The 57,671-nt window shown below is 37.1% G+C and carries 56 protein-coding genes and 1 pseudogene (2 of these 57 cut by a window edge); 34 read left to right on the top strand and 23 right to left on the bottom strand.

What is annotated here, in order from left to right; all coding sequences use genetic code 11:
- The 4 genes from LO754_RS13975 to LO754_RS13960 form a co-directional block, all read left to right on the top strand.
- Positions 1 to 963 carry the 3' portion of a LacI family DNA-binding transcriptional regulator gene (locus LO754_RS13975; protein ID WP_231786331.1) on the top strand. 42 nt of this gene lie to the left of the window's left edge, so 963 of the gene's 1,005 nt are visible here — the last part of the coding sequence; its start codon lies off the left edge, out of view; it ends in the stop codon at positions 961 to 963.
- Between the two features lie 94 nt (positions 964 to 1,057).
- Positions 1,058 to 2,479 (top strand): aldehyde dehydrogenase family protein, encoded by a 1,422-nt coding sequence (locus tag LO754_RS13970; protein WP_231784630.1) that lies wholly within the window; start codon positions 1,058 to 1,060, stop codon positions 2,477 to 2,479.
- Between the two features lie 24 nt (positions 2,480 to 2,503).
- Positions 2,504 to 3,349, top strand: a complete 846-nt coding sequence (ahlS, locus tag LO754_RS13965; RefSeq protein ID WP_231784629.1) for an AhlS family quorum-quenching N-acyl homoserine lactonase — start codon at positions 2,504 to 2,506, stop codon at positions 3,347 to 3,349.
- A 17-nt stretch (positions 3,350 to 3,366) separates the two neighbouring features.
- The gene (locus LO754_RS13960; RefSeq protein ID WP_024361053.1) at positions 3,367 to 4,554 is read left to right on the top strand and encodes an iron-containing alcohol dehydrogenase; all 1,188 of its coding nucleotides are present in this window, start codon (positions 3,367 to 3,369) and stop codon (positions 4,552 to 4,554) included.
- Positions 4,555 to 4,603: 49 nt separating this feature from the next.
- Here the strand turns inward: LO754_RS13960 and LO754_RS13955 are convergent, their stop codons facing one another.
- Positions 4,604 to 5,113, bottom strand: a complete 510-nt coding sequence (locus tag LO754_RS13955; RefSeq protein ID WP_025219855.1) for a ferritin — start codon at positions 5,111 to 5,113, stop codon at positions 4,604 to 4,606.
- Between the two features lie 279 nt (positions 5,114 to 5,392).
- Entirely contained in the window at positions 5,393 to 6,151 is a 759-nt protein-coding gene (locus LO754_RS13950) for a TerC family protein (protein WP_024361051.1), read from the bottom strand.
- Between the two features lie 449 nt (positions 6,152 to 6,600).
- Between LO754_RS13950 and LO754_RS23480 the strand changes: the two are divergent.
- Positions 6,601 to 8,351 (top strand): annotated as a pseudogene (locus tag LO754_RS23480) (ABC transporter ATP-binding protein).
- A 72-nt stretch (positions 8,352 to 8,423) separates the two neighbouring features.
- On the opposite strand, the gene LO754_RS13935 reads toward LO754_RS23480, so the two are convergent.
- From LO754_RS13935 to LO754_RS13910, 6 genes are all read right to left on the bottom strand, one after another.
- Positions 8,424 to 9,584 (bottom strand): Ger(x)C family spore germination protein, encoded by a 1,161-nt coding sequence (locus tag LO754_RS13935; protein WP_029747078.1) that lies wholly within the window; start codon positions 9,582 to 9,584, stop codon positions 8,424 to 8,426.
- Positions 9,577 to 11,034, bottom strand: a complete 1,458-nt coding sequence (locus tag LO754_RS13930) for a spore germination protein (RefSeq protein ID WP_231784628.1) — start codon at positions 11,032 to 11,034, stop codon at positions 9,577 to 9,579. Before LO754_RS13930 ends, LO754_RS13935 begins: the two co-directional genes overlap by 8 nt.
- Complete coding sequence (locus LO754_RS13925) at positions 11,034 to 12,158, bottom strand: endospore germination permease (RefSeq protein WP_024361047.1); 1,125 nt, start codon at positions 12,156 to 12,158, stop codon at positions 11,034 to 11,036. The genes LO754_RS13930 and LO754_RS13925 overlap by 1 nt, the downstream gene beginning before the upstream one ends.
- Positions 12,159 to 12,267: 109 nt before the next feature.
- Positions 12,268 to 13,158 (bottom strand): anti-sigma-V factor RsiV, encoded by an 891-nt coding sequence (gene rsiV / locus LO754_RS13920; protein ID WP_231784627.1) that lies wholly within the window; start codon positions 13,156 to 13,158, stop codon positions 12,268 to 12,270.
- Entirely contained in the window at positions 13,151 to 13,669 is a 519-nt protein-coding gene (sigV, locus tag LO754_RS13915; protein WP_231784626.1) for an RNA polymerase sigma factor SigV, read from the bottom strand. The genes rsiV and sigV overlap by 8 nt, the downstream gene beginning before the upstream one ends.
- Before the next feature lie 119 nt (positions 13,670 to 13,788).
- A complete protein-coding gene (locus LO754_RS13910; RefSeq protein ID WP_024361044.1) occupies positions 13,789 to 14,556 on the bottom strand; it encodes a TSUP family transporter in 768 nt (255 codons plus the stop codon).
- A gap of 261 nt (positions 14,557 to 14,817) precedes the next feature.
- Between LO754_RS13910 and LO754_RS13905 the strand changes: the two genes are divergently transcribed.
- Both LO754_RS13905 and LO754_RS13900 read left to right on the top strand, forming a co-directional pair.
- Positions 14,818 to 15,198: a hypothetical protein gene (locus tag LO754_RS13905; RefSeq protein ID WP_174412986.1), complete on the top strand. Its 381-nt coding sequence runs from the start codon at positions 14,818 to 14,820 to the stop codon at positions 15,196 to 15,198.
- A 75-nt stretch (positions 15,199 to 15,273) separates the two neighbouring features.
- Positions 15,274 to 16,272, top strand: a complete 999-nt coding sequence (locus LO754_RS13900; RefSeq protein WP_231784625.1) for an LLM class flavin-dependent oxidoreductase — start codon at positions 15,274 to 15,276, stop codon at positions 16,270 to 16,272.
- A gap of 165 nt (positions 16,273 to 16,437) precedes the next feature.
- On the opposite strand, the gene yfkAB is transcribed toward LO754_RS13900, so the two are convergent.
- Complete coding sequence (gene yfkAB / locus LO754_RS13895) at positions 16,438 to 17,550, bottom strand: radical SAM/CxCxxxxC motif protein YfkAB (RefSeq protein WP_029747077.1); 1,113 nt, start codon at positions 17,548 to 17,550, stop codon at positions 16,438 to 16,440.
- Between the two features lie 394 nt (positions 17,551 to 17,944).
- Here yfkAB and LO754_RS13890 point away from each other — a divergent pair, with 394 nt between their 5' ends.
- From LO754_RS13890 to LO754_RS13850, 9 genes are all read left to right on the top strand, one after another.
- The gene (locus tag LO754_RS13890) at positions 17,945 to 18,637 is read left to right on the top strand and encodes a YjjG family noncanonical pyrimidine nucleotidase (RefSeq protein WP_024361040.1); all 693 of its coding nucleotides are present in this window, start codon (positions 17,945 to 17,947) and stop codon (positions 18,635 to 18,637) included.
- A 156-nt stretch (positions 18,638 to 18,793) separates the two neighbouring features.
- Positions 18,794 to 19,708 carry an S-layer homology domain-containing protein gene (locus LO754_RS13885; protein WP_024361039.1) on the top strand — a complete coding sequence of 305 codons (915 nt, stop codon included), beginning with the start codon at positions 18,794 to 18,796 and terminating at the stop codon, positions 19,706 to 19,708.
- A gap of 170 nt (positions 19,709 to 19,878) precedes the next feature.
- Positions 19,879 to 21,474, top strand: a complete 1,596-nt coding sequence (gene nikA / locus LO754_RS13880) for a nickel ABC transporter substrate-binding protein (protein ID WP_231784624.1) — start codon at positions 19,879 to 19,881, stop codon at positions 21,472 to 21,474.
- 4 nt (positions 21,475 to 21,478) lie between these two features.
- A complete protein-coding gene (locus LO754_RS13875; protein WP_231784623.1) occupies positions 21,479 to 22,420 on the top strand; it encodes an ABC transporter permease in 942 nt (313 codons plus the stop codon).
- Positions 22,420 to 23,226, top strand: a complete 807-nt coding sequence (locus LO754_RS13870; RefSeq protein ID WP_108030084.1) for an ABC transporter permease — start codon at positions 22,420 to 22,422, stop codon at positions 23,224 to 23,226. The genes LO754_RS13875 and LO754_RS13870 overlap by 1 nt, the downstream gene beginning before the upstream one ends.
- A gap of 15 nt (positions 23,227 to 23,241) precedes the next feature.
- Entirely contained in the window at positions 23,242 to 24,114 is an 873-nt protein-coding gene (locus LO754_RS13865; RefSeq protein ID WP_024361035.1) for an ABC transporter ATP-binding protein, read from the top strand.
- Complete coding sequence (locus LO754_RS13860; RefSeq protein ID WP_229386964.1) at positions 24,108 to 24,932, top strand: ABC transporter ATP-binding protein; 825 nt, start codon at positions 24,108 to 24,110, stop codon at positions 24,930 to 24,932. Before LO754_RS13865 ends, LO754_RS13860 begins: the two co-directional genes overlap by 7 nt.
- On the top strand, positions 24,929 to 26,128 hold the full coding sequence (gene cntE / locus LO754_RS13855) for a staphylopine family metallophore export MFS transporter CntE (protein WP_024361033.1): 1,200 nt from the start codon (positions 24,929 to 24,931) through the stop codon (positions 26,126 to 26,128). The genes LO754_RS13860 and cntE overlap by 4 nt, the downstream gene beginning before the upstream one ends.
- Positions 26,129 to 26,281: 153 nt before the next feature.
- The gene (locus LO754_RS13850) at positions 26,282 to 26,914 is read left to right on the top strand and encodes a 50S ribosomal protein L25/general stress protein Ctc (RefSeq protein WP_024361032.1); all 633 of its coding nucleotides are present in this window, start codon (positions 26,282 to 26,284) and stop codon (positions 26,912 to 26,914) included.
- 64 nt (positions 26,915 to 26,978) lie between these two features.
- Here the strand turns inward: LO754_RS13850 and LO754_RS13845 are convergent, their stop codons facing one another.
- The gene (locus tag LO754_RS13845; RefSeq protein ID WP_024361031.1) at positions 26,979 to 27,605 is read right to left on the bottom strand and encodes a YczE/YyaS/YitT family protein; all 627 of its coding nucleotides are present in this window, start codon (positions 27,603 to 27,605) and stop codon (positions 26,979 to 26,981) included.
- Between the two features lie 159 nt (positions 27,606 to 27,764).
- Here LO754_RS13845 and LO754_RS13840 point away from each other — a divergent pair, with 159 nt between their 5' ends.
- Both LO754_RS13840 and ade read left to right on the top strand, forming a co-directional pair.
- A complete protein-coding gene (locus LO754_RS13840) occupies positions 27,765 to 28,187 on the top strand; it encodes a pyridoxamine 5'-phosphate oxidase family protein (protein WP_231786329.1) in 423 nt (140 codons plus the stop codon).
- A 248-nt stretch (positions 28,188 to 28,435) separates the two neighbouring features.
- Complete coding sequence (gene ade, locus LO754_RS13835) at positions 28,436 to 30,181, top strand: adenine deaminase (RefSeq protein WP_231784622.1); 1,746 nt, start codon at positions 28,436 to 28,438, stop codon at positions 30,179 to 30,181.
- 44 nt (positions 30,182 to 30,225) lie between these two features.
- On the opposite strand, the gene LO754_RS13830 is transcribed toward ade, so the two are convergent.
- Both LO754_RS13830 and LO754_RS13825 read right to left on the bottom strand, forming a co-directional pair.
- Positions 30,226 to 30,783 carry a flavodoxin family protein gene (locus tag LO754_RS13830; RefSeq protein ID WP_231784621.1) on the bottom strand — a complete coding sequence of 186 codons (558 nt, stop codon included), beginning with the start codon at positions 30,781 to 30,783 and terminating at the stop codon, positions 30,226 to 30,228.
- 86 nt (positions 30,784 to 30,869) lie between these two features.
- Positions 30,870 to 31,895, bottom strand: a complete 1,026-nt coding sequence (locus LO754_RS13825; protein ID WP_231784620.1) for an S-layer homology domain-containing protein — start codon at positions 31,893 to 31,895, stop codon at positions 30,870 to 30,872.
- Between the two features lie 379 nt (positions 31,896 to 32,274).
- On the opposite strand from LO754_RS13825, the gene LO754_RS13820 reads away from it, so the two are divergent.
- The 11 genes from LO754_RS13820 (at position 32,275) to LO754_RS13770 (ending at position 41,104) form a co-directional block, all read left to right on the top strand.
- Positions 32,275 to 32,439, top strand: a complete 165-nt coding sequence (locus LO754_RS13820; protein WP_162832707.1) for a hypothetical protein — start codon at positions 32,275 to 32,277, stop codon at positions 32,437 to 32,439.
- Between the two features lie 674 nt (positions 32,440 to 33,113).
- Positions 33,114 to 34,028: a metal ABC transporter solute-binding protein, Zn/Mn family gene (locus LO754_RS13815; RefSeq protein WP_231784619.1), complete on the top strand. Its 915-nt coding sequence runs from the start codon at positions 33,114 to 33,116 to the stop codon at positions 34,026 to 34,028.
- 8 nt (positions 34,029 to 34,036) lie between these two features.
- Entirely contained in the window at positions 34,037 to 34,786 is a 750-nt protein-coding gene (locus tag LO754_RS13810; protein ID WP_024361025.1) for a metal ABC transporter ATP-binding protein, read from the top strand.
- Entirely contained in the window at positions 34,780 to 35,652 is an 873-nt protein-coding gene (locus tag LO754_RS13805; RefSeq protein WP_231784618.1) for a metal ABC transporter permease, read from the top strand. Before LO754_RS13810 ends, LO754_RS13805 begins: the two co-directional genes overlap by 7 nt.
- Positions 35,649 to 36,518: a metal ABC transporter permease gene (locus LO754_RS13800; RefSeq protein WP_231784617.1), complete on the top strand. Its 870-nt coding sequence runs from the start codon at positions 35,649 to 35,651 to the stop codon at positions 36,516 to 36,518. The genes LO754_RS13805 and LO754_RS13800 overlap by 4 nt, the downstream gene beginning before the upstream one ends.
- A 259-nt stretch (positions 36,519 to 36,777) precedes the next feature.
- Complete coding sequence (locus tag LO754_RS13795; protein ID WP_024361022.1) at positions 36,778 to 37,236, top strand: VOC family protein; 459 nt, start codon at positions 36,778 to 36,780, stop codon at positions 37,234 to 37,236.
- Between the two features lie 144 nt (positions 37,237 to 37,380).
- Complete coding sequence (locus LO754_RS13790) at positions 37,381 to 38,568, top strand: MFS transporter (protein WP_229386959.1); 1,188 nt, start codon at positions 37,381 to 37,383, stop codon at positions 38,566 to 38,568.
- A 135-nt stretch (positions 38,569 to 38,703) separates the two neighbouring features.
- Positions 38,704 to 39,369, top strand: coding sequence for a copper amine oxidase N-terminal domain-containing protein (locus LO754_RS13785; protein ID WP_231784616.1), 666 nt, complete (start codon positions 38,704 to 38,706; stop codon positions 39,367 to 39,369).
- Positions 39,370 to 39,387: 18 nt separating this feature from the next.
- Positions 39,388 to 39,624, top strand: coding sequence for a hypothetical protein (locus tag LO754_RS13780; RefSeq protein ID WP_231784615.1), 237 nt, complete (start codon positions 39,388 to 39,390; stop codon positions 39,622 to 39,624).
- A gap of 14 nt (positions 39,625 to 39,638) precedes the next feature.
- The gene (locus LO754_RS13775) at positions 39,639 to 40,544 is read left to right on the top strand and encodes an FAD:protein FMN transferase (RefSeq protein ID WP_025219833.1); all 906 of its coding nucleotides are present in this window, start codon (positions 39,639 to 39,641) and stop codon (positions 40,542 to 40,544) included.
- Positions 40,538 to 41,104, top strand: coding sequence for a ferric reductase-like transmembrane domain-containing protein (locus LO754_RS13770; RefSeq protein WP_231784614.1), 567 nt, complete (start codon positions 40,538 to 40,540; stop codon positions 41,102 to 41,104). Before LO754_RS13775 ends, LO754_RS13770 begins: the two co-directional genes overlap by 7 nt.
- 68 nt (positions 41,105 to 41,172) lie before the next feature.
- Here the strand turns inward: LO754_RS13770 and LO754_RS13765 are convergent, their stop codons facing one another.
- Positions 41,173 to 42,411 carry a sensor histidine kinase gene (locus LO754_RS13765; protein WP_025219832.1) on the bottom strand — a complete coding sequence of 413 codons (1,239 nt, stop codon included), beginning with the start codon at positions 42,409 to 42,411 and terminating at the stop codon, positions 41,173 to 41,175.
- Positions 42,401 to 43,081: a response regulator transcription factor gene (locus tag LO754_RS13760; protein WP_024361015.1), complete on the bottom strand. Its 681-nt coding sequence runs from the start codon at positions 43,079 to 43,081 to the stop codon at positions 42,401 to 42,403. Before LO754_RS13760 ends, LO754_RS13765 begins: the two co-directional genes overlap by 11 nt.
- 316 nt (positions 43,082 to 43,397) lie before the next feature.
- On the opposite strand from LO754_RS13760, the gene LO754_RS13755 reads away from it, so the two are divergent.
- Positions 43,398 to 43,700, top strand: coding sequence for an antibiotic biosynthesis monooxygenase family protein (locus LO754_RS13755; RefSeq protein WP_231784613.1), 303 nt, complete (start codon positions 43,398 to 43,400; stop codon positions 43,698 to 43,700).
- 111 nt (positions 43,701 to 43,811) lie between these two features.
- On the opposite strand, the gene thiD is transcribed toward LO754_RS13755, so the two are convergent.
- From thiD to crcB (LO754_RS13730), 5 genes are all read right to left on the bottom strand, one after another.
- Positions 43,812 to 44,633, bottom strand: coding sequence for a bifunctional hydroxymethylpyrimidine kinase/phosphomethylpyrimidine kinase (gene thiD, locus LO754_RS13750; RefSeq protein WP_024361013.1), 822 nt, complete (start codon positions 44,631 to 44,633; stop codon positions 43,812 to 43,814).
- Between the two features lie 221 nt (positions 44,634 to 44,854).
- Positions 44,855 to 46,060 (bottom strand): DUF418 domain-containing protein, encoded by a 1,206-nt coding sequence (locus LO754_RS13745; protein ID WP_231784612.1) that lies wholly within the window; start codon positions 46,058 to 46,060, stop codon positions 44,855 to 44,857.
- Positions 46,061 to 46,418: 358 nt separating this feature from the next.
- Positions 46,419 to 46,766, bottom strand: coding sequence for a hypothetical protein (locus LO754_RS13740; RefSeq protein ID WP_024361011.1), 348 nt, complete (start codon positions 46,764 to 46,766; stop codon positions 46,419 to 46,421).
- On the bottom strand, positions 46,763 to 47,125 hold the full coding sequence (gene crcB / locus LO754_RS13735; protein WP_025219831.1) for a fluoride efflux transporter CrcB: 363 nt from the start codon (positions 47,123 to 47,125) through the stop codon (positions 46,763 to 46,765). The genes LO754_RS13740 and crcB (LO754_RS13735) overlap by 4 nt, the downstream gene beginning before the upstream one ends.
- Positions 47,122 to 47,484, bottom strand: a complete 363-nt coding sequence (crcB, locus tag LO754_RS13730) for a fluoride efflux transporter CrcB (RefSeq protein ID WP_069513222.1) — start codon at positions 47,482 to 47,484, stop codon at positions 47,122 to 47,124. The genes crcB (LO754_RS13735) and crcB (LO754_RS13730) overlap by 4 nt, the downstream gene beginning before the upstream one ends.
- A 556-nt stretch (positions 47,485 to 48,040) precedes the next feature.
- Here crcB (LO754_RS13730) and LO754_RS13725 point away from each other — a divergent pair.
- Both LO754_RS13725 and LO754_RS13720 read left to right on the top strand, forming a co-directional pair.
- Complete coding sequence (locus tag LO754_RS13725; protein ID WP_231784611.1) at positions 48,041 to 49,783, top strand: ABC transporter ATP-binding protein; 1,743 nt, start codon at positions 48,041 to 48,043, stop codon at positions 49,781 to 49,783.
- Positions 49,780 to 51,513: an ABC transporter ATP-binding protein gene (locus tag LO754_RS13720; RefSeq protein WP_108030098.1), complete on the top strand. Its 1,734-nt coding sequence runs from the start codon at positions 49,780 to 49,782 to the stop codon at positions 51,511 to 51,513. Before LO754_RS13725 ends, LO754_RS13720 begins: the two co-directional genes overlap by 4 nt.
- Before the next feature lie 358 nt (positions 51,514 to 51,871).
- Here LO754_RS13720 and LO754_RS13710 read toward each other — a convergent pair whose 3' ends face one another.
- On the bottom strand, positions 51,872 to 52,462 hold the full coding sequence (locus LO754_RS13710; protein ID WP_231784610.1) for a sigma-70 family RNA polymerase sigma factor: 591 nt from the start codon (positions 52,460 to 52,462) through the stop codon (positions 51,872 to 51,874).
- 574 nt (positions 52,463 to 53,036) lie between these two features.
- Between LO754_RS13710 and LO754_RS13705 the strand changes: the two genes are divergently transcribed.
- Positions 53,037 to 53,924, top strand: coding sequence for a S8 family serine peptidase (locus LO754_RS13705; RefSeq protein ID WP_435892071.1), 888 nt, complete (start codon positions 53,037 to 53,039; stop codon positions 53,922 to 53,924).
- A 230-nt stretch (positions 53,925 to 54,154) separates the two neighbouring features.
- Here the strand turns inward: LO754_RS13705 and LO754_RS13700 are convergent, their stop codons facing one another.
- From LO754_RS13700 to LO754_RS13690, 3 genes are all read right to left on the bottom strand, one after another.
- Positions 54,155 to 54,421 (bottom strand): hypothetical protein, encoded by a 267-nt coding sequence (locus tag LO754_RS13700; RefSeq protein ID WP_024361002.1) that lies wholly within the window; start codon positions 54,419 to 54,421, stop codon positions 54,155 to 54,157.
- A 289-nt stretch (positions 54,422 to 54,710) separates the two neighbouring features.
- Positions 54,711 to 55,487 (bottom strand): phospholipase A2 family protein, encoded by a 777-nt coding sequence (locus LO754_RS13695; RefSeq protein WP_025219827.1) that lies wholly within the window; start codon positions 55,485 to 55,487, stop codon positions 54,711 to 54,713.
- 285 nt (positions 55,488 to 55,772) lie between these two features.
- Positions 55,773 to 56,150: a hypothetical protein gene (locus LO754_RS13690; protein ID WP_231784608.1), complete on the bottom strand. Its 378-nt coding sequence runs from the start codon at positions 56,148 to 56,150 to the stop codon at positions 55,773 to 55,775.
- Between the two features lie 176 nt (positions 56,151 to 56,326).
- On the opposite strand from LO754_RS13690, the gene dacB reads away from it, so the two are divergent.
- Positions 56,327 to 57,671: the 5' portion of a D-alanyl-D-alanine carboxypeptidase/D-alanyl-D-alanine endopeptidase gene (dacB, locus tag LO754_RS13685; protein WP_229386954.1), read on the top strand. It continues 89 nt past the right edge of the window; 1,345 of the gene's 1,434 nt are visible here — the first part of the coding sequence; the start codon lies at positions 56,327 to 56,329; its stop codon lies beyond the right edge, outside the window.

Genomic DNA, 57,671 nt, shown 5'->3' with positions numbered 1-57,671 from the left:
GGTGTTTCACAGACAACGGTTTCACGAGTGTTAAATACTCCAGAACTCGTGAAACCGAAAACATTAAAAAAGGTGATGGAGGCCATTGAACAATTGAATTATGTCCCAAACGATATTGCAAGATCACTTGTACAACAAAAGACAGGAATAATTACTTTAATTTCTGGACCGTTGCATAATCCATTTTTTGTCGATACAACAACCGAAATTGTAAATTATGCAAATGCTAGAGGCTATAAGGTAAACGTGTATTTTGGAACGGAAGATAATCTAGAGACTATTTATAATTCCGTGTTAGAAACAAAAGTGGATGCAATTATTTTATCATCTATAAGGTATACGGATCCATTATTTTATAAGCTTGAAAAACTGGAGATACCTTTTATTATGTTTAATCGTAAGCATCAAGAAAATAGACATTTTGTAGAAATAGATAATATAGAAGCAGGTTATTTAGCGACTAATCATCTAGTGACTTTAGGACATACGGACCTTTGTTGGATAGGGGGGCCACATGAAATGAGTACTTTTTTTGGAAGATATGAGGGTTTTAAAAAGGCGTTGGTTGAGGCGAGCATAGATATAAATACAGTACCGACATTTTTTACAAATACGAGCAAAGGTGATATAAAACGAGTGTTTGAAGAACTATTGTTGCTATCTCCAAGACCGACAGCAATTTGCGCTGCAACAGATGCTATTGCCATTGAAATACTCAACCAATGTTTAGAACAAGGATTCAATATCCCTAACGATTTTAATGTAATTGGAATTGATAATGTAGAACTGAGTAAACATCGTTCTATTTCCTTGACGACAGTTGGCATCAAATCGGAAAAAAATTTAGGGTTTTTAGCGATTGAGAAATTATTTGATGTAATGGAGAAAAAAAGTGCTTGCATCCAGCAAACTGAATCTGTTAAACTTTTCCCAAGAAACACAACAGGTAAAAAAATGAACTGATGAGTGTCAGTTTATTTTTTTATACTAGAATGGTTACGTATTCATTTCTTTATTTTCAGAAATGAATACGTAACCATTAAAAGGGAGTGAGGACTTGAAGAAACATTTAATGTTGAATGGCGAGTGGCGTATGACGGATGAATATTTAGATGTTTATGCCCCGTATTCAAAAGAATTAATTGGTCAGTTTGCGATAGCAACTGAGATCGATGTGCAACAAGCAATTGAGTGCGCACATGCAGCTACCTCAAAGATGGCAATGTTAACAGCAATTCAGAGAGCTCAAATTTTGGAACAATTATCGAATTTATTTGCTAAGCATCGAGAAGAAGCAGCTACTATTATTTCGTTAGAATCCGCTAAGCCACTAAAGTATGCAGTTGCAGAAATAGACCGAACAATTGAAACATATAAGTTTGCCGCTGAAGAAGCGAAGCGCCTTGCAGGTGAATTGATTCCGATGGATGCTTCAAAAGGTGGAGAAGGACGCTTTGCTTATACGTTGAGGGAACCGATTGGCGTTATAGCGGCAATTACGCCATTTAATTTCCCTCAAAATCTTGTCGCACATAAAGTCGGCACAGCATTAGCGGCAGGAAACACAATTGTCTTAAAACCGGCAACACAAACGGCACTATCTGCACATTTTTTAGCAAAATTACTTGCGCAAACAGACTTACCTGCAGGTGCTTTTAATTTAGTTACGGGCTCTGGAAAACTCATCGGGGATACATTTTTAGCACATCCTCAAGTGAAAATGATTACATTTACAGGCAGTCCAGCAGTCGGTATTTCTCTTCGTAATCGAGCCGGATTGAAAAAGGTAACGTTAGAACTTGGCTCTAATGCGGGAGTAATTGTCGATGAAGGTGTTCCATTAGAAAACATAATGGATCGTATAGTAATGGGAGCGTTTTCAAATCAAGGTCAAGTTTGTATTTCCTTGCAACGTATTTATGTTCTGGACAATGTTCTTGATTCATTTTTAAAACAGTTTACAGAGAAAATTACCCAACTAAAGATAGGGGATCCGCTTGATCCAACAACAGATTTAACAACAATGATTTCAGAAACTGAACAACAACGTGCATATGCTTGGATTCAAGAGGCAGTCAATGAAGGTGCACAAATTATTACTGGAGGTCGGATTGAAAACAATATTTTATTACCTACTGTCCTTTATAATGTACCATCTCACAGCCGCGTTTCCTGTGAAGAGATTTTCGCGCCTGTCGTTATCATTAACACTGTGTCCACAATAGATGAAGCAATCGAAGCAATAAATGATTCGAATTATGGTCTACAAGCTGGCATCTTTACTTCATCTATAGAAACAGCATTTAAGGCATCGAAAAAATTACATGTAGGTGGTGTCATTATAAATGATGTGCCTACATACCGAGTTGATCATATGCCATATGGAGGAGTAAAAGACAGTGGAACAGGTAAGGAAGGTATTAAATATGCAATCGAAGAAATGACTGAAATGAAACTAGTTATTTGGAATAACAACTAATCATGAAATGGGGATGTTTGTAAAATGAAGATGATAAACAAGCACGCTAAACTATTTGTTATGGATAATGGAACGATGCGCATGGATAAAAACTATATGATTGCAATGCATAATCCTGCAACGATTGACCACCCGAATCAACCAAATGAATTTGTTGAATTTCCGGTTTATACAGTTTTAATTGATCATCCAGAAGGAAAAATTTTATTTGATACAGCATGTAATCCAAACTCAATGGGACCCGAAGGAAGGTGGGGTGAATTTACACAAAAAGCATTCCCTATTAATATGCCAGAAGAATGCTATTTACATCATCGATTAGAAGAATTAAATGTTCGCCCTGAGGATATTAAATATGTAGTTGCTTCACATCTTCATTTAGATCATGCAGGTTGTTTAGAACTTTTTACAAATGCAACAATCATTGTGCAGGAAGATGAATTTAATGGAACGTTACAAACATACGCGAGAAATGTTAAGGATGGTGCGTATGTTTGGGGTGATATAGATATGTGGATTAAAAACAACTTACAGTGGCGCCTAATCAAACGTGGTGAAGATAATGTGAAACTGGCAGAAGGTATCAATATATTGAATTTTGGTAGTGGGCATGCTTGGGGTATGCTAGGTTTGCATATTAATATGCCAGAAACAGGGGGAATCATTTTAGCGTCAGATGCTATTTACACAGCTGAAAGCTTTGGACCACCGGTTAAGCCTCCTGGTATTATCTATGATTCAGTAGGTTATAACTCAACAGTTGAACGAATTCGAAGATTAGCAAATGAAACAAATTCGCAAGTATGGTTCTGCCATGACCCCGTGCAGTTTAAATCATTTAGAAAATCAACAGAAGGCTATTATGAATAGATGGGAGTAGAACGAACATGAGTAAACTTACCTTTACTCCTACAAACTATATAGGTTGGGGGAGTCTACAGCATTTACTTGTAGAAGTGCAAAAATTTGAAGCAAAGAATATATTAATCGTAACGGACCCGTTGTTAAAAGAGTTAGGTATAGTGGACCATATTAATAAACCTTTACAAGAAAATGGTTATCGTACGACCCTTTATACTGATATTGCTCCAGAGCCACCTCTTGCAATTGGGGAACAACTGGTAGACTATACAAGAAAGCATCAATTTGATTTAGTTATTGGATTAGGTGGTGGAAGTGCGTTAGATTTAGCAAAGCTAGCTGCCGTATTAGCTACTCATGACGGCAAAGTCGCTGACTATTTAAATTTAACAGGTACAAAAATACTTGAAAATAAAGGGCTTCCCAAAATTCTAATTCCGACAACTTCAGGTACAGGGTCGGAAGTCACAAATATTTCGGTTTTATCGTTAAAAACGACAAAGGATGTCGTGACACATGATTATTTACTAGCTGATGTAGCCATTGTAGATCCGGAATTAACAATTTCTTTGCCAGCAAAGGTAACGGCTGCTACGGGTGTTGACGCGTTAACCCACGCAATTGAAGCATATGTTTCAATTAATGCAAATGAAGTGACAGATGGTCTTGCACTTCAAGCGATTAAATTAATTAGTAGTTCAATTCGTACAGCCGTACATGACGGCAAGAATAAGCAAGCGCGCTCAGATATGAGTTATGGAAGTTATTTAGCAGGCTTAGCATTTTTTAATGCAGGTGTAGCAGGGGTGCATGCTTTGGCTTATCCTCTTGGTGGTCAGTATCATATTGCACATGGAGATTCAAACGCTGTATTATTACCATACGTTATGGGCTATATTCGTCAAAGTTGCGAAAAACGCATGAAGGATATTTTAGATGCAATGGGGCTGTCATCTAGTTATTTATCGCAAGAAGATGCTTCCTTTAAATGTGTAGTTGCATTACAGCAACTAGTAAAGGATGTAAATATTCCTTCAACTTTGAAAGGGTTTGCCATACCGGAATTAGCACTTGAACAATTAACGGATGATGCTACGAAACAGACTAGAATTTTAGCAAGAAGCCCGATGCCCTTAAATCGAGAAGATATTTTGGCTATTTATCGTGCAGCATTTGATGGGGAAATTCGCGAACCGAAACGACAAACATTGTAGATAATAAATGAAAAGGGCCTTATCAATTGATACAGCCCTTCATTATTTATTAAGCTTCAGCACCAGGTGTAAATGTCCGTGTAGCTAACTCCGCATCAAGCATAAAGATAGCATTTGAATCATTTTCAATGCGTTCAATTTTACGAATTAATGTATCGAACGTTGATTCTTCTTCTACTTGCTCATCGATAAACCATTTTAAAAATGCCATTGTGGCGTGTTCACGTTCATCTAATGCAATATCAGATAAGTTGTAGATACGACGTGTCACTTCTTTTTCATGTGACAAAGCTGTTTTAAAGGCATGCAAAATAGAGTTGAAATGATTTTCTGGACTGTCAAAACCATGGATTGTTGCACGATAGCCCATATCACTTAAAAAGTTATAAAATTTCATTGCATGGAAACGTTCTTCTTCCGCTTGCACTAAAAAGAAATTGGCAAACCCATCGTAATCTTGATCTGTGCAAAATGCGGCCATTGCCATATAGGCATGCGCGGAGTAAAATTCAAAATTCATTTGTTCGTTAAGTGCTGTGTGTAGTTTTTCTGATAACATAGTAGTTCCTCCCTTTGCAGTAAATACCTTCTACTTCTCATAGTATATAGCGAAAGAGGGTCATCATACAGAAAAAGATTTTTTCGTCATAAATACTGCAAAATTAAATTGATATTCGTTCTCAATTAGAAGATTTAGCTTTTTAAAAATTGAAGAATCGCCACGAAATGAACGCAAATTACCACGAAACCAGAACGAATCGCCACGAAGCTAGTATAAGATGCCGACCGTATTTGGAAAAAAAATTCGCCCAGACGTTGAGTCTAGGCGAATGATCTATTATGCTTCTTTCTTTTGGTTTTTGATACCTACTAAGTAGCCAATTAGCGCAATCGCAAGTAACACAATCCAGAATGTCGCTTTCCACATTGTTGAATGTGGGAATTCGTGAGGAATAAAGCCTAATTTTTCATGTGCTAACGTTAAAACTGCTAACTTTACGCCAACCCAACCAACGATTAAGAATGCGGCTGTTTCAAGTGACGGGAATTTTTCTAGTACACGTACGAACCAGCGTGCCGCAAATCGCATCATAACAACCCCGATAAGACCACCAAGGAACATAACACCGAATTGTCCTGCATTAATACCACCGACATCGAAATTACCTAAATGCGGCAATGTAACAGCGATTGCCACTGCAGCTAAAATGGAATCTACCGCAAAGGCGATGTCTGCAAGCTCTACTTTAATAACCGTCATCCAGAAACCAGATTGTTTTTTAGGTTCTTTAATTTCATCTGATTCTCCGGCGGCTTTCCGCGAATCGTAAATATGTTTAATTGACATAAATAACAAGTAGGCAGCACCTAATGCCTGAATTTGCCAGAAGTTTACGAGTGTTGTAATTAAGAATAGTGCGGCAAAACGGAAAACGAATGCACCAACTAATCCGTATAATAGTGCCTTTTGTTGTTGTGCTTTTGGTAAATGTTTTACCATAACGGCCATCACGACCGCGTTATCTGCCGCTAATAGTCCTTCTAGTACAATTAATACGACAAGTACCCAAGCGTATTCTAATAAAATCGCTTCCAAATTTGTTTCCTCCTTTGTTGTGGACAGAAATGAATAATTTGCTCTTTCCTATTGTTTATTTTAGGCAAAAGAAAAAGACCCATGCCTAAAAAATAGGCAAAGGTCTTGCTAAGCAATTATTTGGAAGCTCCAAATAATAATTTGTACCAATAATTTCTAGTACAGAACTCATCTATGTATGACATTAGATGAGTTTGCTATCACACCCGATGGCTGCTACCATGTAATGACGAATGTGAAATCAGATGTATCGCTCACATCTGCTAGCTACTCCCCTTTGACAAAAATGTCAAAAGCTATTCAATTCTTCTTACTAAGGATTATAGCACGTTGTTCGCAAAAAGCAAATAAAAATGTAGTGGTATACTAAATTTTTTCCTAATTTTTCTCATGAGTGGTACTATATGATGATAAGTGAAATTTTTTAACACCTTAGAGGGGAGACCTATATGTATAAAAAGTTTTTTTCATACTACAAACCACATAAACGATTATTTGCTATCGATTTTTCCAGTGCCATTGTCGTAGCAATACTAGAGCTAGCTTTTCCTTTAGCTGTACAATGGTTTATTGACAAGCTTCTTCCTACAGGAGATTGGGGCATGATTGTTAAAGTGAGTATTATGCTATTACTAGTATATGCTCTTAGTACAGTATTAAACTTTATCGTCAATTATCTAGGGCATAAACTTGGCATTAATATCGAAACCGATATGCGACAGGAGCTGTTTAATCATGTGCAGCGTCAATCATTCCGTTTTTTGATAATACAAAAACCTAGGATATTATGAGTCGAATTACGAATGATTTATTTGATATAGGAGAGTTTGCTCACCATGGACCAGAGGATTTATTCATTGCCATCATGACATTTTTGGGCGCTTTCGTCATTATGTTTAATATCAATCCAACACTTGCGCTAATAGCAGCCATTATGGTGCCATTTTTAATGTGGCTTGTTACGGTTAGTAACATCAAGATGAATAATGCATGGAAAACGTTGTACGGAAAAATTGCAGATGTCAACGGTCGCGTAGAGGATAGTGTGTCTGGTGTACGTGTTGTGAAATCATTTACAAATGAAGCATTTGAAATGGAGCGTTTTAAGGAACAAAATAGCTATTTCCGTTCTGCAAAATTATACGCGTATAAAATTATGGCAGGGGCGCATTCAAGCATCTATATGATGACTCGTTTGTTAACGTTAGTAGTCCTTGTTGTGGGCGCATGGTTAAGCTTTAATGGGAAATTATCGTATGGGGGACTTGTCAGCTTCGTTTTGTATACGAATGTTCTGATTAAACCTATTGATAAAATTAGTGCTTTGCTAGAGCTTTATCCAAAAGGTATGGCGGGTTTTAAACGTTTTCGTGAGTTGCTAGAGCAGGAGCCTGAGGTTCAGGATCGAGACGGTGCACAACCAGTAACACATTTATATGGGGACATTTCATTTAAAAATGTTGATTTTAATTATGATGCGTCTAAAGCTGTTTTAAAAGATATTTCATTTAATGTACGGGCAGGACAAACCATTGCCTTCGTTGGACCATCGGGTGCCGGGAAAACGACCATATGTTCTTTAATTCCGAGATTTTATGATGTCCATCAGGGAGCTATAACGATTGATGGTTTGGATGTGCGAGATATGACTCAAGCCTCTCTTCGTGCACAAATCGGGATTGTCCAACAGGATGTCTTTTTATTTACAGGAACAATTCGAGAAAACATTGCATATGGACGTTTAGGAGCAAGTGATGAAGAGGTTCAGGAAGCTGCTAAAAGAGCCCATCTCGAGTCCTTTATTGCTGAATTGCCAGATGGTTATGACACACAAATTGGTGAGCGTGGCTTAAAGTTATCAGGCGGGCAAAAGCAACGTATTGCTATTGCTCGTATGTTCTTAAAAAATCCACCGATTTTAATTTTAGATGAAGCAACCTCTGCATTAGATACCGAAACGGAAATGATTATCCAACAGTCGTTAGCAGAGCTTGCTGAAAATCGAACAACGCTTATTATTGCGCACCGCCTTGCGACCATCCGCAACGCAGACCGTGTGCTTGTTGTTACACAAAACGGGATTGAAGAGGACGGCACGTATGAGGAATTAGTTGCACAAGATGGTACTTTTGCGAAACTTCATCATATTCAATTTCGCAAAGGCGATAGTGAAAGAGCCATTCAACCAATTGAATGTTAAGTAGAATATAAGATTCTAAAGTAAAAGGGCATCGAATGCGAAATGATTCGATGCCTTTGTTTGATTTGACAACTATTTTCTAATTGTTTCAGTATAAGATCCTCTGCCAGGATTTATTTTGTAAACATTTACTTTAATATTGCGTATAGAATCTTCAGTTAACTCTATTTTTCCGTTTTTTTCTAATTTTTTCCACGTTTTAACGTTTTTTCGATAAAGTTGTTCAGATAAACGGTAAATATCTGTGTCCAACGCTATAGCTTCCTTAAACGTTTCTCTTACCTCTTTTTCCACTTGTTTTTCGATCTCTTTCTGAATTTCTTTAGTAGTGATTTTTTTGGTAATACCAAGAACGCTGGTTGCCTCCAATTTGATTTCAATATCAAATTGTACATTTTCGTTTTTTACGATAGGTGTAATATGAACTTTTATATGTTCTAAAGCAACGGTTACATAGGAATTTTCACCTTCACCAATTTGCCCTGTGATTTCACTGCGCATTGTTTCATTGGTCATCCATTTGACACCGTTAGCTTTATTTTGTGTGAGAGTTCCTTTATAGCCTTCATTCGATAATAGGGCAACACCTTTTATTTCAATTGATTCAGTCTGTCCTTTCGACGTTTCCCATTCTTTATCAATTGAGACGAGAGGTAAGTACACTTCATGACTAGGCTCATTTAGACCGATAGCCAATTTTCGAACATTAATCGGTGTAACAAAAGATTCTTGTCTAAATGAATTTAATGGATCACCGAGTTTCGATAATGTAAGTGCTTTATTATTAATTGGTGTCACGACTAGTAATTTATCGAGTGGCTCTTTTGTGCCATATACCCAAATTTGGTATCTCATTTCGCGATAACGAGTTAAAAAGTCAAGTACTTGGTTGACTTTGTTGCTTTTCATGACTTCTTCTGACAGTATAATGTAGGTAATATGACCCCAAAATGCTTTTTGATCAATGGAATGATATAAATCAAAAAAAGAATCTTCTATTGTTTTACCTTTGGCTTGTCCAATTTCAGCTTGTTGGGCTTGCGGATTATTAGGCTGTTCTGATTTGGCTATATTGGCAAAGTCAATAATTTGCATATAGGTTTCATAATGACCATCTTTAAAATCGATACCAAGTGCATGAATATAGTACATCCTTTGTGGTTCAGTGACATCCCAACAACCTGACAGCAGTGTCGTCAGTACTACCAATATACAGAGTATTTTTTTATTCATTTTTATCCTCACTCGTACGTGTTTGATCTTGTGGAGCAATATAGTTTGGGCGTTTGGCGTAACCTTTAGGGGATAAACGGAAAAGTGTTTTCTTAATGGTTTGCCAGTCTAAATCACCGCCAACTTGCATGTAAGAATAACCGAATATTCTTATATTACATAAGTAAAGAAGGGTTAAGTATAGGGATATAAAGAAGCCAAATAACCCAAAGAAGCCGCTTAACAAAATAAAACCAACACGGAAAATACTAATGGTCGTAACGAGAGATTGATTTACAAGTGTAAAGGAAGCGATGGTAGAGACAGCAATAATAACGATCATTTCTGGGCTTGTCACACCGGCACGTATGGCTGCATCACCAATAATTAAACCTCCAACAACACTTATCGTTCCGCCAATAACAGATGGTAAACGTAGACCTGCTTCTCGAAAGAGCTCGAATATCAGTAGCATTAATAGCATTTCCAATGAAGAGGGAAGAGGTAAACCTGTTCGACCTTGCACAACCGTTGCTAAAAACAGTAAAGGTAATTGATTTTGATGATAAGTCGTTAAGGCAAGCCAAAAAGCAGGTAAGAGCAAACCGATAAAAATACCTGATATACGTAGTAAACGTTCCAGAGAACTAAAAACAATCGGATATTCATTATCCTCGCCTGATTTTAATAGTAAAAATAAATTAACCGGTGTGATAACCGCATACGCTACACCATCTACAAAAATAAGAAAACGTCCGCGAATCAATGCTTGAATCGCGAAATCTGGACGTCCTGTATAATCCGTTTTCGGGAAAAATCGCGTATTTTTGTTGACACGTTCCATAAGCAAATCACCGCTAAAGACAATATCTGTATCAACGGATTGTAGCTGTACTTTTATACTATTTAAAATGTCCATGTTGGCGATGTCACCAAAATAAAGTATGGCAACCGTTGTTTTTGAACGTTTTCCCAATTCCATTTTTTCAACACATAAGGAATTCGTCGGCAGTCGTTTTCTTAATAACGCAATATTGACGGAAATATCTTCAATAAAGTTATCTCGATACTCTTTAACAAGTACTTCCATCCGTGTTTCTTCCGGATTACGATTTGGCTTTTTGGCAATATTACTTGCGTAAAGTAGTTCATCGGATTCAAAATAAAGAAGTAAGTGACCAGTATATACGAGTGATATGGCATCTGATTCTTCTGTTACTTGTTTTAAGTTAGGGATGTGTAACTTTGTATCGACGTTATCTTGCAGTGATGTGTCTGTTAAATGATCAAAAAGAGATTGAACGCGCCTTACAATCACGTCATGGAGTAGTTGCTGATCAATCATTGCCTCACAAATGACGAATTGTACTCGATGCTGCTTAAATACATACTCTTGAAAATAAACGTCAGCAGATTTTTCAAATAACTGCTTTAAGCGGTTTAAATCTAAGGACTTTTCTGTTGAAGGCATCAGGTGTCACCACTTTCCGTGTCTTGGTAATCGGCTTTAGACTTGTTTGCTTTTTTTCCTGACATGAAAGCTACAATCATTAAAAAAATGGATAGTAAGAAAAAGAATATAAACGTAGCTGTTAATATATAATTTCCTTTGAGTTCTAGAAATATGTGCTCATTTAATAATATTAGTGGCAGGCATATGAAAAAGAACGGAAGTGCTACCATTTTCCATATGCGTTGGTGGTCTCCCACCATGCCTAGTAAGTCCGTTACAACGTATAAAATAAATCCAACACGAATAAATGTTCCTGTAAGCCATTGATAAATAGAAAGAAAGTCTAAATGTTCTACATAACGTCCTATAGTTACTAATCCCCACTCTTCGTAAGCAGGATAACGTTGTTTAGCAGCTTCAGCGGGCCCAAATTCTGTAATGGCACCAATAAGAGGTCCCAATGTTAACCCTGCTAGAATCACTAGCATGATGGCAAAGTGATGCCAACGAAGACGATCTTTAATTTGATGTTGGATGAGTAAAAATATTATTAATTCTGAAAAGCCGGAAGCGGGGTAGATGAGCCCCGATAAAATTGGTTGGAAACCATGCTCTAAAAAAGGACGTAGTAACTCATGGTCCTTCACTTGTAAATTGGTAAACGCGACAAAAAAGCCAAATACGACGACCGCTAATAAAACGAACACATTGACAATAACAATTGTTTGTAAACTAGTTGTGACAAGCAAAATACAAAGCGTGACATAAATCGCAAGTAAAATTAACTTTGGTGTTTTAGGTAAAAAGGTTGTATTGATCCACTGTAACGTTTCAATCATTGTAAAAGCTGCAATCACAATAAGAAAAATCACAATTGTATAGATGACGATATTCGAGCCGACTTTTCCAATTTTTTGTTTTAACCAATCTTTTAAAGGTTCTTGTTTTGATTTTCTATGAATATACACTAAAAGAAAGAGCCAAGGAAACATGATTAGTAAAGTGAAAATAACGGATAACCAGCTATCTCTTTTTGCAACCTCTAATAATGGAGGCATAATTGTTACGTGATTTTTTAAGCCAATAACGGTCATTGCTAGGAAGACAACATGTAAAATACTAATCGATCCGACACTTTTCATATAAAAACCCTCTAACCTGTTTTGATACATATTAGCATTGACAAAAAGTTGAAGGATTATAAGTTATAAAAAGGCACTATCTCATGAAACTTGAGATAGTGCCAGCTATTTAGTGAATATATTGATTGCTTACCAGACTGTTTTGCAGTACGTCTGTTGGAATTTCAAATTCTACTACGCCCATATAACCAGGTGCTACTTCATATTTATCGAATGAAATGACAAGCTTTCCTTTATCCGAAATATAGAATTGTTGTTCAGCGTCAATAGCGTTAAAATCATCCATTAAATCCTCATCAGGCAAGCCTGCACCTTTGACCCAATAGACTTTTTCTTCGTTCGATGCAGCAATTTGTGCACGCATTTGTTCTTTAATATTGTCACTAATGATACGAATATAGCTGTCATCTTTAAATAACATTGGTAGCGTGATTAAAATTTCATTTTGTTTATCAATCGTATCATAATGCATAACTGTTGAAGAGGAACCAACTGTATTGACGATATAACGTCCTATCGATAAAATTTGACCGTTATCTGTTTTAATGTCATAGCCGCTATCTACGCCATAGTGACCACCGCCATTCGCCTTTATATCTCCAACATCTGCAATAAATTCATCGTAAAGCGCTTTTCCTTCTGCACGATACTTTTCATTTAATGTATTGGCAAGCTTTTGATTTTCTAAATTTTCAATAGAAGGAACTTTAATATTCGCTTCATATGTGTCATCTGCCACTTCGTATTCAGTCCAAGTAAGTACTTTTACAACACTTCCGACAACAGGTATTTCCGAAAGCGTACGTGCCATTGCAGGGCTAACGTTTAAGCTAGCGGTAAACAGCATAGCTGCTGCTGCTGTTCCTAGTAACCAGTGTGGCGTTCGATTTTTTTTCTTCTTTTTACTTTGCTTTAATGCATTTTCCACAACAAAGTCAAGCTCTTTTGGAATTGGTACTTCTTCATATTGTTTTTTTAAATCTTTTAATTTTTTATCCATGTGCGGTTTCTCCCTTCCCATCTTGGAGTTGTATTTTTAACAGTTTTAATGCTTTATATAGGCGTGATTTTACTGTGCTCAGCTTGATGTCTAATATACTGGCAACATCAGCTAGCTTTAAATCCTCAAAGTAATGCAAAATCACTACTTCACGGTACATCTGGGGTAATTCTTCTAACGCGTGCTCTAGGTCGATGTCTTCGTAAATATCTTCTTGAGCAGGTGTTAAATATTGTAGTGTGTCGTCGTCTGTTACTTGTAAGCGATTGTGTTTGCGCAAAAAATCTATTGCTGTTCTTACAACGATTTTGTAAAACCAGCTTTTCATATAATCCACATGCTCTAATCGATCGAGAGAAAGCATCGCTTTTTGAATGCTGTCTTGTACTATATCGAGTGCATCCTGCTCATTTTTCGTATAGCTATAGGCTAGCAAATAAAATCGTTCTTTCTGTTCGCGAATTAACTGGACAAACACCTCTTCATGTTGAAATGCATTTCTTGTTTTCATGTCCAAAGAAGCTCCTTTTTAACATTTTCAAATTGTATACAACTACTAGACGTGTGAAAGTGGAGAAAAAGTTGATAGAAAGAAAAAAAACTTACCTCCTGTGAGAGGTAAGAAGGATTTTATGAAAAATAGTCGTATGTATTTTTCAGTAGTAATAAAATTGTGACGACAATAAATAGCTTACGTACATAACTGCTCCCACGTTTAATAGCAAATTTTGAACCAACGATCGCACCTGCAATTTGCGCAAGCCCCATAGCGAAGCCGTAAGTATAATGGATCTGCCCTAAGTAGATAAACATTAAAAGTGCTGCAATGTTACTGCCAAAATTCAAAAATTTAGCATTGCCCGCTGATTTTAAAAAGTCAAAGCCTACTATTAGAAAAGCAAATAGTAAGAATGAGCCTGTACCTGGTCCTAAAAAACCATCATAGAAACCAATTAAAGTAATAATAAGGATGAAAGCAGCATATCGTTTAGGTGTTAGCTTATTATATGTAGAAATGCCCCCCCAGTCTTTTTTTAATATTGTATAAACGGCTACAACGGCTAGCATAATTAACATTAACGGTTTTAAAACACTTGGATCGATTAAATGGACAATCCATGCCCCGACCATGGAGCCAATAAAAACAAATGGAAATAGCTTGTAGACAGATCGGATGTCTAATTTTCCAGAGCGGTAAAACGTAATGGTACTTGTTAGAGAGCCCATTGTACCAGCAAGTTTATTGGTTGCGACAGCGGCAGAGGGTGGTAATCCTACGAATAAGAGGGCAGGCAATGAAATAAGCCCGCCTCCACCAACTACTGAGTCAATGAATGCGGCCAAAAAGCCAAAAATAATAAGAATCAATAAAATATTCAAATCTAAATCAAAAGGCACCAACGTCATCTCTTTTCTATAATAATAATCTGATATTAGCGGAACAAAGAGTGACTGTAAATAGTTTGAAATAAATTTGAGTACCGCATTTAGTATGGTTCAATTGTGAGAGAAATATAAAAAAACTACAAAATACAAAAATTTTCTACTTTATGCAACTATTTTAATGTATTATGAAGAAAATGATGTTTTTGCGTAAAGGGGACGTGATGACATTTGTCTTTAGGAAATCATTTTCGGGTTTTTGTTTGTGTTGTATTTATGGGAGTGCTTGTAGGTTATGTGTTCAATGCGAAAAAGGATGTTACCGATAATGTGTACATCGATTCAGTAAAAGAGGGCTATTTAGTTGACTTTACCGATGTGAAAGTCCGTGATGCTTTTAATTATGCTTTTACAGAACCCTATTGGCGCTATTATGAGGCGAAAACGGGTCAACATGTTGTTGAACTTTCAGGGGACATTGTGTTTTTAGAGGAAAAGGGACATGCTATTTTGCAATTTGTTGTGAATGAGGAAGCGAACGAATTTAAGCTTTTCGCAATGAAATTTAACGATAAAGTCCTTGATTCCCAACAAAAAGGAACGCTTATTGGCATGGTGTATGAAACATGGGAAATGAAACAACTCGCTTATCAGTAAGTGCTTTTACTTTGTAAAATAGAATTACTATATTACAGTAGTAAAGAGAGCATACAGACAGAGAGGGTGTTTTCATTGAAGTTAAGTATTTTAGATCAAATTCCTGTACCAAAAGGTCATACTGCTGAACAGGCATTTTTGCGGACAGAACAATTAGCGCTTTTAGGTGAAGAACTAGGCTTCAATCGTATGTGGTTGGCAGAACATCATAATAGCGCATCACTGGCAAGCTCAGCGCCTGAAATAACAGCGGCATATTTAGCTGCGAAAACAAAACGTTTACGTATTGGCACTGGTGGCGTTATGATGATGCATTATTCGCCGTACAAGTTGGCAGAAGTTTTTAAAACATTAAGTGCACTTGCACCAAATCGCATTGACTTTGGTGTTGGCCGTGCACCTGGTGGAGACCATGCATCGATTTATGCACTTGCCGAGGGACGCAGACAGCATTTTGATGAACAATATGATAAACTCGATACTATTTTAAAACTGATGAATAACCAAAAGACTGGCGAATCAGTCTATGATCAAGTCGTTGCATCACCTACTATCAGTCAATTACCAGAAGCGTGGTTGCTTGGCTCAAGCGGTCAAAGTGCCATGCAAGCAGGGCAACGTGGTGTAGGTTATTCGTATGCCCAGTTCTTTACTGGCAATATGTCTAAAGATATTTTTGATACGTATAAATCGTACTTTACACCTTCTTATTATATGGAAAAACCACAAATTATCGTTACTTATGCGACAACGGTTGCCGATACTTTAGAGGAGGCAGAATACTTAGCGAAACCGATTGATATTACGCGGCTTCAATTGATGAAGGGACAAATTATCCAAGCGATGTCGCCTGAAGAGGCGCAGGACTATCCATTGACCGAGATGGATAAAATGATGATTGAAAATAATCGTAAAGCCAACATTGTTGGCACACCGAAGGATGTTGCGGCATTTTTAGTAGCTGAGCAGGAGCAATATGGCTTTGATGAAGTAATGCTAAACTGCAATCAATATGCACAGGAAAGTCGCTTAAATTGTTATAAACTGCTGGCAAAAGAATTGATTTCACAATAATGTTTTTAATACAATGTAACGGTAATTGCAGAAAATAGGTTGTAACAAGGAGCTCTTTGCAAAAAAGCGTAACACGCCAGTACAGAACAAGAAATCAACGCAATATAAAGAATATTTATAGTAAAATGTCCAATGCATTCAAGCGCATTGGACATTTTTGTGTGTTTAAAGTTTTGCTGAGCCACTCGTAAAGGTAGTGTGCTGATAGTACATATTTTTTACTAAGACGTTCGGACCTAAGCATTTTACAGCGGGACAGTGGCAGTTTAATGATTTGGCTAAATCTGTCGCCATCCATTTATCGAAAATTGCAGGTAGTTTATCGTGAGCAATATTGCCAAGCGCTGATGCATCGCCAAAGTCTGTAACGATTACATCGCCTGTAAAAATATTAACGTTTAGTCGAGAACGACCATCTGGATCATTACGCACTGTCACGTTTTTCGTCTCGCGTAAACGTTTTAATAGTTTTTGATCTTCCTCATCGGTACTACATGGATAAAACGGTAGCGTACCAAATAACATCCAAGTATTTTCATCACGCACATCAAGTAAATGATGAATAGCAGCGCGAGTTTCCGCTAGAGACAGTGAACTTAGTGAGCTGGCAAAGTCTGATGGATACATCGGATGTACTTCGTGACGAGCACAGTGCATTTCGTTGATAATTTGATTGTGAATATGCTCTAGGTAAGGCAATGTTTTTTTGTTGAGCATTGTTTCAGCAGAGACCATAACGCCGTGTTCGGCAAGCATTTTGGAGTTATCAATCATGCGTTGGAACAAAGCCGCACGCTGTTCATAAGTTGGTTTTCGCTCCATCATAGCAAAACCTGTTTCAACGAATTCATCCACCGTACCCCAGTTATGTGAAATATGTAAAACATCTAAATAAGGGGCAATGAGTAAATAACGTTCTGGCTCAATGGTTAAGTTCGAGTTAATTTGTGTACGAACCCCACGTGCGTGTGCGTATTTTAATAGGGGGAGTACATAATTTTGCACGGATTTCTTCGACATCATCGGTTCGCCACCAGTAATGCTAAGCGTTTTTAAGTGTGGAATTTCATCCAGGCGCTTTGTAATCAACTCCATTGGCAAGGCTTGCGGATCTTTATTTTGCAATGTATAGCCGACTGCACAGTGTGCACAACGCATATTGCAAAGAGTTGTTGTTGTAAATTCAATATTTGATAGGGTCATGTGCCCATGTTGTTCGACATCTAAATACGCTTCCCATGGATCAAAGTGGGGTGTAATTGTTTGTAAGGTCGTCATAATTCGTACATCTTCCTTTCTAGCATTCTATTGTCTCATATTCACTACTATTTTCAAATATGAAATTAATGAAAGAGCTTTTTTTCGTGTAAATAATGTATTTTAATCTTTCTGTAGGAAATAATGTTCATATAAGAAAACGCTAAAAAATTCTATGAGGTTATATGTAATACGTTGAACTTATTGGCTAAATATTAACGCGCGGTAAGGAAATGGATTGACAGTATACAAACCATGTTTTAAGTGAAGTACAGGAAGCGGTAAAAAGGCTGTTTGCTTTAAATACACCGATGCAAAGAAATGACTGAGTGTATAGTTTACTATTTTTCCAAAAAAACGTTATGATAAAGAAAGCAAGGCGGTAAGACCGTAACAAAGAAAGTAGGAAATCGTTTTGAATAAGTATGAGATACTATTATTTGATGTAGATGATACATTATTAGATTTTGATTTGGCTGAAAATGCAGCACTAGACCGTTTGTTTGAACAAGAAAATATTGCTACTACACCAGAGATGATTGCCCGCTATAAAGAAATTAATGAGTCCTTGTGGCGTGCCTTTGAACGAGGCGAAGTAACAAAAAATACATTACATAATACTCGCTTCTCCATTGCGTTAAAGGAATTTGGTATAGAGGTAGACGGAGAATATTTTGAAGCAGGTTTCCAAAAGTACTTGCAGGAAGCGCATCATTATGTTGATGGCGCCTATGAGCTTATTGCACAGCTTGCGGGTAGTTATGATTTATATGTCGTTTCGAATGGTAAGACGAAAACGCAAAATAAACGATTAGCTGATGCAGATTTAGCAAAGTACTTTAAAGGGATTTTTATTTCAGAGCAAACAGGCTATCAGAAACCGATGCCAGCTTTTTTCAATTATGTTTTTGAGCGTATCGAGGGATTAGATAAAGACAAGACCATGATTGTTGGCGATTCGCTAACATCGGATGTTAAAGGTGGTTTGCTAGCAGGAATTGATACGTGTTGGTTTAACATTCGTAATATTAACAATGCAACGGATATTCAACCTCATTATGAAATTAAAAAATTGCACGAGTTGCATTTGTTATTAAATCAAGAATAAAATGAAGGAACTTCGCTCAACTATTAGCAGTTATAATAGTGAGCGAAGTTTTTATTACTTAAAAATGACGATTGGTAGGAGTATGTGCTAAAAATACTATATTTTTACACATTTAAATCTATTATGATAGTAATAGAAAAACGAGGGAGGACCAGTATGAAAGGAATTTTTCAAAAAACAATGTTAATAACACTGTTGGGGGCGTCTATAGCTTGCCCGATGCAAGCATCTGCCTATGACGAACCGACGAATTACGTACATATGAAAACGGAAAATATGACAGTATATTCCGCTTATGGTGCGACCATTTCTGCAACTGAAAAAAATGGAGTTTATAGCATCAAGGCGAATATTGTCAATAATCGTCAACCGCTTGAGGTTGTCATTTTTAAAAATGGTCAAACTGGCGTGCTACAGCAAGTGTTTAAAAAGGGAATTACAGAGCCTGTTGCCTATCGAGATGAAGGGGACCGTGTTGTTGCAACCATTCATAATAATGCAGAGCTGAAATTTGTGCACCCTGAACAAATCTATTTTCGAGATCTAACAAGAGCAACAGGTAGTAGCTATATCCAAACTTTGGCGGAGCGCGGTATTATTCGAGGGCGCACACCTGATTATTTTGGTGTAAACGATGCTTTAACACGTGCACAGTTTAGTGCCTTGCTCGTTCGTGCATTTAGCTTCCAGCAGATGCCAACAAAACAGTTTACAGATATAGACCAAAAAAAATCGTGGTACGTTGGTCATGTAGGTGCCTTGCATTCGTTAGGTATTATAAATGGCAAATCGCCAACTATTTTTGATCCGAATGGCAAAATTACACGCCAACAGGCAATTTTAATGCTCGGACGTACATTGGATGCTGTTGATTTTGTGCATGAAGATGAACCGACATTACCTTATGAAGATAGTCGTGCATTCCAAGGAGAGCTACTGCGTCACACGCAAACACTCTATGCGATTGGCGCGCTAGACGATAGTGCAACACTGCGTCCAAACGACTATATAACTCGAAGTCAATTTGCGAAAATGCTAGCAGTAACTTTACAAGTTGCAGGTAGATTATAATTGTCAGAATTGTTTGCGTGCCTGTCACGGCCTTCACACCTTTTCCTCCTTTATTGGAAGAAAAGGTGTTTTTTATTGTATAAGTACTTTACAAAAAGTTAAGAATCAATTAGAATTGCAAATTGTAGTGATAATAGTAATCATTACTATTTGAGAAAGGGGAACAAATTATGAGAAAATTGTCTAGTTTCCTACTTATCTTCGCATTGAGTATATTAGCTGCATGCGGAAATTCAGAGGATAAAAAACAAAGCACAAGTAGCAACCCAAAAAGTGTACTGACCATGTCTTGGGTCAAAGATATAGGTCAAGTTAATCCACATATGTATGCTCCAAATGAACTGTTTGCACAAGCCATGCTATATGATCCATTAGTGAGCTATGGAGAAGATGGAAAAATACAACCGGCGCTCGCAACGTCGTGGGAAATGGCTACAGATGGTAAAAGTTATACTTTTACATTACGTGATGATGTAATGTATTCAGATGGTTCGAAGCTAACTGCAGAAAATGTAAAAAGAAATATTGATACCGTTGTCGAAAATAGTGCTGCACATAGCTGGCTAGAAGTTGTTGCTGTTATTGATAACGTGGAAATAGTGGATGAACGACAAGTTAAAATCAATTTAAAAGAACCTTATTATCCATTTTTGCAAGAATTATCACTGATTCGTCCACTGCGTATGTTAGCAGATAGTGGTTTCCCAGAGAGTGGCACGACAAAGGATGGGATAGCAAAGCCGATTGGTTCAGGCCTGTGGATTTTAACTGACTATCAGCAAGAAAGCTTTGCAGAGTTTACACGAAACGAAAATTATTGGGGAGAAAAACCAAAGTTAAAAAAAGTAATCGTCAAAATTATTCCTGATGCACAAGCGCGAATGATGGCGCTAGAAAAAGGGGATATTGATTTAATTTTTGGTAGTGGGCAACTTGCACCTGCGGAATACCAAGCGTTACAAAAAACGGGAAAATATCAAACAATGATTTCCGAGCCATCTTCTACAAGAATTTTATCATTCAATACTACGTATGGAGTGACGCAGGATAAAAATGTAAGACTAGCATTGCAACACGCCTTTGACCGACAAACAATGATTGATTATGTATTGAACGGCTTAGAGCAAGAAGCCTATACATTATTTGCACCAGGTTTTCCATTTAGTGATATCAAACTAGAACATTATACTTACAACTTAGAGAAAGCGACACAACTGCTAGAGGATGCAGGCTGGGCGTTAGAAAGCGGTGCTACATTCCGCACAAAAAATGGGCAAACATTAACGTTAGTAATACCGTATAACAGCGGTGACCAAGTGCATAAGACCATTTTCGAATATTTACAAAGTGCATGGCGTGAAATAGGCGTAGAAGTCCAGTTGATTGGAGAAGAAGATCAACTTTTCAAAATGCGTAGTAAAACAGGTCAATACAACTTGATTATGAATGATACATGGGGAGTACCCTATGATCCGCATATGTATATACGCACAATGACAGGTGACAAGCAAATCGGTTATTACGCACAAAAAGGATTGGCCGTTTCAGAGCAACTGACAGCGAATATAGGGAAAGTAATTCGTTCAACAGACGAAGGACAACGGCGAGCATTGTACGAGTCCATTTTTCAAACAATTCATGAGGAAGCCATTTTCATGCCGTTATCGTACCGTACAAATTATTTAGTTGCGAATAATGAGTTAGCTAATTTGTCATTCTCGAAGCAACAGTATGAAGTCCCTCTAAAAAACTTTGAGGTGAAGTAAGTAGATGGGACGATTTTTAGCGAAGCGATTGGGTAGTATGTTACTGGCGTTTTTTGGTATGACCATTATAGCATTTGGGTTAATTCGTGTTATTCCAGTAGATCCAGTGGAAGCCTATTTTACAATGAATCAAATTCCAATATCAGAAGAAGCACTTGCATCCATGCGTGAGGAAGAGGGCTATAATCGTCCCTTACTCGTGCAATATAGTACTTGGTTGGTGAATGCTATGACGTTGGATTTTGGTGAATCATTTGTGTCGAAAAAGTCAGCAACAGCAGAACTTTTGCAACGTTTTCATGTCACGCTGACACTTGCAGCAACCGCCTTTATTATGATTGTTACGGTTAGTTTGACGGTTGGTATTTGGTCTGCTACTAAGCGAGGTGGGTTTATCGATTGGCTTAGTCGTTCGTTTATTTTTACACTCGCATCTATGCCGAGCTTCTGGCTTGCTTTTGTTTTTGTCTATATCGTGGCATTAAAATGGGGATTGCTTCCTCTAATGGGGTGGGGTAGTTTTGCACATGTCATTTTGCCTGCTGGAACGCTTGCACTCGGTTTTATTCCTTACTACATTCGGCTCATTCGATCCAGCATGCTGGAAGAAATCAATAAACCACATGTAGTCTTTGCAAGAGCCCGCGGTGTGAAAGAGTCGGTCATTATACGGAGGCATGTTGTGAAAGGGATTTTACCACAGCTCGTTACCTCGCTTGCTATGACATGTGGTGGATTGCTTGGGGGAGCGGCTATTATTGAAATTGTTTTTACAATATCAGGAGTAGGACGATTTGTTGTAGAGTCGATGTTTGCTAGAGATTATTTTGTGCTACAAGGCTTTATCGTAATGATTGGTGGGCTTTACATCTTCTTTAATTTTGTTGCAGATCTATTGTGTGCACTTGTTGATCCAAGGGTAAGGTTAAAAGGAGACGGAGCATAATGAAAAAGAAAATAGCGCTTATTAGTAGTAGTGTGCTTGTGTTATTGCTGATTGCCATGGCAATATTTGCACCGTGGCTTGCCCCAAATGATCCTTATGCGACCAATATGGCATTGAAATTACAAGGTTTTTCTACTGACTATCCATTAGGTACCGATTATTTAGGGCGCTGTGTGTTATCGCGTTTATTATATGGGGCACGAGTATCTCTTTTCATCGCGTTGAGTGTACTTGTCGTAACATTGTTTATTAGCATGTTTGTCGGGCTGCTTGCTGGTTATGTTGGAGGTATTATCGATTTAGTGTTAATGCGCCTTTGCGACATTTTTCTAGCGATTCCTGATTTCGTATTTGCACTTGTAATTGTTGGAGCGCTTGGTGGCGGTATACGTAATATGTTTATCGCCATTGTGCTTGTGTCATGGGTGGGCTTTGCACGGATTATTCGCAACATGGTGCGGTCATTAAAAGAAAGTACGTATGTACAGTATGCGCGTACAATAGGAGTTCCAAAATGGAAAATTATGATAAGACATATTGTACCTTTTGTATTCCCACAAATTTTTTTATTGAAATTAATTGGTCTTGGCTCAACGATTTTACTTATTTCTGAGTTGTCATTTTTAGGTTTAGGGGTGTCAGCACCGATGGCGGAATGGGGCATGATGATTAGCGATAGTAAAACGTATTTGATGAGTCATCCGATGCTCATGTTTCTACCAGGTATTATGATTTCATTCACCGTTTTGATTTTGAATTGGTTTGGCGATGCACTTCGAGAGGCAATGGATCCAAAAGCAATATAGAAGGGAGGTCGTGACATGTTAGAAATACAACAACTTTCTATTTGGATACAAACCGAGAATGGGGAAAAACAAGTCGTACGAGATGCTAGTATGATGATTCCTGCTGGTCAAACAGTCGGTATAGTTGGAGAGAGTGGCAGTGGTAAAACGATGTTGTGTCATGCAGTTATGCAACTATTTCGGGATTCTAGACGCTATAATGGTGATATTTTATTTGAAGGACGTTCATTATTAGCCATGGACGAGCAAGAAATGCGACAGCTTCGAGGTAATGATATTGCGCTTATTATGCAAAATCCGATGGCTATGTTTAACCCTTTGGTTACAGTTGGCGATCATTTCGTTGAAACGATGCAAGCACATACCCCTGTGAAAAAACAACAGGCACTAAAATTAGCCGCACAACAACTAGCGCGCTTTCAACTACCGGATCCATCAATTTTAAAAAAATATCCACATGAATTAAGTGGTGGGATGCTCCAACGCATTATGATTGCTCTTGCAGCGAGTCTTAGCCCGAAGCTGTTATTAGCCGATGAACCAACGACAGCTCTTGATACGTTGACACAACTTGAGATTTTAGAGGAATTAGCATTATATCAACAGCAAACAAATACAAGTATGCTGATTGTCTCACATGATTTAGGCGTAATTGCCAAAATGGCGGATATCATTGTGGTTATGCGCCGAGGGCAAATTATGGAATATGGTCCTGCTAACTGTATTTTAGTGGAGCCTGTTCATTCCTATACACAAGCACTATTAGCAGCGAAGGATAATAAATACTCGCTTGAACAATTAGTGGATGCATGGACGGGGGAAGTAAGCGGTGAATTATATGAATATAGGCAAGGTCACTGGGTAAGACAGGAGGAAACATCATGTTAATGATACAACATGTTTCAAAATGCTATCAGCAAAAAGGCTGGTTTCGTATAAAAGAAAGAATACAGGCTGTGAAAGATGTGACATTAACACTTCGACAGGGTGTATGCTTAGCAATTGTCGGTGAAAGTGGTAGCGGGAAAACAACACTTGGCAAGCTTGTATTAGGGATAGAACAACCAGATTGTGGCGCGATTCTATTTGATAACTTGAATGTGTGTACGACAGTGAAAGCGTCAAAGAAACTGTTACAAAAAAATATACAAGTGGTTTTTCAAGATTGCCAAAGTGCGGTCAATCCGAAAATGAAAATAAAGGACATTATTGCGGAACCAATGGAACTTCACCTATCACTATCGAAGGCAGAACGAGTAAAGAAAATCGAACAGTTACTTGTACAAGTTGGATTAGCCCCAAGAGATGCCGATAAATATCCGCATCAATTAAGTGGGGGGCAATTACAGCGTGTGACGATAGCAAGAGCCATTGCAACCGAGCCTAAACTAATAGTCCTCGATGAATCTATCAATAGCCTAGATTTACTTGTGCAGATAAGTATATTAAAACTACTGAAACAGTTACAGCGGGAAAAAGGGTTTAGTTACTTCTTTATTACCCATGACTTACATGCAGTACAGTTATTTGCTGATGAAGTAGCTGTGATGGATAAAGGGGAAATTGTCGAGTTTGTAAGCGATGTAACACAAATTGACAACATGACACATCCAGTAAGTAGACGACTATTAGCAGCAAGATTACCGATTCCTTGTAAGCATCCTTCTCAACCGCAAGGATTTGATCGAGAGGAGCATGTTTCATGAGGTATCGTCCATTATCGGGCCGCATGCTCCAAATGTATGGACTCGCTATGTTTTTCTTTACGGCAAATGCCGTATTAACCGTTATTTTTCCTGTTCAGGCAGCAGCGGGAGGCTTTAAAGAAAGTCAAATCGGTGTGATGATGGCGATGTATATGCTTGTCTGTATGTTTTTACGTCCATTTGCTGGGCAGATGGTAGCACAACATAGTCCATATACTATTATGAAATGGCTATTACTAGCCCACGCGGTAGCATTACTTATTTATGTCGTATTTGGCATTGATAGTCTCTATATTGTGCGGATACTACAAGGCGTCATCACAGCCTTTTTCTCGATGGCCATGCAACTTGGCATAGCAGATGTGTTACAAGATGAAGATCGTGGGCAGGGGATGTCGATGTATTCCTTATCCACCGTAATGCCTGCAATTTACGGGCCTGCAGTAGCATTGTTACTTTGGAGCCAGTTTGAACTGCATTATTTACTGGCATTTATTGTCTTTTTAGCAATCGCACCATTATTTTGCTTTATTCGTTCGCCTTTACCGAAAATAAAAGCAGCAAAACAACGGATTTCACTTAACGACATGCTTTATGCTTTAAAGCGTACAAAACAGCATAAAGGGCTAATGCTCTCAGCTATTGTCATGGCAATAGGCGCTGCCGTATTTGGAGCTATTTCTACTTTTGTACCACTTTATATGCTAACGGAAGGTATTGCCAATCCAGCGCTATATTTATTTTTACAGGCAATTGTCGTTGTCGGTAGCCGTTTTTTATGCCGCCAATATATCCCTTCTGATGGTAAATGGCATCCAATGTTTATCTCGATAGTTTTAATCAGTTCAATGCTCGGTACGACATTACTTGCCATGTTACCCATGCTTGGGTCATTCGTTTATATGTCCGCTATTTTTAATGGTTTAGCATCGGCAATGCTCTATCCAACGGTTACTACATATATGTCCTTTGCTATACCAAAGGAAGCGCGTTACACATTGCTAGGGCTCTATTTAGCTACATATGATTTAGGTTTTGGGGCAGGTAGCTTTTTCATGGGCTTCGTTGTGCAATTCACTTCATATGCCATGATGTTTATGATGTGCACAATAATAGCAGGAATAGCGCTAATACTTGTTCTTCTTAAACGTCAAATGACGGGAATGTATGAGCATCGAATCGCGACAAAGAGCTAATGAGTGCTTTTAGCAAGTTGAAGGAAAAAATAGCTTATTAATGACAAAATTTTAGAAGTAGAAAAGAATAGTTAATCGTATGAAAGGTATAAAAATCAACATAACGGGCAAAACCTTTTATGAGACTAGTTTTCACGAAAGGGGAAAATGCTAATGAGTACCATTTTAAATGCTACAACCCGTCATAAAGGACAACGTTCAACACTAACTAAACTAAGACAAAGTGGTGCCATTCCTGGCATTGTTTACGGCTATCAAATGGAGCCGACGTCGATTTCACTTGACGCAAGAATGTTTGCGAAAGTGTTAAGTGAAATCGGTAGTAAAAGTGTCTTTCAATTAGATGTGGAAGGCAAGAAAATAAATGCCGTGTTAAATGAAGTTCAACGCTGTGCATTAAAAGGTCATGTGAAGCATGTTGACTTTAAATCAATCAATATGTCAGAGGAGCTAGAAGTCGATATTCCTGTTTCCGTTGTAGGGGAAGCGATAGGTGTAAAAGATGGTGGTTTCCTGTTACAACCAAATCGTGATATACGCATTAAAGTACAGCCATCGGAAATACCAGAAACGATAGAAATCGATGTAACCAATGTTGCTATTGGGACTTCGCTGTATGTGGGGGATATTCGTCAAAACTTCCATTTTGAAATTCTCAATGAAGATGACTATACATTAGTGACCATTACACCACCACCAGCAGAAAATGAGCAAGAGGAAACAGTAGATGGTACGCCTGAGGTAATAGAAGCAACGGGACAAAATACAGCTGAGCCGAGGGAATAAAAAGTGTAGTATCCTTGTAACTAAAAAGGAGCCATAAAAGGCTCCTTTTTTCATTTGTATGATTTTAAATAATCGCGCTCTTCACACCAGTCCATTTTGTAAATAATTTCTCGTTATAGGCTAATGCTACTTGTACAATAGGGCCTAGACCAAAAGCCATTAGGACTGTTCCTACACCAATAGGTCCTCCGAGGAAAAAGCCGATGATCGCTACTGTTACTTCCATCAAAGTACGAGCACGTGTGACACTCCAGCCAAGCTTATGAACCATCAAAAGCATTAATGTATCTCGTGGGCCAATTCCTAAATTAGCTACCATATACATACCACAGCCCCAGCCAAGCAATAGCAATCCAGTGAGGTAAGCAAATAATTGCATCCAAAAACCCTCAATATCAGGAAGCCAGAAGTTGAAGATATCAATAAAAATACCAGCTAAAAACATATCTACAAATGTACCTGGCAAAGGAAACTTCTTCGTCACTAACATATCAAAAGCTAAAATGGCTAAGCCAATGAGGATGGACCAAGTGCCAATCGTTAGACCAAACGTTTTGGCTAGACCTATATGTAAGACATCCCATGAACCAACGCCAAACAATTGCCCTTTAATCGTTAACGTGACGCCAAATGATAATACGATAATGCCAACGATGAAAAACAGACATCGTGTAAAAAAAGCTTGTTTCATTTTGAATACCCTCATTCTAAAAAATTCATGTTGTCTAACAAAACATTATAGCAATAGTTTTGAAAAAACCTCGAAAATAGTCATTTCATATTTTTCAAAAAATGCGGGTTTAGCTTATGGATGGAGGGGTAAAATAACAATATGAAAGGATGGGATGAAATGACTTCGGTACGTGATGAAATTTTAGAAGTATTAAATCGAGAAAAAATAGGAACGATGGCAACCGTTGAAAATGGCAAGCCGTATTCACGTTATATGACATTCCAAAATGAAGACTTCGTGTTGTATACCGTAACAAATAAGCATTCGGAGAAAATCGAGGAGCTATCGAAAAATCCGTATACACATATTTTATATGGCTACGACAATAGGGGATTTGGTGATACCTTTGTTGAGATAGAAGGGAAGTTAACGGAAATTCAAGAGGAAGGTTTGAAAAATAAATTAGCAGAATTTTTCACAGGAATTTTCATTGGCAATAAAGATGAAATGGTAACACTTAAAATTGAACCCATTCGTATGCGATTGATGAACAAAAAAGGTGAGCCACCAAAAGAGTTAGAATTTACAAACGACCATTGATAGATGGTCGTTTTTTATACCGCAAAGTACCTACCATAGTGCACACCTATAGGAGTCATCCCCTCCGTTCCACTCAAGAACTTTACCGCTAACGGCTTCAAGCGTAAGAACTAGTTTATAATGGTGAGGAAATTATCCTATTGAAGGCATTGTGACAAGGAAATAGAAGGTGAAACAATCTTCATGACTTGAATCTCCTTCAGTATTCATGCATGATAGGTCATAAATAAAAAGGGAGTGTGCTCAATATGGTAGAAAAACTACAGCAACTAACAAATAACATAATCGCATCACAGGGGAAACTAGAGGCGGATTTTATTTTGCGCAATGCCCTTGTTGCCGATGTTTTTACATTAACTTGGAAAAAGGCCGATGTTGTTGTGAAAAATGGGCAAATTATCGCCCTCGATACCCAAAATCATTTTACTGCTAATAATGAGGAAGATGCTGCGGGTCATTATGTAATTCCTGGGTTAATTGATGGGCATATACATATTGAATCTTCTATGCTTACACCAGCTGAATTTAGTCGTGTCCTTGTTCCTCATGGTGTTACGACAGTTATCACAGATCCACATGAGATTGCTAATGTCGCAGGTGCAGAAGGTATTCAGTTTATGCTAGATGATGCTAAAAAAGCTGAAATGGATATTTTCGTTATGTTACCGTCAAGTGTGCCTGGCACTCATTTTGAACATGCAGGTGCAACTTTGACAGCAAAAGATTTAGCACCCTTTATGACCAATGACCATGTTCGTGGTCTGGCAGAGGTGATGGATTTTCCTGCTGTGTTAAACGGCGAAGCCAGTATGCTTGAAAAAATCTTGTTAGCCCAACAAGCAAATCTAGTTGTAGATGGTCATTGTGCAGGCTTAACAAGCGCGCAAATTACAGGCTACCGTGTGGCAGGTATTCATACCGACCATGAATGTGTGACAGCAGAAGAGGCGTTAAACCGTATAGAGCAAGGAATGTACGTATTAATTCGTGAAGGCTCCGCAGCAAAAAATTTACGTGACTTATTACCAGCAGTAAATACAGTAAATGCCCGTCGATTCGGTTTTTGCACCGATGACAAGTATGTCGATGAATTAATGGATGAAGGTAGCATTAACTTTGACGTAAAAATGGCCATTGCAGAAGGGATGGAACCATTGCAAGCCATTCAATTAGCGACCATTAATGTAGCAGAGTGCTATCGATTATACGATCGGGGTGTTTTAGCACCGGGCTATAAAGCAGACTTTATAGTAGTAGAAGATATAAAGGAAATGCGTGCAAAAGCGGTCTGGAAAGATGGAATCAAAGTCGCTGAAAATGGTGAAATGTTAACAGCTCGTGCGCAACCAAAAGTGCCGGCACATATCCATCAATCTGTCCATTTGCCAGCCATGACAACTGATATGCTTGCCATTCCGTTTACAAAAGGCACGACAGCCAATGTTATGGAAATTGTTCCTAACCAACTGATTACAAATCATTTGGTCGTAGAGGTACCTGTCACAGATGGTGTGTTTGTACCATCTGTAGAGCAGGATTTACTAAAGCTTGCTGTCATTGAGCGCCATCATCAATTGCATACGACAGGGCTAGGTATCGTGAAAGGTTTCGGTTTGCAAAAGGGAGCAGTTGCAACAACGGTAGCCCACGACTCACACAATGCGTTAGTTATTGGAACGAATGATGCAGATATGGTAATGGCCCTCAAGCGTATTCAAGAAATTCAAGGTGGCTTTGTTATTGTGGCTGACGGTCAAATTCTAGCAGAAATGCCGCTAACAATCGGTGGATTAATGACGGATGTAACGGCAGATGAAGCTAAAAGCCAATTAGCAAGTCTACACAATGCACTTCATGAACTTAATCCTCATTTAGATTTCCATTTTCTTTTAACGTTTTCGTTTGTGGCACTACCTGTTATTCCAGCCTTAAAGTTAACGGATACAGGGTTATTTGATGTGACAACGTTCCAACATATTTCAGTAGAGGCATAGCTATAAAAAACGACCTGAAAGCTTCATGCATTCAGGTCGTTTGTTCATTTGGAGGTGGTGCGGACTTGAAGCTGTTTATTTAGCAATGTTGCTTGTGTCAGAGCTAATGCATCTTGCGCTATGTCACCAGGTTTATTGGCTTTTCCGATAATGTATGATGAAAAAGGCATATTTAAAAAGTTAAAAATATAGTGGAATTGTTGAATCATCGGTAAGCCTTTTATTCGTGGATCATCGCCACCAACAGCAAGCACAATCGCTTCTGTTGTCTGTAGCTGTTCTTTCAACTGTGGAAAACGCTCATCACGAATGGCATGACTCAGACGGTCAATCACATTTTTCATGATTCCAGACATGCTATACCAATAAATCGGCGTGGCAAAAAGAACGATATCACTTGTCAGTAATGCTTGAATAATATAGTCGTAATCATCCTCTACATACTGAAAGCCTTGTGCATCATGGCGTAAATCATGAATAGGTACAATATTCAAGTCCTTTAAATATAACTTTTCATGGGAGATCCCTTCTAATACATAGTTGGCAAGTTCCTCACTATTGCTGTGTTGTCTGGAGCTACCATACAAAGCGGTAATGTGCATGTTATTCCTCCTCAAATCAAATTAAGCATAGTGTATGCTACTTCTACCTATCGTATTTTCATTGGACGTTAATATTCCGCCTTTGTTTATTGCTTTTTTAATGTGCCTGAAAAGTTCGTTCCTTCATCATGTGCAAAACGGCAATCTACTTCAATAATTTTAAGTGCATTTTTTAGTTGTTCAAATTCAAGCACACAGCGGTTTCCATCGTCTGATTTGTTCATGATAGCCTTTGTGCTAGACGTGATGGTAGCTGTACCTTCTACGCTACCAGACTGTTGTCCATCGCTTGCTGTCAAAGAAATGTTGAAGCTCTTGCTTGTAGCATTTGAAATAATAGCATCACGGCGATTAAAATCAGTCGCTCCTTTACCCCATTTATAATAATACGTATACGTCCCTTCCCATGCACTATTAGATGGTGCTACTTGTTGCATGGATTTATGGAGTTGCTTTTGCCCATTAATCGCTCGTGCATTTAATGAAACGTTACTTTGGTTTTCGTGAATGTTTTGTGCATCATCAGAAATCGTATAAAAATTCCTTGAATCCATGCGGTGAAGCAATGTCACAACTTGCGCGCGTGTCATATGGTTTGCAACGCCAAAAAACTTTTGTAAATCACGATTTTCATACTTGGGGTTTTGTCCAGTGGAAATATAGGAATCAAGTAAAAATTGAATGGATTCATTAAGACCGCGTTTGCCCTCTGCAAGGTGGGTGATTGCTTGTGCAACGACACCACGTTTTATTGCTTTTGCTCGAATATTGTTATGAAAATACCCGTTGAGCGGTACACCGTAACTAGCTAGGCGATTATAATACTCATCTGCCCAGTTCCCAGCAGTAGTCTGCTTTTTTAACTCATCATATGGGGACTCTAGTTCGTAATAATTAGCAAGTAACTTTGCAAATTGTTGCTCCGTAATGGTTGCATTCGGCTTGAAGGTACCGTCCGCATAGCCATCGATAATGTCATATTCTTCTGCCCACAAAACCGCCTCGTAAGCAAAATGGTCTTCCGTTACATCTGAAAAACCGGCTGCCTCCACTTTGTAGTTCCCAGCAACGATAAGTAATGAAAGCAATAATATACACACTAATTGTTTCATTATCATACTTCCTTTCTAGCTGTAATTATATTTAGTTTGCAGGATATAGATGGAAACTGCAAATGTTTCTATCAAATAATTCAAGATCATGTCAATTTTACTAGTGAATATGATGGGCTACATTGTACGAACGATATAACGGAAGATATCAGCGATTTTCAACTATAGCTTTTACACCGTTACAACTGGATAGCCATCTCTAATTTTTATAAAACGATGCACAAAAAGTAAAGTTGATTTATGATGGGTGCATAAAAAATGTGTGCAAGAAAAAAATTTTTTAAAAGAAATTTTTATAAAACAGTTGAAATTTCTTTTCATTAAGCATATATTTTTCCTAAGGGAAACAAAATATCGCAAACGAAAGAAGAGTGACTGTATGAAAGAGTTAGATGATTTGAAACTAACAATTCTTCCGCTAGGCATACTAGTGTTTTTGACGATGTTATGGAAAATGACCCAATCAGTTGGTGTAGCGATTTCAATCATTATATTTTGGATGGGCTGGAAACAGCTTATGAAAAAATTCATGATAAATAATTAATACGCCATACAAAGCGGCGTGATTAGAAAAAAGATGAAATACACATCTGTCCAAACGGAAAATGGAGAAATGTTTACGCAAGTTGCTGCGAAAGCGTCTCTCGAAAATTATAAAAAGTATAAGGAGGGAAACCGTTTCGTCAAAACAAGCAACATTATAAAACAACTCATAGTAATACGTTTACTTCCATGTAATTAAACGAATAACCGCATCATCATCTTCAGCAGAAAACGAATAAGAGTGGGAAAATTAAGCCACCAATTAAAGTTGCAGTTGAACAAGAGGCTGATAAAAAATAGACATCTTTCGCAAGGCATTGGGCAACAGAAGCTGTGTGAAATTCAAAAGACAATAGCAATTAAATGCACACAATATTTTTTGATAGAAACAGTTAAGTGTTATCCTTCTTTAGAAATTTGCAGTGACAAGCTCATAAAAAAGCATCCACAATGGAAAGAATCTATCAATGTGATGGGGTAAGCTTGGACTCATACTGGCTTCCCAATAAGCTTTACCGTTAGTCGATTAATCGCACATTATACGGTTAAAATGTAGGATTCGTAGCACCACAATGCTAATAAAGATAGTAGCTTCGGCAAAATCTCAGGCTCGATGGTGTAAGAAGTAAACGAAACGCTATAGCGTTTTATAAGGTTTTGACGACGGTAATGGTAATGAAACGTTTTTTAGGTGTAATGGTTTTAATGATGTTACTTTTCGGTTGTAGCGCAGAAAATAGCGCAACGGAAAAAAAAGAAGGAGTCGTTGTTGCAACAACGGGGCATATTGCCGATGTGATTAAAGAAATTGGCGGTGACCATTTAACTGTTTCGGCATTGATGGGGCCTAGTGTAGATCCACATTTATATAAAGCAACACAGAGCGATTTATCGAAGTTAGAAAACGCCGAAGTTATTTTTTATAACGGTCTACAATTAGAAGGACAAATGCTCGATATCTTTGATCAAATGTCCAAAGATAAAACTGTGCTAGCTGTTGGGGATAAGTTGGATAAAGCAAATCTACTCGATAGTGAAGATGAAGGGCTTCTACATGATCCGCATATTTGGTTTAACATTGACTTATGGAAACAAGTTGTGGATGCTGTAACGAAAACGCTTGTAGCAGAATATCCAACGTTTAAAGATGACTTTAAAGCAAATGAAAAAACGTATTTGGAAAAATTAGATGAACTACAAGCGTATGCTAAAAAGCGCATTAGTGAAGTGCCAGATAAGCAACGAATATTAGTAACAGCACATGATGCGTTCAACTATTTCGGAGAGAGCCAAGGATTTGAAGTTCGCGGCTTACAGGGGCTAAGTACAGAAGCTGAATATGGTGTGAAAGACGTTCAAGAAATGGTGGACTTTTTAGTAGATAACAAAATTAAAGCAATTTTTGTAGAGTCAAGTGTTTCCGATAAAGCGATGAAAGCTGTTATTGAAGGGGCAAAACAAAAAGGGCATGAAGTTGCCATTGGTGGCGAATTATTCTCAGATGCAATGGGCGCTGAAGGAACAGAAGAAGGCACATACGTTGGGATGTATCAACATAACATCGACACTATTGTCGATGCATTAAAGTAGGTGAAAAAATGAATGCATTAACTGTAGAAAATTTATCGGTTGCTTATGATAAGAAAACCGTTTTAGAAAATGCCAACGTCACAGTGCCTAGCGGTCGGCTTACAGCAATTATTGGGCCTAATGGAGCGGGAAAATCGACGTTCTTAAAAGCGATATTAAATCAATTACCAAACAAGGTAGGAAAAGTAGAGATACTAGGAAAGCTATTCGATCCAAAAAGTTTAGTCGTGGGATACGTCCCACAGCGCAATGCCGTTGATTGGGATTTCCCAACGAATGCACTAGATATTGTGCTAATGGGAAGATACGGACATACTGGATTGTTTAAAAGACCATCTAAACAAGATAAGCTTTTAGCAAAGCAAGCTTTGGAAAGTGTAGGCATGCAAGATTTTGCACAGCGTTCCATTGGTCAATTATCAGGAGGTCAACAACAACGTGTATTTTTAGCACGGGCTTTAGCACAAAATGCTACTATCTATTTCTTAGATGAGCCATTTGCTGGTGTTGATGCCGCTACTGAAAAAACAATTATTGATATTTTAAAAAGCTTAAAGGCACAAGGAAAAAGTATATTTGTCGTTCATCATGATTTACAAACAGTAAAAGAATATTTTGATTACACAATTTTATTAAATAAAACGATATTAGCATCCGGTGCAACGGAAGAAGTTTTTACACCAGAACAATTACAAAAAACATACGGTGGCAAACTATTCATGATGCAAGACATGTTAGGAGCGAACAGCCTATGTTAACGGGAAACTTGCTTTGGGTATTAATGGGTACGATGTTGCTTGGGATTGCTGCTGGAATAACAGGTACTTTTTCCTTTCTTCAAAAACAAAGTTTAGTAGGTGATGCTGCAGCACATGAAGCATTACCTGGTATTGCCTTAGCATTTTTATTAACAGGGCAAAAAGATTTACCTATATTAATGCTTGGGGCAGGTATAACATCAGCTTTGTCTGTCTACTGTATCCAATGGATTGTTTCATTTTCGAAAATGAAAGCAGATGCTGCTATTGGTTTAGTGCTAACGGTATTTTTCGGGGTAGGTGTTGTATTTTTAACGGTTGTCAATCATAGCCCGCTAGGAAATCAGAGTGGCCTTAACAATTTTATTTTTGGTAAAGCGGCAACGATGACAAAAGCGGATTTAACATGGCTGTTTTTAAGTGCAACAATTATTATAATAGTTAGTTTGTTATTTTATAAGGAATGGAAACTATTAATCTTTGATCCCATGTATGCAAAGGGGATAGGCTTACCGATTGAAGCGTTAAAGGCGACGTTAACCGTTTTGATTGTAATGACAATTGTAACGGGCATTCAATCAGTCGGTGTTATTTTAATGTCAGCGTTGTTAATCATTCCTGCTGTTAGTGCCAAATTATGGACAAGGAAGCTAAGTTCAATGCTTGTAGTTAGTGCAGTAATAGGTGGTGTGTCAGGGATTGTTGGAACCTTTATTAGTTCTACGCGTACAGGCTTATCAACAGGACCTTTAATTGTTTTAGTAGCTGCTGCCATTTTCTTTTTATCTTATTTATTTAGTCCAGCAGGGCAAATGTATAAGTACTTTAGAAAAAAACAGTTTCGAAAGCAAGGTGAAGTAGGATGATTGAATTATGGGTCATAATCACGGGTCTTTTGGTTGGTATTACATGTGGGATGGCTGGCGTTTTTTTAATATTACGTAAAATGTCGATGATCGCAGATGCTATTAGCCATACGGTGCTGTTTGGGATTGTGATGGCATTTATCATTACGCAAACATTAAACGGATTTTGGATGCTATTAGGTGCAGCGGTTGCTGGCATTTTAACGGCATACTTAGTGCAGTTATTACATTCTTCAGGTATACAGCAAGATGCTGCAATAGGTGTTGTCTTTACGACATTATTTGCTGCAGGTGTTCTGCTAATTACATTGTTTGCTAGCCATGTGCATTTAGATGTTGAGCATATCTTAATGGGCGAAATCGCATTTGTTCCTTGGGATAAATGGACGTTCTTTGCCATAACAATGCCAAAAGCTGTCTGGATACTATTGCTTGTATTATTCATTAATATAGGGTTCCTATTATTATTCTTTAAGGAAATGAAGCTTGCAACCTTTGATAGCGTTTATGCAGCGTCCATTGGTGTGCCAATACTTTTCTTACATTATGGTTTTATGACATCCGTTTCCTTTACAACTGTTGCAGCATTTGATAGTGTTGGAGCAATTTTAGTAGTGGCGATGTTAATCGGGCCTACTGCCACAGCCAATTTAATTAGTAAATCAATTAAACAGATGTTCCTATTCAGTATGTTATATGGAGGGGCAGCGGCGATTATTGGTTATTATTTGGCTAAATTTTGGGACACGTCCATTGCAGGTATGATGGCTACGGCGGTCGGTCTATTATTTATCATGACGTTATGCGTTCAAAAATTTATGGACTATAAACGAAAAGCACTTGTTAGTAAATTAGAAGGGGCTTAAAGTGTAAGACATTGTGAAAGGTGCTGTTTGACTCCGAATTTTGAAATATGTTAAGGGATAGTCACTTTAGATAGTAAATAAAGAGGGAGAGATGGGGCTTTTAAAACCCATCTCTTTATTTTGTTTGACAGTGTAGTAACACATCTGTACGCTAGCAAGCCCGCTAATTACTATAAAAAAGCATATTTCATCCTTTTGCACGATTTTCCCTTTTTCAAAAAATAGTATACTTTTGTCATTCATCATAAGGGGAGATCACATGATAAAAGGATTATATGAAGCACATTTACCCGTTAGCGATTTACAACAATCCATTATATTTTATGAAAAGCTAGGGCTTGAATTAGCTTATGTGCAACAGCAATTCGCCTTTTTCTGGATTGTCAAAGGACAAAGTTGGATAGGTTTGTGGGAATGTAAGGAAGCGCAATTAGACTACCATCCGTCTATTCGACATCTCGCTTTTAAAATCGACGAAGAGGATGCAGGACGAGTGAAACAATGGTTACAATCCATTGGCATTGAAATAAAAACAGCATTTGGCTTTACGCCCTCACAACAGCCGCTCGTCTTACCCAATCATCCACATGCCCATGCGGCAATCTATTTTGCCGATCCAGATGGCAATTCTATTGAGCTAATTACGCCATTAAGATTGGATGTTGCTGAAGAATTTCCAATGATGTCTTTAGCAACATGGTACAACAGGGATAAGTAGCGAAAGTGATACATAAATCAAGAATAAAGGAGTTTGCACACGTCGATAAAATACCAGATTTGTAAAATTATATGTACGATTATTTATAATTTTGTTACGATGGATGTTATAAAAATTTAATATTGGGCAACGAGGGGAGACAGCATGTGGGGAAAACGTAATGTTTGGATTATTTTATTAGGTGAATTTGTAGTAGGTCTTGGCTTATGGGCTGGAATTATTGGCAACTTAGCATTTATGCAAAAAGTCGTGCCGTCAGATTTCCATAAATCATTAATTATTTCAATTGGTATATTAGCTGGTCTTGTTGTCGCACCACTCGCAGGGCGGTTGATTGACCAATCAAAGAAAAAAACAGTTATTCAGTTTGCGAGTGTAGGTCGTATTCTAAGTGTGTTCTTTATGTTTATTGCACTGTATACCAACTCTGTAATATGGATGATATTATTTTTAATCACGTTACAAATTGCAGCAGCCTTTTATATGCCTGCTTTACAGTCCATTATACCATTAGTTGTCAAAGATAAAGATTTAATGACTTTGAATGCATGGCAAATGAATGCTCGAACGATTTCAAGAATTGTCGGAACCGCTGCAGCGGGCTTAGTGTTAAGCTATTTTGAGTTGAAATGGTTATATATTGTTTCACTAATTGTGTATATTATCATGTATTTTATTACAAATAGTTTAAAGCTTGATGAAGCGGTAAATGTATCTGTCAATGACAAGGAAAAAGGTAGATTTAAGGACGTGTACCCGATGCTAAAGGAGCATCCGGTCGTATTAATGACACTCGTTTTAATGTTAATTCCGACATTATTTTTGGGCTCTTTTAATCTAGTCATTATGAAAATCACTGAAATGCATGAGTCCACGACTATTTCTGGTTTATTATATACAGTTGAAGGAATTGGCTTTATGTTAGGGGCTGCGGGGCTCAAATATATTGCTGAGCGCGTCAAAATAGGGACATTATTATTCGGACTTGCATTGATTATTGGCTTAATGGAGCTCATGTTATTGCTAGCGGATAGTACGTTCTTTGCTTTATTAACATTCGGACTATTTGGTTTTTCTGTCGGTTGCTTTTTCCCAACAACGATGGTGATTTTTCAAAAACAAGTACCGAAAGAATACCACGGGCGATTCTTTTCCTTCCGCAATATGATTGACTCGGTTGTGTTCCAAATTGTGCTGTTGTCAACAGGTATGATGCTTGATTTAATCGGCTTAAGTGGAATGGGTATTGTTTTTGGTATGATTAGTTTAAGTTTAACCGTAACTTTTTTCCTTTTCTCGAAGAAAAGAAAGGTGATTTTACACGCACATTAAGCGTTACAATGACAAGTTATTTCTATTTACAGGTCAATCTGTATGTGGAAATAGCTTTTTTTGTTTTTTATATGGGAAAATTCAGTTTCCTATCATTTTCATGTCCTACTATTAATGATGGAAGGAGTGAAGGAAATGAAAAACAAAAAAATAAGTGTAGCAGTTAGTTTATTGGTAGTAGGTTTATTAACGAATGGCATGCAGGCTAAGGCAGATGATGACGATTATGATCACGATGGTTATGAACATGAAAAGTATGAAAAATACGATGACCATGATGACGACTATGATTATGAGTATGAAGATGAGTATGAAGATGATTATGACGACGATGATGATCAATACGAAAATTATGATACAACGAACGTTGTGAATGAAAAAGGGAAATGGAATATATGGACAAGATCCGTTGTTGTCGATAAAGAAGCACTACCTTTTACGGATTCAAAACAAGTTGTATTAAAAGTAACAGGCACAAATAAAGAGGTAAACTTGTTTGCAATGCCAAAAGACGGAGAAATATTTGTACCTGGCAAGACAGTGGCAAAGCTATTAGGTGCAACAACGACTTATTACAAAACAAGTGAAATATTGGTTATTCAAAACGCCAATCATGAACTTATTTATCGCGCAGGGAAAAATGTTGCTTACGATAACGATGTAAAAACACCATTACCTGCACATGCTTTTTATTTAAATAATGAGCTTTATTTACCGATTAGTGCCATAACAAATGGCTTAGGCTTTATCGCCGAATGGCAAGAGGAAAATCAACAGTTTGTCTGTCAACCATTAAATTAGGTAGGAGCGTGGAGAACGATGAAAGATCCAAAAAAAGCAAAATGGTTATTAGGCGCATCGGGTGTACTTATTTCTGCTGCATTACTATCACAATTTAATGACACATCGCAAGCTGAAACAACTGATGCTCAATTTTCTAAAATAGAAGAGAGTATGACAAAGAAAGAGAAAGAGCTTGTCCAGCTTGATTGGACAAATTTTGAAATAACAAAACAAACAGCAGTCAAAAGTGAGCGCAAAACGAAAAGAACTTGATAGGGATGATGACAGTGGATACATTGACATTACAAGTAATGAATACGGAATTTTATCTAGCTATAGCAAAGAGTAACAAAACGAATTGGAAAGAAAAAGCTGAAAAGTGGCTTCGTTATGTAGCGCAAGAGTGGTCGAGGTTTGGCACGAACAATGAACTATGGCAATTGAATAATTTGGAAATCGGGCAAACATTACAAGTAAGTGACGACCTCTACGATTGTTTGGTGCAGGCCAATGACTATTATCTTCGTACAAATGGTTTATTTTCACCGTATTTAAAATTACAACTTGAACAACATGGCTACAATCAATCTTTTCCGTTTACCTCAATTGAAAAGGAGGCAATGTACAACCAATCTATTATAGCAGGTAACCCTTTTCGGTTTTTAAGCAATCAACAAGTTATGAAAATAGCACAGCAAGAAATTGATTTAGGGGGTTTTGCAAAAGGCTATGCTATTGAAAAATTAGCGCAATGGCTTGAGGCGGAGATAGCTCCTGAATACGGCTTAATAGATGGGGGTGGGGATATGAAAATGTGGTCGTCAGGTGAAAAAATATGGACGATTGGTGTTGCCGATCCCTATGATGTGGACAAAGAAATAAGCTCTATAAAAATGGCTTCGGGCGCTATTGCTACCTCTAATCGAATTTATAGAAGTTGGACCCAAGGAGAAAACAGGAAGCATCATTTATTAAATGGTCAAACAGGAAACGTTGCGATCACGGATGTAATACAAGCAACGGTCGTAACATCATCATTATGTGATGCAGAAGTTGGAGCAAAACTTTGCTTTTTAGTGGATGAGACCAAACAGCAACAATGGCTTGAAGCAATATGCGACCGCAGTGCACGTTTTATTGTAAAAGAAAATCAAGCAGGTTACTGGGCAATGACGGGGGAGAAAGTATGTTAACAAGTACATGGGAATGGATTCGGTTATTAGGGTTTTTAGCATATTTTTATTTTACAGTGTCTATTGTATTTGGTTTGTTAAGAAAATCAACGTTTGTCAAATCACATAAAAATTTAATTTACCAAGTTCATCAAAACGCGGGGTGGTTAGGTCTAATAACCGTTGTTGCGCATATGTTTGTGCTCATCATCGATAACTACGAGCCCTATGCATTAGTGGAAGTGCTACTCCCTTTTTCATCTCATTATCAACCGATTGCCTCGGGACTTGGGATAATTGCTTTTTACTTATTTTTATTAGTACTATTAACTTCAGATTTATGGTTGAAATCGATGAATCGCTCAATATGGAAATCGATCCACTTTCTCGTATTGCCAGCTTGGCTCCTATCTCTTTTACACGGCATACTTATTGGGAGTGATACAGACAACATATATATCCTGCTGTTCTATTTTACGTCCGCAGGTTGTGTTCTCTCAATATTGATAGCAAGAATGGTCAGCCAAGGAAGGAAGACAAAAGACAAAACAGTACCACAAGCATTAAGGAGCTCAAAATAAAAGCATCAGCTTATTTCTTGAGAGGAAATAAGCTGATGCTGTTGCTTTTTAAGTCAATTTAAGAAATGTTATTGAACGGGAAATTCAATATAAAACGTTGAACCTTTTCCTACAGTACTCGTAACATAAATTTTTCCTCCATGCTGTTCTACAATCGCTTGTGCAATGGCAAGACCTAACCCTGTCCCATTGCGTTGACGTGAAGTGTCACTGCGGTAAAAGCGTTCAAACACCATGGCAAGTTCCTGCTCTGGTATACCGATACCACTATCTGCTAGAGCAATCGTGATAAGGTTTGCTTGTTTTGAAAGTGTCAATGTAATCTGACCTTGCTTTGTATAGGCAATAGCATTATCTAATAGGATATAAAGCAGTTCTTGTATTTTTGTTGCATCGCCAAGTAGTTCAATGTTTTCTTCTATTTGTGTGCAAAATTGAATGGATTCGGGCATAATTTTCTGAAATTTAGTACTGATTTTTTCAAGCATAGTAGATAGCTGTAATACTTCTTGATGAGCTAAGCCCTGCTGTTGATCGTGGCGCGCTAAAAATAATAGTTTATCAAGCAGTGCTTTCATTAATTGGGCCTCATCTTTTAAATCTGTAATTAACTCTTTGCCAAAAGGAGTTAAATGCTTTGCTTCCTCAAGTTCTAAAATATCGAGTGAACTATAAAAAATACTAAGTGGTGTGCGCAATTCATGAGAGGCATCCGAAACAAACTTTTTTTGTTTATCAAATGACCATTGAATAGGAACCATCGCTTTGCCAGCCATGTAGTAGCTCAGTAATCCGATTAAAATCGTTGAAATACACGCTAATAGTAGCAGTAACTCACTTGCTTTTTGAAAAAAGTGATGTTGTGTTGTTACAGATTTCCCAATCAGTATATAACCGACTACTTTTTCATGATAGCTAATCGGTTTTTTGAGTACAAGAAAATGCTGTTCTTTCCATTCGAAACGACGTACGACATCGTGAACTTGACGGTCTGGCGAAAAGGCTTTTTCTACTTGTGTTTTAAGCCCTCTAACAGATTCATCCCCATGGATAAATTGATGATCGTTTGTATAGATATAATAAAAATAATTCCGATTTGGATCATAGCTCACGGTTTTTTTGTTGTCATTTGCATATTCAAAATAATCATGTTCCTGTTTTATATAAAACGCTTCTAATTCTTGTATTTGTTGATTTTCCATCAATTTAACGAGAGAAAAATAAAGAACAATAATAAACAGCGAAAACAATAAAAAATAGAGTGTGGCATACAAATAAGATAATTTTTTTCTGGTTTTATGAAACATGAGATTCCCTCAATTTATAGCCAATGCCCCGCACATTTTGAATGCGTGATTTGACTTGCCCATCATCAATTTTTTTTCGAACAAGCTTTACTAAAGCATCTAATGAATTGTTAGATACATCATAATCATAGCCCCAAATATAAATGCATATTTGTTCTCTCGTTAGAACACGACCTTTATTTAAAAATAAATATTCAAGAAGCAAAAATTCATTTTTAGTTAATTCTACTTCGGTATTATTAAGCAAAAAAGTCCGCGCATCGACTTGTAAGGTTAAATTATCTACTCTGACAACTTGCTCAATCACTTTATTTTTTCTACGCAGTAATGCCCGCACCCTTGCTAACAGTTCCTCCATCTTAAAGGGTTTTACTAAATAATCGTCAGCGCCACTATCAAGTCCTGTAATGATATCTTCTGTATCGTCCTTGGCAGTTAGCATTAAAATACTGCCATTAAAGCCACTTTGTCGTAACTGCTGACAAACAGCAATACCACTTAGCTGAGGCATCATCCAATCTAAAATCACTAAATCGTACTGTTCAGAAAATGTATTGTTCAGGGCATCTTGTCCATTATCGACAGATGCAACATGGTGGAATTCTTTTTTTAAAATATGAACAATATTTTTACGTAGTCGACTATCATCTTCTGCCAGTAATATTTTCATTTTAGTTCCCTCCTGTTTCCATATTCAAATTATTATACTATGCTAAAATGAAGGCAAACTGAAAAAATAGTATATCATCTTGTTTTTTTCACATTTAGCTATCTTTAGTGTGAACCACCAAGTAAATTGAATCAATAGAGATGGCTATCGCTTAATGACTAAAAGTTAGTTCTATAGTACATACCTCCATTATAAAGGGTAGTACTACAATGTATACTAGCGGAAGTTTGCAGAACTGCCACGACATAGCTTATTGAAATTAAATGGATAGGATTTTTCGTATACAATAGTCGTGAAAGAGGAGGGGGAGTAAAGGATGGATAGTTATTATGCAGTTATTTTCACATCACAACGGACGGATGACGACAACGAAGGATATGCCAAAATGGCGGATGCCATTGAAGTATTAGCAAAACAGCAGTCAGGTTTTCTTCGTGTGGCAAGTACAAGAAATGCCGAGGGGCAGGGGATCACTATATCGTATTGGGAATCGTTAGAGGCGATTCAACAGTGGAAAAACAATGCACAACATGTTGTAGCACAACAACTAGGGAAAGAAAAATGGTACAGTCATTATCATGTAGAAATATGCCAAGTTATGCGTGCATATTCTTTTTAAGATATTAGCATTTCGTCTTCAACGATACACAAATAAAAAAATCCGCTGAGCCTGCAAAAGGCTCCACACGGATTTTTTTTGCTTTTAATAACGATAAGCCATGTTCCATTATTACGAGTATCGAGTTACTGTAATATCATGTTCACCAAACGCTTTATAGGCACGATGGTCAATAGCTCCAGCAACCGTTTCAAACGGTATAGCTCGACGAATGCCAGCAGTAACAAACTTTTTAGCTTGAATAACAGCCTCTTCAACACTTAAACCTTGTGCTAAGCCAGCAGTGATTGCGGCAGAATATGAACAACCTGCTCCATTTGTATGGATAGTATCAATACGTGGGGCTTCCAATGTTACCATGCGTACGCCATCATATAATACATCTGTTGCTGGACCATCGAGACGACCACCTTTTACGAGTACAAATTGCGTGCCAAGCTTATGTAAATCACGGGCAGCATCCTGTAAATCAGTGGCAGTCGTCAGTTTTTTACCACCGAGCAAATATTCTGCTTCAGGCATATTAGGGGTCATAATTGTTGCATGCGGTAATAGTTTATCCTTTAAAGAAGACATGGCACCTTCTTCCATTAATGCAGTTCCTACTTTACCGAACATAACGGGGTCAATTACGACATGTTTGACCTGAACAGTAGAGAGCCAGTCTGACACAAGCTCAATGATATCTTTGGTGAATAGCATCCCTGTTTTTAAAGCATCTATGCCAATTTGCGTTGCAATCGTATGGAGCTGTGCCTCAATAACGTCTAACGATTGCGTAAAAACGCCTTGATTAGTACGAGGATGTGTTGCTACAAAGGCCGTAATGGCAGAAGTGCCGTACACCCCTAGTTCTTGGAAAGTTTTTAAATCTGCTTGAATACCAGCTCCGCCACGTGCGGCAGAACCAGCAATTGTCAGTGTTTTTTTCATGTTTAGTGTACTCCTCATCTTTTACGTGAAAGCTAGTTGACGATGACTTAAAAGTAATTCTATATTACTTTATTGTAATAATAATTGTCGTTATTTTGAAATAGCCAGAAAGTAGAGTTTTTATAATGTCAGTTTGAAGATAAAGCAAAAAATTAAAACATGTATGTGCTAGCCATTAGGAAGAACATACATGTTTTAATGGCGCTATGCAATCAAAGGGATTACGTTAATTTTTGTAGATGGCGTTTCACAGGGATATTGCCAAGTTTACGCCAGATGGTTTCAACTGGACCTTGTTTATATTTTCGTAACCATAAAGTAGAAAAGACAATCATAAACAACGTAATGCCTAGCCAAGATGCGTGGATTAATGGTTGACTATAATGGTTGGATAGACCGAGTCCCCAATTATAGAACAAAAAGGATGCAATGATATTTTGCGCGATATAGCATGTAAGTGCCATTTTGCCAACATTACTAATATAATGTTGGGTTTTAACGAACTTTTGATGGCGGGCGATTAAAAAGACAAGACCGAGATAACCCAGTGATAAAACAGGGGCAAAAACATAGCGGTCTAAAACGACAAATTGAGTACTAAAAAACGATAGTGCATTTAATGGGATACCAATACCTAATCCAATCCATAGTAGGCGGTTTTGCAGTCGAATGCCGTGTTCATCCATTTTCAATAAACCTTTTCTGACGAGGAAGACACCCAGTAAAAATAAGAAAACATTCATTGGTAAAATCATAATCGCTTCTGAGCGTAAAACCCAAAAATGTTCTAGTCTGTATACAACTTGCTCCCACCATGAAAATCCAGCTATCTCAAGCAATTGATTTTCCTGACGAACTAATGCTGCTTGTTCAGCAATACTACTACGATTAGCACTTATATTGGCATATGGATTGTTTGGAAACAATGTTCGTGCAAGTTGAGTCGTCATAATTTTGTCCATAAGAAAACCTTCTACGACTTGGTGAAAAAGGTGAATACTAGCTGCAATAAACATACAAATTTTCATGACTCGCTCTGAGTGTTGAATAATAAATGCAACGAGGATACCTGTTAGGGAATAACTCATTAATACATCAAATTCAAAAACAAATATAAAATGAAGAACCCCATCTAAAAAAAGCAATATCATAGACCATAGGTACAGTTTAAACCAAGGGAGCCCCCTATTTTGGAAACTAGCATATTTCAATTGCATGCCAATGCCGAACATAATCGTTAATAAGCCAAGAAATTTCCCGTTCGTCAAATAATCTGAAAACTTAGATATATATGAACCAATCCTTGAAATATCAGTTTCATCTAAATCGACTGAATAGCCAGCTGATCCAAAAATCCAAATATTCGTTCCCAGTGTGCCAATTATGGCTAGTCCTCTCGCAACATCCAATAATTTTATTCTTTCCATCAAAACACCTCTCAAAAATGTTTATATAGAACGAAATGATAACGATTTTCATCGCGTTCTCATAAATAATAAACGAGTATAGATTAGGAAGGTTCCGATAAAATGAGCATTTTAGTGGATTGAAATAGCATAATATAATTTTTATGAGGGTAAAAGGCAAGCGTGTCATAAAAAATAGCTTGTTTGTGACGGTCAATCGATTGCAAAGATAGAGGTTGGAGGAGAAGATTATTACAGAGAACGCGCAAGCAAGTTGCGGCTTATATACTTACCTTGCCAAAGCGGCAAATAGAACAGTAAAAAAGTGTTAGATGATTTTGCTGTCAATCTAACACTTTCTTTGTTTTGTCTAACGCTTTTAGAACATCTGTGGTAATAGCTCATTTATAAATTGACGATTTTTACGTAGCCAAATTTTTAAAATGATGCGATGCGTTAAAAGCTGATGTCTTTTGTTGGGCCTATTTTTTGCTTCTAGTAAACTCTCGAGTAATAGGCACGTTTCGGTAGCGTAATTATTAGGTTCTACTAGTACATCAAGCTTATAATCTATTAAGTGCGCTGCTTGCACCTTTGCGAGTAATTTGGCAAATAGAGTCGTCATTTCTTGGTAAGCTTCATCAAGTTCTAAGTCAATTAATGTATATAATGTATGTTCAATTTCAGCCTCTAAAGCTTGAAGCTGCTCGATTGTTGGTTGTGTCAAAAAATCACCTCTAATGTTTTAAGGACGCCCTGCATAAGGGAAAGCCCTAGTGCTGCAAAGAGCAATCCGACAATTACAGTACTACAAATATAACGGAACGCTAGATGCCATTGTTTCTTTTCGATTAGTTGCAATGTTTCAAAACCAAATGTTGAAAACGTTGTATAAGCACCTAAAAAGCCAATTCCTAAGAAATGCCATAGTGCATCACTTAGATGTGCACCAACTAACAGACCGAGTACAAAGGAACCTGTTATATTGATGACAAAGGTAGCCCAAGGATATGTACTAACAATCCATTTACCTAAGTAAAACCTTGCTAATGCACCTAAAAATCCGCCTATTCCAACTAATATCATTGCATCCGCCTCCTTGCAAGTAGAGCACCTAGCCAAGCGCATACTAGACCACCGAACACACTCATCAAACAATAGGCGAGTGCTTGTCCCCATTTACTATTTTCCAACAGTAAAAGTGTCTCTACAGAAAATGTCGAGAAGGTAGTAAAGGCTCCTAAAAAGCCTGTACCAATGCCGAGTACAAGGGGCGTGCGGTTAGTAAAGGTGGTGAAAAGGAAGGCTAAACAAAAACAACCAACTAAATTAATGCAAAGTGTTGAAAATGGAAAGACCGCCGTATTTGCAGCTAGCATACTAATATAATAGCGGGAAATAGCGCCTAAACATCCTCCTAAGCCAATTGCAACAAATATTTTCAATGTCAAAGACTCCTTTATTTTTAGACCGAGTATAGATAATAAGATTCACCGCATGCCTTTATATTGTATCAAGCACAAAAGCAGGATGGTAGTTTTTTAAAGTTTGTTATAATGAAAGCTATTTTCTTGCGAATAAAGCAATTCACTACTTTAAAGCGTTAATTATTTCCTGTAATATATAAAAAATAACAGTTTGAATGTTGACAATTATTTCAATTATATGATAATCTTCAATAACACTATAACAAACCAAACAAAGGAGGGCATGACAATGATGATTTTATCCGTACGATACAAAAGCACAGCTGCATACATTGTCCATGTCTAACATTGTTATTTTTTATGCAATGAAAGGTATGGGTGCACCTTACCTTTTATAAGAGACGCATGCTCTTTTTAGGGGATGCGTCTTTTTTATTGCAAAAAAAGGTGATAGTGAACAGAAAAAGGAGTGTATGTGTATGCAAAACATCACAAGGAAATTAATTTTCAATAAGGAATTGCTAGATAGTGGGTAGCGAAGATGTAAAGCATTTAGGAAAGAAGGTATTGAAGTATGTTTGATGTATTAAGTAAATTAAGTTGGTTTTTTAAGCAATATTGGAAGCAATATACCATAGCGATTGTACTCTTAATCATTGCGAGTGGATTAGAGGTTATTCCACCGTATTTACTAGGTTCTATTATTGATATTTTAACTGCAGGCACAATGACAACAGCTATTTTAACGAAATATTTGTTGATTTTTGCGGCTATTATTGTTGGCGGTTATGTCTTGAATTTTGTTTGGCAATTTCGATTATTTGAAGGTGCCATTAATTTAGAGAAAATGTTACGTCGCAATTTAATGCAACATTTTTTGCGTATGACACCGACATTTTATGAAAAAAATCGCACTGGTGATTTGATGGCACGAGCTACAAATGATTTAAACGCCGTGTCACTAACTGCGGGCTTTGGAATCATGACACTGATAGACTCGACGATATATATGGGCTGTATTATTTTTGCAATGGGTTATATGATTTCGTGGAAGTTAACGTTTTTTGCCATGTTGCCAGTGCCCGTTATGGCTATTCTTATTCAGTATTTAGGGAAAATTGTGCATGAACGGTATATGAAAGCGCAGGACGCCTTTGGTGAATTAAATGATAGTGTCCTTGAGTCAGTAGCAGGTGTTCGAGTTGTAAGGGCATATGTACAAGAAAAAAAGGACGAAGCAAACTTTGCAGCAATGAGTGAAATCGTTTATGAAAAAAATATGCATACGGCAAAAATCAACGCTTTATTTGGACCCATCACGAAAGTAGGGACAGGGATTAGTTATGTTGTGGCACTTGGCTACGGTGCACATTTAGTATCGACTGAGGCGATGTCATTAGGGCAACTTGTAACATTTACTGTCTATTTAGGATTAGCGGTTTGGCCAATTTTTGCGATTGGGGAACTTATTAATGTGATGCAGCAAGGAAATGCCTCATTAGACCGTGTACAGGAAACGTTACGCTATAAAGCGGATGTACAAAATAGTGCAACACCGCAAGCTGTAGCAACGCCAAATGCAATCGGGTTCAACGATTTATCTTTCCAGTATCCAATGAGCCATGTGAAAAACTTGGAACGTATTTCATTGTCGCTAAAAAAGGGGCAAACACTTGGTATTGTTGGAAAGACAGGTGCTGGGAAAACAACCTTCTTACGACAGCTGCTACGAGAGTATCCAATTGGAGAAGGTCAGTTGTCCATTGATGGCATTGATATTACGGCTCAAACAAAAGAGCAGTTACTCGATTGGATCGGCTATGTGCCGCAGGATCATGTATTATTCTCCAGAACAATTCGAGAAAATATTTTATTTGGAAAAGAAGATGCTACAGAAGAAGAGCTGAAACAAGCGATTCATGCAGCCTATTTTGAAAAAGATTTAGCCCATCTCCCAATGGGGCTTGAAACACTTGTTGGAGAAAAAGGGGTATCACTTTCAGGAGGTCAAAAGCAACGTGTATCAATTGCGCGGGCACTCATTAAAGACCCTGAAATTTTAATCCTTGATGATTCACTTTCAGCGGTAGACGCTAAAACGGAAGCTAAAATCATCGAAAATATTCAGCGTGAACGACAGGATCGAACGACGATTATTACAACCCATCGATTATCGGGAATTCAACATGCCGATATGATTATTGTGCTTGATGAAGGACAAATAGTAGAACAGGGAACACATGAACAGCTCCTTTCACAACAAGGCTGGTATAAAGAACAATTCGACCGTCAGCAGCTAGAAGGGGGTGCCTCATGAGTACGAGTCAACGCTTAACACGCTATGCAATGTATTTTAAAAAACCAATATTTTTAGGGTTATTTTTCTTAACCATTGCTGTCTTTACCGAACTTATCGGGCCATTTATTGCAAAGCATATCATCGATAATTATATGACGATCGGTCAAATAGAAATTAAACCGATTACGTGGTTGTTACTATTGTATTTAATTTTGGCGATTGCTACAGCGGTTTTACGTTACTTTATGTATATTTATTTACAAATGGGCGCAAATCGTGTTGTTCAAAAATTACGTAAAGATGTATTTGAACATATTCAAACGTTACCGATTCAATATTTTGATAATTTACCAGCAGGGAAAATTGTTGCGCGTGTAACCAATGATACCGAGGCAGTCCGCAATTTATATGTCCAGGTGCTATCAAATTTTGTGACAAGTTTAATTTCAATTATCGGTGTATATGTAGCGCTGTTTATTTTAAATTGGCAAATGGCGTTACTGGCATTAGTCATGGTGCCTATCATTTATGTATGGATGATTTTATATCGGAAATTTGCATCGAAATACAATGATGTTATTCGCACAAAGATTGCAGATATCAATGCGATGATCAATGAATCCATTCAAGGTATGACAATTATTCAAGCATTCCGACGTGAGCAACAAATGACGAAGGAATTTGATGATATGAATAATGAACACTATGCCTATGAGCGTAAACTATTAGTGCTCGATTCGGCGACTTCATTTAACTTAGTGAATACGTTAAGGCTTTTAATGTTTACGATTTTTATTTTCTATTTTGGGACCCAATCGATGACGACAACGCAAATTATTTCAGCAGGGACTTTATATGCTTTTGTCGATTACTTAACAAAACTCTTCAATCCAATCACCAATATTGTGAATCAATTTTCGCAGCTTGAACGCTCGCTGATTGCAGGGAAGCGGGTGTTTGAGGTGTTAGATATAGATGGAGAGCCCGTATCTGAAGTAAGTCTACCAAGATATAAAGGCAATGTCGTGTTTGAGGATGTTTCCTTTGCCTACAAAAACGATGACTATGTTTTGAAAAACTTAACATTTGAAGCACATCAAGGAGAAACAATTGCACTTGTAGGTCATACGGGCTCTGGAAAAAGTTCGATTATGAATTTATTATTCCGCTTCTATGACCCATCTAAAGGCAAGATTTCGATTGATGGTATAGATATTACAACGGTTGCTCGTCAATCTATGCGTGAGCATATGGGGATTGTTTTACAGGACCCTTATTTATTTACCGGTACGATTGCGTCCAATGTGAGTTTAAATAACCCGAAAATCTCTCGACAAAAAGTGGAAGATTCTTTAAGAGCCGTTGGAGGGGATCGCGTGCTTGCAAATTTACCAAAGGGTTATGATGAACCAGTGATTGAAAAAGGAAGTACATTATCTTCTGGTCAGCGACAATTAATATCTTTTGCACGTGCATTAGCCTTTGATCCAGCCATTTTAATCTTAGATGAAGCAACGTCAAATATTGACACTGAGACAGAAGAAATTATTCAACATGCAATGGATGTACTAAAAAAGGGGCGCACAACATTCATTATTGCCCACCGTCTGTCAACAATTAAAAATGCGGATCGAATACTTGTCTTAGATCGTGGAAATATTGTGGAGCGTGGTACCCATGATGAGCTATTAGCACACGGTGGAATTTATGAAAAAATGTATCAAATGCAAGCGAACTCTTTGCAGTAAAAGTAAGGACAACGCCCCACTTTTCTAAGTGGGGCGATAATCTTTATTAATTCTTAAAAAGTGCCAACAAACTAATTTTTAGCAAAAAATTAGCAAAGTCTTATGCTCCTTATTTTGAAAGAATTTTTTCATTTGAAATACTTCAACAACAACTAATAAGAGAGATTTTCATTTCTTGTTATTTATATAATCGAAAAAACCTGGACAATTAATATGGTTCAACAGGTCTATTTTTTCTAAGATTTTTATTTTTATTTCTTGTTCTAAATCCTCGCGCTCTTGTACGGACGTGCTTTTTAAAATATTTTTAATTTTCTGATTAAAATCTCTAATAATTTCCTCGTAGTTTAATTCTTGTTTACTTTGCAATTTTCCCACATCCATTATTCAATAATTTAACCTTTAACTTTTTAATAGCAGTCCTTAAATTATAAGAAATTGTTTGCGGAGACTCATTTAAAATTTGTGCTATCTCTTTATTGCTTAAATTTTGGCTATATTTTAAATCTAATATTAATAATTGTTTACTAGATAATGTTTTTATAGCATGGAATAGCTCTTCACTTGAAATTGATTGTAAAAGCCCTTGGCTATTTAAAACTGTATCGTATAAGTCATTTTGCAGTTCTAATTGTTTAGAAGGTAATTCGTGAACATTGTTTTCATCCTTTACAAAAGAAGATAAAAATATATTTCGACTATAATAACGATTAACTTTCTTATCAAAATCTATTGAAAAGAAATGAATTAATTTGTTAATATAGCTGATTACCTTTGCTTTTTTGTAATGAGCTTTAAAAGCATTGTCCAATCGGATTTTATTTTCAGGGCATGGCTCTGCTAAGAAGGATGATAGTAAATCACGATTTTTTTGATCTTGTAAAAAGAAATGAATGACAGGATCCATTTTTTTTCGCTCGAAATTAGTTAGAAAGATTTTTATATCCACGTTTACTCCTCCCTTATAATTAAGTATAGTTACTTCTCTCTAGTAGCCAAATTTCGCATAAATCTCTCCAGTAATAATTTATAGCTTATTAAAATAAAGAGATTTCTTTCTTTAAAAAAACAAAAAAACAGAACATTTATTCTGTTTTTGATGATAAAAATTATTATATACAATAAATTTTGTTTTTTTTGATTTATTATCTCTTTAATTAATGAACCATTCATTAATTAAAGAGATAATAAATGACAATAAAATTGAAATGGGCGAATAGAAGTATCATTCGTTTCATGATTTACCATTAGGCAATTTATTTAAAAAGAACTAGGGAGGAGAGAAGTAAATGAACATAGAATGTTTACTCAAATGCTTTTGCCAATCTCGAAAAACGCAATCTTTCTTTTTAAAAAACTTTGAAACTGAACAGCTTAATACAGAAGAAAAAAAGTTACTTTCTGAGATTATATTGGATGCACAAAATATCTCAAATAAAATTAAAAACTTTTGTAAGTTGTACGATTAATTTCTTTCGTTAGGAGTGATTATTATAAATAGAATCGCTTTATAACCATACAAAATACAATCTTATAAAAAGCAACAACAATATCCTACTTCTAGTATAGATATTATTAAAGCAAGAGATGTTTGGGAACAATCCAACAAAGGACAAGGAGTTGTCGTCGCTATAATTGATACAGGTGTTGATACAACACATCCAGATTTGATTGACAAAATTATAGGTGGCTATAATTTTTCGTCAGATGATGGGGGAAACAAAAAAATTTATACTGATTATAATGGTCACGGCACACACGTAGCAGGTATAATCGCAGCTGAAAATAAAGAAATGGGTGTATTAGGCGTTGCACCTAATTGTAAGTTACTTATTTTAAAGATTTTAAATCGCTTTGGCAAAGGCTCGTATAATGGATTAATCAGTGCACTTCAATATATCAAAAAATGGCGAGGACCCAACGGAGAAAAGGTTCAAGTTATAAACTTGTCTTTAGGTGGCCCCACTCATAAAGATGAGTTATATACAGTCATTAAAGAATTGCATACATTAGGCATAGTCATTGTCGCAGCAGCTGGGAATGAGGGTGACGGTTTATCTACAACGGAAGAAATATCATTTCCTGGTTTTTATAAGGAAACATTATCTGTCGGTTCAGTTAATCAACAACTTGCCCCTTCAATATTTTCAGAGTCCCATCTCAATATAGATTTTGTGGCTCCAGGAGAAGGTATTCTATCAACGCACTTAAATGGCGAGTATGTAAAATTGAACGGTACTTCCATGGCAACACCCCATGTTTCAGGAGCAACCGCACTAGCACTACAGTTAATTAAACCGTGTGCACCACCACTTATACCGGCACAAGTAAAGTATTACTTTTCAAAGAATGCATTAAAATTGGACTTTCCAATTAATCTGGTAGGAAATGGATTAATTCAGTTGAAATAATGTTTGGTAGTGATGAATTATTCAGCAGAGGATGTTAAATGATTGCAAACTTTAGCTTTCTTATCGTGGAAAAAGCCTACTTAGATATTAAATTATCGACTGTAGAAACTCTAACGAAAAAATTAATGATAGCAAACCAATGTAAAAATAATAGACAAAGTCGAAACACTCGACTTTGTCTATTATTATGTAACTTCTTTATAAAGGTTTTCGATGCATTAAAAAATAATTTAACGCTCACCTATCAAGAAAAGTAGTATAATTGACAAGAAAATACCAAGGAAATAAAGCCACAAAACAATATAAGGGGTATACTTCCAAAATCCTTTTTCCTTTTTTATAAAGCTTAAAATACTAAAGATTATTCCTACGGCAATTAAAATTCCTCCAACTAAAATTACGATTACCGCTTCAATTTGAAAATAATAAAAGCAAGCAATTACAATAAGTCCTGCTACAGAAAATAATGCTGATAACTTCCCGCTTTTACCAAGCATAATTTCCCTCCTTATTAATATTTCTTACTTTCTCAAGTCCTATGTATATATACTGATTATATCAAAAAATAATAGACTTGGCGATTCTTCATACAAGTTAAAGACGCAACCTTAGAGTAATTCTAAAGTTGCGTCTAACGCTTGTATGAATCAATCATTGAAATGAGGTGGCACTCGGAATTGAACCGATGAAAGATGTTATATAACTAGTTTTTTCCCATTTGGCAATATAACTTAAGAACACGAAAGTTATTATTGATAGTGACTTTAGTGGATGTTAGTAAGAAAATTAGCAGCCCATTGCAACCATTTTTGCAGAGAACGCCCCAACGATACGTGATGTCCCTGCTTCATCTGTCTGATTAGCACATTCGATAATAATACGGTCACAGCCACAACGTTCAGGATATTTCGTATTTGCATCATAACAATAATCGTGATATTTACAGCAATTGTCTAATGCATTAACAGTAGGACCTGAACCACAGTTCGCCCCGCACCAGTTATATCTAACAAGTGGGTTAAATGGATTTCCTTTATAACGGAAAGAACAACAACCGTTTTGAAGACAAGGTAAACCCCACCCCTGTGCACTAAGTACATCATCGTCTTGAAAGTCATCTGATGTTATATTCTTGTAATCTTCTGGTATCGTTAACTTACTATCAGAGGACAACTGCTCCCATTCATTTAATAGTTCATCATCTAAATACATAATAGTCTTCTTAATTTCTTGTTCTATATCTAATGATACAACTTTCACTAAGTAAGATGTTCTGTTTGTCTCAGTGTTTATTGTTTTGAAAATAGTACCAATAAGAAAATTATTAAATTGTAGGAAGGTGGTTTTTTGTTTTACTTTTGTTTTGTTTTGTTCATTGAATTCGTTGAATGCATAAACAGAATAAGTAGTTTCGTAGTCTACTTGTTCTATTTTGGGGGCATTGAATAATTCTTCTTTATTCAATTTATCAAGTGCTTTTGTTAATAGCGCTTGGCTCTGCTGATCTAAAGTACTTACTCCATCGGATGGTACTTTTCTTACTCGAATATCAGTAATGTTCATTCTTATTCCTCCTTTGGTGGTTTATACTATATAAAGAGGTATGTTATAAAGAAAAAACAAAAATTAAGCTAAACTAATTGGCTCGTAATACCAAAAGAAGGAAGTGAAATCCTTAATGAGCTATTAAATATGTGAGAACATCAATGCAACAGCCCTAATAAAATTTTTAACACAGTCTAAGCCCCACTTTGCTAAGTGGGGCTTAAATGTTGACGAAAGGCATCAAGAAATTCGCTCTTGATGCCTTTGCTTTATATTGTGTAGAGTGAAAAACGCCTTCTATATTTAATAAGTACTCTTCACATTTTGTAAGACATTGACAAAGAATAATAAAATAGAAAGTGCCACGGCAATTCCACCGCCATATACGAACAGTTCAAATAACCAATGAGGCACATCTAAGTAAACCATCATCATCCCAACTAACAGAAACGGTAAACCGATATTGTAAAGCCAAAACTGTGCCTTGGCGAGCCCTGTTTTTGCAGCATCCTTAAAATGACAATAAACGAGCCCTATGAATCCCGTAGTTAGCCAACCAACGACACCAATATGTGCATGTGTCGTCTTCCATTGAAGTTGAATTGCATAATGCATAAACAGTCCAAAAGCGATTGTAAGTATTAAATAGAAGATCGATATTTTAATCCATTTTGCGCCCATCGAAACCAACTCCTATTTTGAAAGTGATTTTAGCTAGCTACTACAGTCTATTCATGTCGAAAAAAAAGATGTCTGTCCACTTCAGAAGAAGTTAGAATGGCTGTTGAATTGAAAAAATAAGCGCTTTTACTTAAAATAAAAAATAATTAGAGAATATTTTATCAAATGGAGGTTTTATGAAAAAGAAAATTGTTATATTGACGATGCTTCTAACATTGTGTTGTTACCCATTGCTATTTGTTGAACAAGCACAGGCAAATGAGCAAACGATGACGAATAAAATCAATACTATCATCGCTAAAAACTGGAAAAACAATGAATATAGTATTACGGTGCGAGAAATGGAAAAAGGAGACGTTCTTTATAGTAAGCATGGGGAAAAAATGATACGTCCCGCATCCACTCATAAATTGCTTGTTAGTGCTGCGGCATTAGATTTACTCGGCTCTGATTATCGTTTTGAAACGAAGGCTTATGTGGATGGTCCCATTGAAAATGGCGTATTACAAGGAAATATTTATTTACAAGGTGGGGGCGATCCAACATTATTACCTGTCCATTTAGAAACATTCGCCAATGGGCTGAAAAAATTAGGAATCACCAAAATTACAGGTGCATTGATTGCTGATGATTCGTGGTTTGATGACGATCGATTAGCCAAAGGAATAGTCCCACAAGAAGAGGCATTCTCTTATGCATCACGTATTTCTGCTCTAACGCTCTCACCGAATGACCAATATGATGTCGGCAATGTCCATGTAAAAGTAACTGGCACTAAAATTGGACAAGCAGCCAAAATTCAGCTTTTACCATATGCAAGCACAATCCCCATTGTCAACAAAACAAAAACTGTGAAAAAGGGTGAGAAATCGACCGTCAAAATCACAAGAGAATATGGAACAGACCGAATTGTTGTAACAGGCAATTTACCAGCAGGTTCAGAAAAAAATACATATGTGACTGTTTATAATCCAACAATGTTTACGCTGGATGTATTACGAGAAAAACTAGTAGCAAAAGGAATTCAAAAAATGCCTCTTACCGAAGGGAAAGTACCAGAAAATGCACAGCGAGTTGGCATTACTTACTCCATGCCATTAAAGGATATGAATTTTCGATTTTTAAAGTTAAGCATTAACGGCATGGGAGAAATGCTAACTAAGCAATTGGGAAGGGAGCTTCTTGGAGAAGGAAGCTGGTCTGCGGGCATTGAAGCCATTCGCACCTATGGTATAGATAGTGGATTAAATATGGACCAATGGTACTTTGAAGATGGCTCAGGCTTAAATCATCAAAACCGTGTTAGTAGTATGCAGGAAAGCTTATTACTATTTAAAGTTCGACAAAAACCTTGGTACTTCTCGTATTTGGACGCTTTACCACATGCGGGACGAAAAGGAAAGCTAGTTGGAGCAACATTAGAAAACCGCTTGAAAGGCTATAGTGTCTCAGCTAAAACGGGCTATATAAGTGGTACCTATGCGTTAAGTGGCTATGTTAAAGGGAGAAGTGGCAAGTGGT

The sequence above is a fragment of the Lysinibacillus sp. GJ-1 genome, assembly GCF_021166035.1.
Lineage (GTDB): Bacteria > Bacillota > Bacilli > Bacillales_A > Planococcaceae > Lysinibacillus > Lysinibacillus sphaericus.
Note: the sequence above shows the minus strand (reverse complement) of the source record. Positions and strands in the feature narration are given on the sequence as shown.

Bases quoted from the DNA above. Each gene is read 5' to 3' on its own strand.
- LO754_RS13725 (WP_231784611.1), top strand. From the start codon at position 48,041: ATGTTTGATGTATTAAGTAAATTAAGTTGGTTTTTTAAGCAATATTGG.
- LO754_RS13820 (WP_162832707.1), top strand. From the start codon at position 32,275: ATGAAAGAGTTAGATGATTTGAAACTAACAATTCTTCCGCTAGGCATA.
- LO754_RS13780 (WP_231784615.1), top strand. From the start codon at position 39,388: ATGAAAGATCCAAAAAAAGCAAAATGGTTATTAGGCGCATCGGGTGTA.
- crcB (WP_025219831.1), bottom strand. From the start codon at position 47,125: ATGATATTAGTTGGAATAGGCGGATTTTTAGGTGCATTAGCAAGGTTT.
- thiD (WP_024361013.1), bottom strand. From the start codon at position 44,633: ATGAAAAAAACACTGACAATTGCTGGTTCTGCCGCACGTGGCGGAGCT.
- LO754_RS13865 (WP_024361035.1), top strand. From the start codon at position 23,242: ATGTTAGAAATACAACAACTTTCTATTTGGATACAAACCGAGAATGGG.
- LO754_RS13825 (WP_231784620.1), bottom strand. From the start codon at position 31,895: ATGAAACAATTAGTGTGTATATTATTGCTTTCATTACTTATCGTTGCT.
- LO754_RS13935 (WP_029747078.1), bottom strand. From the start codon at position 9,584: ATGAATAAAAAAATACTCTGTATATTGGTAGTACTGACGACACTGCTG.
- LO754_RS13875 (WP_231784623.1), top strand. From the start codon at position 21,479: ATGGGACGATTTTTAGCGAAGCGATTGGGTAGTATGTTACTGGCGTTT.
- LO754_RS13810 (WP_024361025.1), top strand. From the start codon at position 34,037: ATGAATGCATTAACTGTAGAAAATTTATCGGTTGCTTATGATAAGAAA.
- LO754_RS13870 (WP_108030084.1), top strand. From the start codon at position 22,420: ATGAAAAAGAAAATAGCGCTTATTAGTAGTAGTGTGCTTGTGTTATTG.
- yfkAB (WP_029747077.1), bottom strand. From the start codon at position 17,550: ATGACGACCTTACAAACAATTACACCCCACTTTGATCCATGGGAAGCG.
- rsiV (WP_231784627.1), bottom strand. From the start codon at position 13,158: ATGGATAAAAAATTAAAAGATTTAAAAAAACAATATGAAGAAGTACCA.
- LO754_RS13830 (WP_231784621.1), bottom strand. From the start codon at position 30,783: ATGCACATTACCGCTTTGTATGGTAGCTCCAGACAACACAGCAATAGT.
- LO754_RS13840 (WP_231786329.1), top strand. From the start codon at position 27,765: ATGACTTCGGTACGTGATGAAATTTTAGAAGTATTAAATCGAGAAAAA.
- LO754_RS13695 (WP_025219827.1), bottom strand. From the start codon at position 55,487: ATGAACATTACTGATATTCGAGTAAGAAAAGTACCATCCGATGGAGTA.
- LO754_RS13955 (WP_025219855.1), bottom strand. From the start codon at position 5,113: ATGTTATCAGAAAAACTACACACAGCACTTAACGAACAAATGAATTTT.
- LO754_RS13720 (WP_108030098.1), top strand. From the start codon at position 49,780: ATGAGTACGAGTCAACGCTTAACACGCTATGCAATGTATTTTAAAAAA.
- LO754_RS13790 (WP_229386959.1), top strand. From the start codon at position 37,381: ATGTGGGGAAAACGTAATGTTTGGATTATTTTATTAGGTGAATTTGTA.
- LO754_RS13690 (WP_231784608.1), bottom strand. From the start codon at position 56,150: ATGGGCGCAAAATGGATTAAAATATCGATCTTCTATTTAATACTTACA.
- cntE (WP_024361033.1), top strand. From the start codon at position 24,929: ATGAGGTATCGTCCATTATCGGGCCGCATGCTCCAAATGTATGGACTC.
- LO754_RS13745 (WP_231784612.1), bottom strand. From the start codon at position 46,060: ATGGAAAGAATAAAATTATTGGATGTTGCGAGAGGACTAGCCATAATT.
- LO754_RS13850 (WP_024361032.1), top strand. From the start codon at position 26,282: ATGAGTACCATTTTAAATGCTACAACCCGTCATAAAGGACAACGTTCA.
- LO754_RS13755 (WP_231784613.1), top strand. From the start codon at position 43,398: ATGGATAGTTATTATGCAGTTATTTTCACATCACAACGGACGGATGAC.
- LO754_RS13815 (WP_231784619.1), top strand. From the start codon at position 33,114: ATGAAACGTTTTTTAGGTGTAATGGTTTTAATGATGTTACTTTTCGGT.
- LO754_RS13765 (WP_025219832.1), bottom strand. From the start codon at position 42,411: ATGTTTCATAAAACCAGAAAAAAATTATCTTATTTGTATGCCACACTC.
- LO754_RS13785 (WP_231784616.1), top strand. From the start codon at position 38,704: ATGAAAAACAAAAAAATAAGTGTAGCAGTTAGTTTATTGGTAGTAGGT.
- LO754_RS13800 (WP_231784617.1), top strand. From the start codon at position 35,649: ATGATTGAATTATGGGTCATAATCACGGGTCTTTTGGTTGGTATTACA.
- LO754_RS13700 (WP_024361002.1), bottom strand. From the start codon at position 54,421: ATGCTTGGTAAAAGCGGGAAGTTATCAGCATTATTTTCTGTAGCAGGA.
- LO754_RS13770 (WP_231784614.1), top strand. From the start codon at position 40,538: ATGTTAACAAGTACATGGGAATGGATTCGGTTATTAGGGTTTTTAGCA.
- LO754_RS13960 (WP_024361053.1), top strand. From the start codon at position 3,367: ATGAGTAAACTTACCTTTACTCCTACAAACTATATAGGTTGGGGGAGT.
- LO754_RS13760 (WP_024361015.1), bottom strand. From the start codon at position 43,081: ATGAAAATATTACTGGCAGAAGATGATAGTCGACTACGTAAAAATATT.
- LO754_RS13930 (WP_231784628.1), bottom strand. From the start codon at position 11,034: ATGCCTTCAACAGAAAAGTCCTTAGATTTAAACCGCTTAAAGCAGTTA.
- LO754_RS13925 (WP_024361047.1), bottom strand. From the start codon at position 12,158: ATGAAAAGTGTCGGATCGATTAGTATTTTACATGTTGTCTTCCTAGCA.
- nikA (WP_231784624.1), top strand. From the start codon at position 19,879: ATGAGAAAATTGTCTAGTTTCCTACTTATCTTCGCATTGAGTATATTA.
- ahlS (WP_231784629.1), top strand. From the start codon at position 2,504: ATGAAGATGATAAACAAGCACGCTAAACTATTTGTTATGGATAATGGA.
- ade (WP_231784622.1), top strand. From the start codon at position 28,436: ATGGTAGAAAAACTACAGCAACTAACAAATAACATAATCGCATCACAG.
- LO754_RS13860 (WP_229386964.1), top strand. From the start codon at position 24,108: ATGTTAATGATACAACATGTTTCAAAATGCTATCAGCAAAAAGGCTGG.
- sigV (WP_231784626.1), bottom strand. From the start codon at position 13,669: ATGAAAACAAGAAATGCATTTCAACATGAAGAGGTGTTTGTCCAGTTA.
- LO754_RS13795 (WP_024361022.1), top strand. From the start codon at position 36,778: ATGATAAAAGGATTATATGAAGCACATTTACCCGTTAGCGATTTACAA.
- LO754_RS13905 (WP_174412986.1), top strand. From the start codon at position 14,818: ATGGGAGTGCTTGTAGGTTATGTGTTCAATGCGAAAAAGGATGTTACC.
- LO754_RS13885 (WP_024361039.1), top strand. From the start codon at position 18,794: ATGAAAGGAATTTTTCAAAAAACAATGTTAATAACACTGTTGGGGGCG.
- LO754_RS13845 (WP_024361031.1), bottom strand. From the start codon at position 27,605: ATGAAACAAGCTTTTTTTACACGATGTCTGTTTTTCATCGTTGGCATT.
- LO754_RS13805 (WP_231784618.1), top strand. From the start codon at position 34,780: ATGTTAACGGGAAACTTGCTTTGGGTATTAATGGGTACGATGTTGCTT.